Genomic DNA, 51,815 nt, shown 5'->3' with positions numbered 1-51,815 from the left:
GACGGTGTCCGCGGAGAGCTTCTTGCCGGTGGCCGCGACGTTGGACTTCTCGTCCTTCTTCTCGTCCTTGGCGCCGGAGCCGTAGCCGCAGGCGGTGAGCAGGAGGGGGAGGGCAGCGGTGAGGGCAACGGCGCGCAGGGCGGTGAGCGGTCTTGCGGCAGACACGGAGGTGTCCTTTCACGGGAAGGTGGCGAGGGAGCCGAAGGAGCGGGAAGTACGGGAAGAGCGGGGTGCGGGCATGCCGGGGCGCGAGGTGTGAGCGCGCCGGGAGGCGTGCGGGCAGGGTTCGGCGGGGCCGGCCGGAGGGGGTGCCCCTGTGGCGGACGGCGCAGGCGCACGCAGTGGGTGCGCGGCGAGACCGGCCCAGGGGCCGCGTCAGGCGGACTGACAGATGGCGCTGGACGTACGGGCCAGGTCGATGTGCCGGCGGGAGGTCAGAGGCGTCATCCGGCCTGCGCGGTACGGCATGTGCACGGCCACCTCCGAATTCCTAGTTTTCCTACCGGGCTGGTAGGCATAGTGGCAGAGGTGAGGGCCCCGTCCCAAGGGTGTGTTCACATGCTGGACGGAGATGGCTCGGAATGTGAGAAAGTGCAGGTGGGGGCAGGGGCTAGGTCGTGTCTTTCGGGTCAGGCCGGATCAGGGAGCGGGGCCTGGTGCGTGCGATCGCAAGGCGGAGGAGGGAGTCAACGCGGAGCGTTGGCGACCGACGACAACGCGGCGAGCGTGCGTGCCAGGCCCCGCGAGCCCGGCCTGATCCGAAAGACACGACCTAGGGCCGGCGCTGAAGGCGGGTGCTCAGGGGTTGGTCCAGGCTCCGGGGGTCTCGCTCAGCGCGGAGACGTCGGCCGGCAGGGCGGATGCGGCGACGTCGGCCAGCGACACGCCGTCGAGGATCTCCCGTACGTTGGCCCGCAGCGCGATCCAGAGGGGGAGCAGCGACTCGGCGGGGCCCGTGTAGGACAGGTCCGGGGGGCGGACGCCGCGTACCGAGACGAGCGGACCGTCCACGACGCGGATGACGTCCGCGATGCTGATGGATTCGGCCGGCTTGGCCAGCCGGTAGCCGCCGTTGCCGCCGCGCTGGCTCAGCACGAGGCCGCCCCGGCGCATGTCGTTCATGATGCCTTCGAGGAACTTGTGCGGGATGTCCTGGGCGTCGGCGATGGCTTCTGCCTTCAGTGGCCCGTCGTCCTGCGACGCGGCGAGCTGCAGTGCGGCTCGTACCGCATAGTCCGCCCTGGCTGAGATCCGCATGGGGGCATTATCCCGCACGGTCCCCGCCGGGCGTGCCCGCGGGGCCGCCGGGTGGGGGACGGGGCGCCCGGCGGCCGAAGGTGCAGGTCGCGGGTGGCGGTGTGGCGTGGGCGGGTCAGCCGAAGGCCGCCAGTGCGCGGTGCGGACCGTTGAGGTAGTGCTCGCCGATGGCGCGCAGCCGGTGTGCGGTGGGCCGGTGGGCCGTCAGAACGCGGGCGTTGCGCCAGAACCGGTCCAGCCCGGGCGCGTCGGCGAGTTCCAGCACCCGCGTGGTGATGTGCAGGGCGGCCCGCGAGGTCACGGTCTCGGCCGTGGCGACCAGGGCGGCGACGCCCGCCGCCTCGTCGGCGTCGAGCAGCGCACCCGCTTCAAGGGCCTGGGCCGTCACCTCGGTCGCCCGGTCGACGACGGCGGTGGCGGTCTGGACGGCGGAGGCGAGTTCCCCGTACGTGAGGAGCAGGTCCGGGTCGGCTCCGGGCAGCCGGCGGCCGAGGCCGCCCCTGCTGAGGTCGCGCACCTCGGCGAGGGCGCCCCCGGCGTTGCCGAGCGCGACGTGGCACAGGGCGAGCCGGAGCGCGGGCTCGGCGAGCGCCGTGAAGGGCGGGGCCGACTCCTCGTCGTGCGGCCGGCGGCCCAGCACCTGCCCGGGCCCGACGGCGACCCGGTCGAGGACGACCTCGCCGGCCCCGGCCACGCGCTGCCCGAGGCGGTCACGGGCGGGTTCCACCGCCAGCCCCGGTACGCCGGACGGGATCCGTACGACCAGGACGTCACCGGTCACGGCGCAGAGGGCGTCCACCACGACCTGGTCGGCGACGCCGGCCGCGGTGTCCACGGGCCGGCGCCCGTTCAGGACGTACCCGGTGCCGCGGGGCCGCAGGGTGAGGTCCGGTCCCTGGGGCTCGTCGTGGGGGCCGGGGGTGCGGACCGCGCCGGTCCAGAGCCACTGCTCGCGCGCCGACTCCTCCTCCAGGGCGGCCGCGTGCTGCCGGCTCGCGTAGAAGCGTCCGCTCCAGGTGTGCGCGTAGTGGCGGGCGAGTACGTCGCCGACCGAGCTGTCCGCGGTGGCGACCTCCCGTACGACGGTGCACGCGGTGCGCCAGTCCGTCCCCCGGCCGGGCCCGGGCGGGGTGAGCGCCGCCAGCAGGCCTGCCTCGCGGAGACGGGCGGTCTCGTCGGCGGGCTGTCCGCCGGCCCGGTCCCGGGAGATGACGTCGGCGGCCAGGTCGTCCGCCACGTCGCGGGCCGTACGGAGGACCGTGCGGCGCTGCTCGTCGGCGGTCCGGCCGGCCGTTGCCGGTGTCGTCGGTGTGAGCGTCACCGGCAGGTCCGGATGCCGCCGGCCGGTGCGGGGGCCGGGCGGGCGGCGCTGTCTTGGGGGGTGGCGGTGGTCATGTCGGGTGCTCCGGAGGTTCGTCGGGTGGCGGTCACATGGGACGGGACGGGACGGTCGGGCACGGGCGCGCCGTCGGGAGCGGCCCTGCGCCGGGTCGGCAGGCCGCGGCGGGGCCGGTGTCCCCGGCGCACCGCACCACGGCGGATCCGAATCCCTACTTTTCCCATCGGATTGATAGGAATGTTTCCCCGAACTCGCCCGTCGGGCAAGGGTGTGACCGGATGGTGGACAGTCAGATCTCGCGGAAGGAGACGGGTGCAGGGTCGAGCCGCCGTCCGTGGTTCCCTACAGAACCAGTAGGGAACCATTGACCGCCGCCCGTCGCGCCCTCACGATGTGGTCATGTCCCCGTCGCAGCCCATGCTCGTACGCCGCCGGCACGTCGACTTCCGTCGCGTCGCCAGCGCGGTCTGCCGGCCCGTCTAGGGCTTCTCCGGCAGGGGACTCCTCCGACGCGTGCCGCCGTCCGGGCCGCCGCGTCCCCGGGTGTCACGCCCTCTTCCTCCCCCCGCCCTCCGGGGCCGTCGGGTCGGCCCGGCGCGCGCCGAGCCGGGTTCCCGGGCGCTTCCGTGGGGGAGTTCCCGCCCTGCCCTCGGTGGCCGGACCACCGGCCTCCGCACCTCACTCCGAGCAGCCGAAGGGGCACGCCATGACCACCGCAGTTCCCGCGTCCACCACCACCTCCACCCCCCGTCACCCCGGCCCGCGCCTCCAGGTGGTCGGCGACCGCACGCCCGGCGTTCCCGCGGGCGGGACCGGCGGCGGTCGCGTCGGCTACCTCGTCTTCCTGCCGGCGGACGTCGATCCGGTGGCGGTGATGACGGCCCACGGCATCCGGCCGGAGGTCCACCCCCTCGGGCCGGCGACCCCTCCGGCTCCCGGACCGGTGCCTCCCCCCGACCCCGGCACCGCTGCCGGTCCCGCCCTCGGAACCGCCTTCGGAACCGCCCTCGGAACCGACCCCGAGGTCCACTCCGACGACGCCGTCCGGGTCGACCGGGCGCGCCGGCTGGTCGAGGTCGACGGGCACGAACTGGACCTCACCTACCTGGAGTTCGCCCTCCTGGCCCACTTCGTGGCCCACCCGCACACGGTCCACACGCGTGACGCGCTCATCTCGGGCATCTGGGGCTACGGGCACATCGGCGACGGCCGTACGGTCGACGTCCACGTGGCCCGGCTGCGCCGCAAGCTCGGCGCGGCCCACCGGAACCGCATCTCCACCGTGCGCCGCGTCGGCTACAAGTACGTGCCCGGCCGCCCGTAACCCTGCTCACAGCCCGTGCACGACGCGCATCGGCCGCATCCTCGCGCGGCCGATCAGGAAGGCGTGATCCGACGTGTCCGCATCCGCATCCGCATCCCAGCCCGCACCCGGAACCACCTCCGCACCCCGTCCCGCACCCGGAACCGCCTCCGCATCCGCAGCGGAGTCCGCCTCGGGCCCCTCCCGCCCCCCGGCGTCACCCGCGCCGCTGCACCTCGCCGTCGCGCTCGACGGCGCGGGCCGGCACCCTGCCGCCTGGCGCGAGCCGGGCGCCCGGCCCGGCGAGCTGTTCACCGCCCGGTACTGGGCCGAGGCCGTGGCGGAGGCCGAAGCAGGCCTGCTCGACTTCGTCACCTTCGAGGACTCGTTCGCCCTCCGGTCGTCCGCGGCGGACGGGTCCGACGGGCGCACGGACCGGGTCGGCGGGCGGCTGGACGCCGTACTCACCGCCGCCCGTGTCGCACCGCTGACCCGGCGCATCGGACTGGTGCCGACCGTGACCGCCACCCACACGGAGCCTTTCCACGTCTCCAAGGCCGTCGCCACCCTCGACTTCGTCAGCCGCGGGCGCGCGGGCCTGAGCGTCCGCGTGTCGCAAGACCCCTCCGAGGGGAGGCACTTCGGGCGCCGGGCGGTCCCGCTCCCCGACGCGCAGGCCTACGAGGAGGCCGCCGACCACGTCGAGGTGGTCCGGCGGCTGTGGGACAGCTGGGACGACGACGCCGAGATACGGGACGTGGCCACCGGCCGGTTCGTCGACCGCGACAAGCTGCACCACATCGACTTCGAGGGCCGGTACTTCAGCGTCAGGGGCCCGTCGACCACTCCCCGCCCGCCCCAGGGGCAGCCCCTCGTGAGCGCGGCGGCCGTCGCCGGGGCGCCCGGTACCTCCGGCGGCAGCGCGGCCCACGGCCTGATCGCCCGCTCCACGGACGTCGGGTACCTCGCCGCGCACGACACCGGCGCCCTCCGCGCCGCGGTCGCGGAGATCAGGCGGGCCCGGGACGCCGCCGGGCTCGGGACGCGGCCGCTGCACCTCTTCGCGGACCTCACCGTGTTCCTCGACGAGGACGCCCCGGCCGCCGACGCCCGCCGGGGCCGCCTCGACGTGCTGGCCGGCGCCCGCTGCCGCGGTGACGCCGCGGTCTTCACCGGGACGTCCGCGCACCTCGCGGACCTGCTCCAGGACTGGCGGACGGCCGGCCTGTCGGGCTTCCGGCTGTGGCCGGGCGTACTCGCCCACGACCTGCCCGCCATCACCCGGGGGCTGGTGCCCGAGCTCCAGCGCCGCGGGGTCTTCCGCCGCGCGTACGAGGCGGACACCCTGCGCGGACTGCTGGGCCTGCCGCGCCCGCGCGGCCGCTACGCCGCCCCGCCCGCCGCCTGAGCCCTGATCCCAGACCTCTGACCCCTGACCCCTGGCCCCGGACCCCTGGCCCCGGACCCGTAAGGACCGTCATGAGCAGCAAGCCGCTCAAGCAGATCCATCTCGCGGCCCATTTCCCCGGCGTCAACAACACCACCGTGTGGAGCGACCCGGCGGCCGGCAGCCAGATCGACTTCGACTCGTTCGTCCACTTCGCGCGGACCGCCGAACGCGCCAGGTTCGACTTCCTCTTCCTCGCCGAAGGGCTCCGGCTCCGCGAACAGGGCGGCCGGATCTACGACTTGGACGTGGTCGGAAGACCCGACACCTTCACGGTGCTCGCCGCCCTGGCGGCCGTCACCGACCGCCTCGGACTGACCGGGACGATCAACTCCACCTTCAACGAGCCCTACGAGGTGGCCCGCCAGTTCGCGTCACTGGACCACCTCTCGGCGGGCCGGGCCGCGTGGAACGTCGTCACCTCCTGGGACGCCTTCACCGGGGAGAACTTCCGGCGCGGCGGATTCCTGCCGCGCGAGGAGCGCTACTCCCGGGCGAGGGAGTTCCTGGCCACCGCGATCGAGCTGTTCGACTCGTGGGACGGCACCGAGGTCCTCGCCGACCCCGTCTCGGGCGCCTTCCTGCGGGACGCGCGGGCCGGGGCCTTCGCCCACCGGGGGCGGCACTTCGACGTCGAGGGCCACTTCAACGTGCCGCGCAGCCCCCAGGGCCGCCCGGTGGTCTTCCAGGCGGGCGACTCCGACGAGGGCCGCGAGTTCGCCGCAGCGGGCGCCGACGCGATCTTCAGCCGGTACGGGACGCTCGACGAGGGCCGGGAGTTCTACGCCGACGTGAAGCGCCGGCTGGCGAAGTACGGTCGTTCGCCCGCGGAGTTGAAGATCCTGCCCGCGGCCACCTTCGTGCTCGGCGACACCGACGCCGAGGCGCACGAGACCGCGCACGAGGTCCGCCGCCTCCAGGTCAGCGGGCAGACCGCGATCAAGTACCTGGAACACGTGTGGAACCGGGACCTGTCGGGCTACGACCCCGACGGCCCGCTGCCGGAGGTCGACCCCGTGCCCGGCGAGAACACCGTGGCCCTCGGCCGGGCGAGCGTGCGGGGGTTCCGCGATCCGCTCGACACCGCCCGGAAGTGGCGCGAGCTCGCCGGGGCCCGGAAGCTGTCGATCCGGGAGCTCGTCATCGCGACCACCTCCCGGCAGACCTTCGTCGGCTCCGCCGCCACCGTCGCCCGGGCGATCGACGACCTGGTGCAGGCGGACGCGGCCGACGGCTTCATCCTGGTCCCGCACATCACGCCGGGCGGGCTCGACGGGTTCGCCGACACCGTGGTCCCGCTCCTCCAGGAGCGCGGTGTCTTCCGTACCGAGTACGAGGGCGCCACCCTGCGCGACCACCTCGGGCTCGCGGCGCCGCACGCCGGGGCGGCGGCCCGGCGCACCGCGGACCGGCAGGCCGCGGCTCCCTGAGGCCCGGCCCGCCGCCTCGCCCGCGTTTCCCGATCCCGCCTTCCCCGACGGCGTCTCCCGGCCCCGCCTCCCGGCCCGCCCTCCCGACCCCGCCTTCCCCGACCCGTAAGGAGCCAGCCGTGTCCGGCATCCCCCTGGGGGTCCTCGACCTGGTCCCCGTCCCGTCCGGTTCCACCGCCGCCGACGCGCTGCGGCACAGCATCGACCTGGCCCGCCGGACCGAGTCCTTCGGCTACGTCCGCTACTGGTTCGCCGAGCACCACCTCAATCCGGGGGTCGCGGGCACGTCCCCCGCGGTCGTGATCGCCCTGACCGCCTCCGCGACCTCGACCATCCGGCTCGGCTCCGGCGCCGTGCAGCTCGGGCACCGCACCGCGCTGTCCACGGTGGAGGAGTTCGGCCTGGTCGACGCGCTGCACCCGGGGCGCCTGGACCTGGGCCTGGGCCGGTCCGCCGGCAGGCCGCCCCGGCACACCGACGGGCCGGCCCGGCCGCCCGGGACCGGGCCGGCCGGACCCGTGACCCCCGTCGTCGACGGGTACGCCCCGAACGGGCTGCGCATCCCGCCCCGGTTCTCCTTCGAGCACCTGCTGGGCCACCCGCGGGTCGCGCTCCAGCAGCGGCTGCTGAACCTCCCCGGCGCGCGGCCGCAGGACTACGCCGAGCAGGTCGACGACGTCCTCGCCCTGCTCCGGGGGGACTACCGCTCGCCGGAGGGCGTGGAGGCGCACGCCGTGCCGGGCGAGGGGGCCGACGTACAGGTGTGGATCCTCGGCAGCAGCGGCGGGGTCAGCGCGGAGACCGCGGGCCGCAACGGGCTGCGCTTCGCCGCCAACTACCACGTCAGCCCCGCGACGGTGCTGGAGGCCGCCGAGGGCTACCGGGCCGCGTTCAAGCCGTCGGCCGAGCTGGACCGCCCGTACCTGACGGTGTCCGCCGACGTCGTGGTCGCCGAGGACGACGCGACCGCCCGGGAACTGGCCACCGGGTACGCGCCCTGGGTGCGCAGCATCCGTACCGCCGAGGGGGCCGTCCCCTACCCCACGCCCGCCGAGGCGCGCGCCCTGCCCTGGTCGGAGGCGGACACGGAACTCGTCGCCGACCGGGTGGACACCCGGTTCGTCGGCTCGGCACGGACCGTCGCCGACCACCTGGAGCGGCTCCAGGAGGCCACCGGGGCCGACGAGCTGCTGATCACCACCATCACGCACGACCACGCCGACCGGGTCCGCTCCTACCGCCTCCTGGCCGAGGAGTGGCGGCGCCGCTGAAACCGGCGCCGCCCTCGTCCCGGTTGCGGCGGTGCAGGGCCGCGGGACGCTGGAAGGGCCGGCGCGAGGCCCGTCCGGACCCCGATGGGGCCCGACCGGCCCAAGCGGGGCGGCGGGCCGGTGGCACACCCTGACGGTGACCACCGCATCGCACCGCACACAGAGAGAAGGCCGCGCCATGAAGGCACTCGTCTTCCACGGGCCCGGACAGACCTCCTGGCAGGACGTACCGGACCCCTCGGTCAAGGACGCCGCCGACGTGATCGTCCGGGTCGACGCCGTCACCCTCTGCGGCACCGATCTGCACATCGTCAAGGGCGACGTCCCCGAGGTGGAGCCCGGCCGGATCCTGGGCCACGAGGCCGTCGGCACCGTCGTCGAGACCGGCGGCGACGTCCGCACCGTACGCCCCGGCGACCGGGTGCTGATCTCCTGCATCTCGGCCTGCGGACGCTGCCGCTTCTGCCGCGAGGGGCGGTACGGCCAGTGCCGCGGGGGCGGCGGCTGGGTGCTCGGGCACACCATCGACGGCACGCAGGCCGAGTACGTACGCGTCCCCTTCGCCGACCTCTCCGTCCACCCCCTGCCCAGCAGCCTCGCGAGCCACGACGCCGTGCTCCTCGCGGACATCTACCCGACCTCCTACGAGGTGGGCGTGCTCAACGGCGAGGTGCGCCCCGGCGACACCGTCGTCGTGGTCGGCGCCGGCCCGATCGGCCTGGCGGCCATCGCCGCCGCCCGCCTCTACAGCCCGTTCCGCATCATCGCCGTCGACCTCGCCGCCGCCCGCCTCGCGGCCGCCCGGGACCTCGGCGCCGACGCCGTCGTGGCCGCCCGCGAGCAGCCCGAACGGCTGGTCGAGGACCTGACCGACGGGCTGGGCGCGGACGTCGTCATCGAGGCCGTCGGCGTGCCCGAGGCCTTCGAGATGTGCACCCGGATGGTCCGGCCCGGGGGCCGGGTGGCCAACATCGGTGTCCACGGCAGACCCGCCACCCTGCACCTCGAAGACCTGTGGATCAAGGACGTGACCATCACCACCGGTCTCGTCGACACCCGGTCCACGCCCATGCTGATGCGGATGATGGCCGCCGGCCGCCTCCCCGGCGCCGAGCTGGTCACCCACCGCTTCGAGCTCCGGCAGATGGAGGAGGCGTACGACGTCTTCTCCCGCGCCGCCGACACCGGCGCCCTGAAGGTCGTGCTCGGCGGGCCGCAGCACGACACGGTCGCCGCCGCCGTACCGTCCCGGGAGCCGTGATCACCGTGAACGCCGTGAAGAGGAGCCGGAGCAGCGCACGGCAGACGTCGGGCGAGGCGCAGGGCGAGGTGCTCGGAGAGACACAGGGAACGGCGCGGGGCACGGCGTACGGAGTGCAGGGCGAGGCATCCGGCGGGGCGCGGGGCACGGCCTACGGTCCTCCGGGCGGGGCGCCCGGCGCGCCGCCCGGCCGCACGGACCTGGGCCGGCGGCTGGTGGCCCGGCGCGAGGCCCTCGGCCTCAGCCGGGAGGAGCTGGGCCGGCGCTGCGGCGCCGACGCCAACTACGTCGCCTACCTGGAGGACCATGCCGCGACACCGGCGATCGGCACGCTCCTCCGCATCGCCGACGCCCTCGGCGTCACCGTCGACGACCTGACCGGCGCGAGCGCGGACCGGGCGCCCGGCCGGTCCGGCGCCCGGCGCGACACCGCGCTCGTACCGATGCCCGAGGACGAGTGCCGGCAGCTGCTCGGCACCCACGGCGTCGGCCGCATCGCGGTCTCCACCGACGAAGGGCCGGCCGTCTTCCCCGTCAACTACGTGACCGCCGGCCCCGGCGTGGCCTTCCGGACGGCCGCGGAGAGCCCCGCGGCCCGGGCCGCGGGCACCCGGGCCGCGTTCGAGATCGACCACATCGACGACGTGACCGCCGGCGGCTGGAGCGTGCTGGTGGTGGGCGGACTGACCGCCGTCACCGACGGGGCCGAGCTGCGCCGCCTGAGCGCCGCGGCCCGCTCCCACCCCTGGGCGGGCGGCCCCCGCAGCCACTGGATGAGGATCACGCCGGACCGGGTCACCGGCCGCCGGGTGGTGCACGGGGGATGAGCGCGCTGCGCGCCGTCGTCTTCGACACGGACGGGGTCCTCCTCGACACGGCGGCCCGCCACGCCGCCGCCTGGAAGGAGACCTTCGACGGCTGCCTCGCCGAGTGGCAGCCGCCCGGCCGGGACCCGCCGCGCCCGTTCGACGCCGTGCGCGAGTACCGGGAACTGGTCGACGGCCGGTCCCGGCTCGACGGCGTACGGGCCTTCCTGGCCGCCCGCGCGATCCGCCTGCCCCCGGGGCGGCCCGAGGACCCGCCCGGCTGCGCGACCGTCCACGCGGTCGCCGCCCGCAAGGAGCGGGTGTTCTCCGCGGCGCTGCGGACCGGGGCCGCCCGCGCGTTCGACGACGTGCGCCCCGTCCTGCTGCGCCTGTCGCGGTCGGGGATCCCCTGCGCGGCGGTCTCGGCATCCCGGCACGCCCGGGCCCTGCTGGAGTCCGCCGGCCTCGCCGGCCTCCTCGGCACCGTCGTCGACGGCGAGCTGGCCGCCGTACTGGCCCTGCCCGGCAAACCCGACCCGGCCCTGTTCCACGAGGCCGCGGCCCGGCTCGGCGCGGACCCCGCGCACACCGCCGTGGTGGAGGACGCCCTCGCCGGCGTCGAGGCCGGGTGCCGGGGCGGGTTCGGCCTGGTCGTGGGCCTCGACCGCGAGGGCGGCCCGGCCGGGGACCGGGCCCTGCGCGCCCGGGGCGCCCACCTCGTGCTCCGGGACCTCTCCGGACTGCCCGCCGCACTCACGGGCGGCCGGCCGTGACCGCGCCCTGGTGCTGGGAGTACCCGCGGTACGACCCGGGGGCCGAGCGGCTCGTCGAGTCGCTGTGCACCCTCGGCAACGGCCGCTTCGCGACCCGCGGTGCGGCCCCCGAGTGCGTCGCCGACGACGTCCACTACCCGGCCACGTACCTCGCCGGCTGCTACGACCGGCTCACCTCCGTCGTCGGCGGCCGGGAGGTCTCCAACGAGGACACGGTCCGGCTGCCGGACTGGACCGCCCTGAGGTACCGCTGCCTGCCCGACGGCGGGCCGCCGGGGGACTGGCTCACGCCGGACCACCCCGCCCTGCGCCACTGCCGCGTCACGCTGGACCTGCACGCCGGGACGCTCACCCGCCGGATGCTGTTCCAGGACCCGGACGGGCGCCGGCTGGGCGTCACCCACACCCGCCTCGTCCACATGGGCGACCCGTACCTGGCCGCGCAGCGCACCGTGTTCCGCGTGTACGGGTGGAGCGGCCGGATCGAGGCCGAGTCCGTCCTCGACGGCGACGTGGCCAACAGCGGCGTCGACCGCTACCGCGCCCTCGCGGGGCGCCACCTCGCCGGCCACCGCGCTGGGGTGGACGCGGCCGGCACGGCCTGGCTGTCCTGCACCACGACCGGCTCCCGGATCCGGGTCGGCCTCGCCGTACGGGCCGTGCCGCGGCAGCCGGCCGAGGTCCGCCGGACGGTGACGGGGACCGCCGCCGGGCATTCCTTCGTGCTGCCGGTCAGCCGGGCCGCGCCGGCCGTGGTCGTGAAGACCGCGGCCCTCTTCAGCTCGCTCGACCGCCCCTTCGACGACCCCGTCCGCAGGAGCGCCGAGTACGCCGCACGCGCCCCGGACTTCCCCTCGCTCCTGGCGGCCCACCGGGCCGCGTGGCAACGGCTGTGGAGCGAAGGCGAGTTGGCGGTCCCGCACGACACGGGCCGGATCCTGCGCCTGCACGCCTTCCACGTCCTGCAGACGCTCTCGCCCCACACCGCCGACCTGGACGCCGGCGTCCCGGCCCGGGGCCTGCACGGCGAGGCGTACCGGGGGCACGTGTTCTGGGACGAGCTGTTCGTGATGCCGTACCTCTCCCTCCACTTCCCCGGGACGGCCCGCTCCCTCCTCATGTACCGGTACCGGCGGCTGCCCGCGGCCCGGGAGGCGGCCCGCCGGAGCGGGGCGGGCGGTGCGATGTTCCCCTGGCAGAGCGGCAGTTCGGGGGCCGAGGAGACGCAGCGGCTGCACCTCAACCCGCGCTCCGGCCGGTGGCTGCCGGACCACTCCCACCTCCAGCACCACGTCGGCTCGGCCGTCGCGTGGAACGTCTGGCGGTACGGCCGGACGAGCGGCGACACCGGCTTCGTGCACGGGCCGGGCGCCGAACTCCTGCTGCACGTCGCGCACTTCTGGGCCTCCACCGCGACCTGGGACGAATCGCTCCGCCGCTACCGGATCCGCGGGGTCGTCGGCCCCGACGAGTACCACGACGCCTACCCGGACGCCGATGTCCCGGGCATCGACGACAACGCGTACACGAACGTCACCGCCGCCTGGGTGCTCGCCCGCGCGCTCGACCTGTACGAGGAACTCCCGGCGGCCCGGCGCGCCGAGCTCCTCGCACAGCTCGGCTGCGGCCGGGAGGCGCTCCGGCACTGGGACCACGTCTCGCGCCGCCTGTACGTGCCGTTCCACCAGGACGTGATCAGCCAGTTCCACGGCTACGGCGAACTAGCCGAGCTCGACTGGGCGGAGTACCGCGCCCGGTACCACGACATCCGCCGGCTCGACCGCATCCTGGAGGCCGAGGGGGACTCGCCCAACCGCTACCAGGCGTCCAAGCAGGCCGACACCCTGATGCTCGGCTACCTCTTCGCCCCCGCCGAACTCGCCGCCCTCTTCAGCCGGTTGGGCTACGGCTTCGACGACGGACTGTGGCGCAGGACCGTGGCGTACCACCTGCGGCGCACCTGCCACGGATCGACGCTCAGCAGCCTGGTCCACGGCTGGGTGCTCGCCCGGCAGCAGGGCGCGGACGCCTGGCAGTACTGCCGGGAAGCCCTGCTCAGCGACATCACGGACGTGCAGGGCGGCACCACCGGCGAGGGCATCCACCTGGGGGCCATGGCCGGCACCCTCGACCTCGTCGAGCGGGGCGTCGTGGGACTCGAACCGACCGGCGGCGGCCTGCGCATCGACCCCGTCGCGCTCTCCGGAATCCCCGGCTCCGCCTTCTCCCTCTGCTACGCCGGCCACCGGGACATCCGCATCCGCTTCCGCCCCGGCCGCCTGGGCGTGAGCGTGCCGCCGTCGCCCCTGGGCCCGGTCCCCCTGGTCCTCCCGGACGGCCGCCGCGAACACGTCGCCCCGGGCGAGGAGCGCTGGTTCCGCCTGGGCCCCTGACCCCCGGCCCCGCACGCGCGCGAACTCCCCCCGACCGCAACCCGACCGACCCACGCCCGCCTCGCGTCCGGCCGGGGGTGCCGCGCTCTGGGCTCGGGTGCTGTCCGCCGGGATTCGTCCCGCCGTGATCCGTCCGTAGCCCGGCCCGGCCGGCCCTGCCCGTGAGGTGGAGATGTTCACCGACTTCGAAGACCCGCCGTTCCGCCCTCGCGGCGCCGAGCACCTCGTGTGCGGCGCCATACCCGCGGGCTTCGGCGCCCCGGTCTACGTCAGCGGTGCGGAGCGGCAGGGCATCGAGAGACTGCGCAGGCTCCTCCTCGAGTACCCCAGGCCTCCGGCGGGGCTGCGCACGGTCGCCTCGCTGCGGAAGGCCGGGCTCCGCCCCCGCAACCTGTTCCGGCCGGACGGCTACGTCCTCGGCCCGCCGAAGACGGTCCGCATCCCCGGACCGGCGGGCGGGCGGGGCGGTGACGGGTGGACCGAAACCGTGTACAGGCCGGCGCCGGTGTACGTCGCGGGTCAGGCGACGGCCTTCGCGGTGCCGCCGGACCCCGAGCAGCTGGAGGCCGACCGCCGGGCCGCGCAGGACTGGGCGCAGGAGGTCCTGGCGGATCCGGACACCGTCGTCCTCGCCGTCAACGCCGTCGGCTCACCGGCACCGGCCACGGAACCGCTCGCGCGCGCGACGCCGTACGAGCTGGCCCTCACGTCGGCGACCGGCCGGACGATGTGGCACCAGCTCGTCGACCCCGGCTGGGACTCCTCGTTCATCCGCCGCCTCGACCTCCACGGGGTGACGCCCGAGGAGGTCGGGGCGGCGCCCGCCTTCGGCGAAGTGGACGACGAACTCCTGCGGAGGCTTTCCGGGAAGCGCGTCGTCACCCACGGACGCAACATGCAGTACGCCGCCCTCTACACGGCCGGTGAATACACATGGGCCGGCGACGGCCTCCCGGAGGGCACCCTGTGGCGCGAGACCGCGGACACCCTCGCGGTGCTGGGGCGGAGCCGCTGGGAGTGCGCGCGGCTGCGGCACGCGGAGTTCGAGGGCGAGTGGGATGCCTCGACGGGCCACTACTCCCTGCCGCCCGCCCTCCCGGGCGGCGATGCCCGTCCGCAGCCGGAGCGGGGCGTACCTCCTGGAAGTGGACCATGTCGACGACCACGCCAAGGGCGGCGAGGACCTGCCCCGCGCGATGATCGCCCTCTGTCCGAACTGCCACACCATCAAGACCCGTGGAGCGGCCGACGAAGGGTTTCGCGAGAGGCTGCGCGCGAGTGCCCTGGCCCGGCATCACGACCTCCTCGACGAAGCCGGGTCCGGGTGAGGTCTGCGAGGACTTCGCGGGCCGCGCGGGTGCCCGAGGCGAGGGCGCCCTGGACCGAGCCCGTGGCGCGGTGGTCGCCGCAGACGTAGCGGGCCGGGGCGAAGCGGGTGGTGCGGGTCAGGGGCCAGGGCGGCGGCATGGCCGGGAGCGCGTCCGTGACCGGGTAGGTGGCCACCAGCTGCCAGCGGGCGGGGTCGGAGCCGTACAGCTCGCCCAGCCTGCGGCGGACCGTGCGTTCGCGTTCCGGGGTGTCCGTGCCCAGGACGGAGGCCGAGACCAGTGCCGTGCCCGGGGGAGCGTAGCCGGGGACCACCGCGCTGAGGACGCACGTGTTCAGGACCGTCATCGTGCTGTCGAGCAGCAGGACCGGCTCCGTCAGGGGTGCGTCGTCGGCGGCGTAGTAGAAGGTGGTGGCGGTGCGTTGGGCCGGTACCGCCAGTCCCGGCAGCAGGGCGGCCGCGGTGCGGGCGTCGGTCGCCACGACCACGGTACGGGCGGCCAGGTCGCGGCCGTCGGCCAGGAGGACGCCCGTGTCGGTGACCGCCGCCACCGGCGTGCCCGGCCACAGCGTCCCTTCCGGCAGCGCCGCGGCCAGCTGCGCGGCGGCCGCGCCGATGCCCTCGGCCGGCAGGCACAGGGTGCCGCGGGCCATGCTCCGCCACACCAGGTGGAAGTAGCGGGCGGAGGTCTCCAGCCGGTCCTCCAGGAAGACGCCGGAGAGGAACGGCCGCAGGACGTGGTCCACGAGGGCCGGGGTCAGTCCGGCCCGGCGCAGTGCCTCCCGGGTGCTGCGGTCGCCGCGGCCCTTGAGGGCGCGGGCGGGCAGGAACGCGTCCCGCAGGGTGAGGGCCGACAGTGCCGCCAGGTCGCGGGCCGAGAGGGCACGGCCCGGCAGCAGGGTGCGGGCGCCCTCCCGGCGGCGGCTCGGGTCCACCAGGCGTACCGGCCCGGACGGCGTGTGGGCCACCACGCCGGGGGTGAAGGGGTGCAGGCGCAGCGCGCGCAGGTCGAAGCGCCGTTTGACCTGCGGGTAGGCGGTGTTGAAGACCTGGAAGCCGCGGTCCAGCAGGAAGCCGTCCCGCCGGTCGGTGCGGACGCGCCCGCCGGGGCCGTCTGACCCTTCCAGGAGGACGACGCGGAGGCCGGCCTCCACGAGGTCCGCGGCACAGGCCAGACCGGCCATCCCTGCGCCCACCACGATCGCGTCGTGCTCAACGGCCAACGGACACACCGCCCTTCGCGGAGACCAGCGCTCGCCCGGACGGCACAGAAGGGTGATGGGGGGCGGGCGGTGCCATCGTGGCACGGGGCCGGACGGGCCTGCCGCGCCGCCGTGGGGCGGGGCGCGGCGCGGGCCACGAGTTCACCCGCCCGGCCGTGCCCGTACCGGCGGCCGCCGCCCGGCCGTGCCTGTGCCCGTACCCGCGGCCGCCGCCCGGCCGTGCCCGCGTTCGCGGCCGTGCCCGCGGTCGTACCGCCGCGCGGCGCGCCGTCAGCGCCGGACGAGGGCGAGCTGCCGGTTCATCTCCGTGAGGAAGCGCACCACGACGTGCAGCTCGTCGGAGGTGAAGGCGGCGCGGGTGGCGTCGGTGAGCGTGGCCAGCGGCCGGAAGTAGTCCCGTGCCACCTCCCGGCCGGCCTCCGCGTAGTGGAGGTGGACGATGCGCCGGTCGTGTGCCGACCGGACGCGGCGGATGTGGCCCGCCTTCTCCAGGCGGTCGAGGCAGGCGGTCGTCGCCCCCGAGGTGAGGTTCATCTGCTTTCCGAGCCGGCCCGGCGTCAGCGCGCCCTCGCCGTGCGCCTCCGCCTCCAGGACGGCGATCAGGGCCTGGACGTCGGTGAGGTGGAGGCCCTGGGACTGGGCGAACTCCTGCGCGACCCGGTTGAACTCGGCGTTCATCCGGCGCAGCAACACCGCGAAGGACTGCAACCCGATCGGGTCCTCGGCCGGAAGGGAGGTCGAGGGAGAAGCCGGATGGGAACCCGAGGGGGAAGCCGAGGGGGAAGCCGGGGGGGTGTCCGCGTCACGCATGCGCTCAGCATAAGATCTCTCGATGATTGAGATTCTCGATGATTGAACGAAGTGGGGAAGTGACGTGAGAAACGCAGCCCGCTGGGCCCGCTGGGCCGTGCCCCTGGCGCTCGTGCTCGTCTGGCTCGGCATCGGCGGCACCCTGGGGTCCTACGCGGGCAGGCTCGGCGAGGTCGCCACCAACGACCAGGCCGCCTTCCTGCCGCGCAGCGCCGAGTCGACCCGGGTCCTCCAGGCCCGCAAGGCCTTCGAGACGTCGGCGTCCGTCCCCGCGATCGTCGTGTGGACCGCCGACGACGGCGGCCGCGTGTCCGCAGACCGGCAGCGCGCGGCCACGCAGGCGGCCGCGGGGCTCGCCGGACGCCCCGGCGTCGCGGGCCCGCCGTCCCCCGCCCTCGTCTCGGCCGACGGGGAGGCGGTCCAGGCCGTCGTACCCCTGGAACCCGACCTGGGCGAGCGGACCCCGGAGGTGCTGGCCGAGGTACGGCGGGCCGCCGAGCGGGTACCGGGCACCTCGGTGGCGATCGCCGGCCCGGCGGCCACCCAGGCCGACCTCTCCGACGCCTTCGCCGGGATCGACGGCCTGCTGCTGGGGGTCGCGCTGGGCGCCGTCCTGCTGATCCTGCTGCTCGTCTACCGCAGCGTCCTGCTGCCCTTCGTGATCATCATCAGCGCGGTGTTCGCCCTCGGGCTCGCCTGCGCCGTGGTCTACGCGCTCGCCGCCCGCGACGTGGTGCGCGTCGACGGCCAGGTGCAGGGGATCCTCTCCATCCTGGTGATCGGGGCGGCGACCGACTACGCCCTGCTGCTCGCCGCCCGCTTCCGCGAGGAGCTCGCGGTACGGGGGGACCGCGTCGCCGCCGTACGCGCCGCCGTGCGCCGCTCGGCCGGAGCCGTCACCGCGAGCGCCGCGACCGTGGCGCTCGGCCTGCTGGCCCTGCTGGCCAGCGACCTGACGAACAACCGCGCCCTGGGCCCCGTCGGCGCCATCGGCATCCTCTGCGCCGTGCTGACCACCCTGACCTTCCTGCCCGCGGTCCTGGCGCTGCTCGGCCGCGCCGCCTACTGGCCCGCCACCCCGAAACCGGCCGACGCCACCGCCGAGGGGCACCGCGTCTGGCAGCGCGTCGCCGCACTCGTCGACCGCGCACCCCGGCGGGTGTGGGCCGGCACCGCACTCCTGCTGTGCGTGCTGGCCGCCTTCGCCCCGGCCCTGTCGTCGAAGGGCGTGCCGCTGGACGAGATCTTCGTCAACGACGCGCCCTCCGTCGGCGCGCAGCAGACCCTCGCCCGGCACTTCCCCGCGGGCTCCGGCAACCCGGCCGTCATCATCACCGACGCCGGCCGGGCGGCCGCGGTACGGGCGGCGGCCGAGGGCACCGAGGGCGTGGCGGCCGTACGCCCCGTCACCGCGGGCGGCGGCCGCCCGGGCGGAGGCGGCCCGGGCGAACCCCTGGTCGTGGACGGCCGGGTACGCCTGGACGCCACCCTCGAGGCCGCGGCCGACAGCGACGCCGCGAAGGACACCGTCCGGCGGCTGCGCGAGGGCGTCCACGCCGTACCCGGCGCCGACGCCCTGGTCGGCGGCTACACGGCCCAGCAGTACGACACCCAGCAGACCTCGGCGCGCGACCGGAACCTGATCGTGCCCGTCGTCCTGACCGTCATCCTGCTCATCCTGGCCGGGCTGCTGCGCTCGCTGCTCGTGCCGGTCCTGCTGGTGGCGACCGTCGCCCTCAACTTCCTCGCCACGCTCGGGGTCTCCGCGCTGCTCTTCCAGCACGTGCTGGGCTTCAGCGGCACCGACGCCTCCGTCCCGCTGTACGGGTTCGTCTTCCTGGTCGCCCTCGGCGTGGACTACAACATCTTCCTGATGTCGCGGGTGCGCGAGGAGAGCCTCGTGCACGGCACGCGCCGGGGCGTGCTGCGCGGGCTGACGACCACGGGCGGGGTGATCACCTCAGCCGGCGTGGTCCTCGCGGCGACCTTCGCCGCCCTGATGGTGATCCCGCTGGCCTTCCTGGTCCAGATCGCGTTCATCGTCGCCTTCGGCGTGCTCCTGGACACCCTGGTCGTACGGTCCCTGCTGGTCCCCGCCCTCGTGCTCGACATCGGCCCCCGCGCCTGGTGGCCCAGCGCCCTCGCCTCGCGCTTCGAGGAGGGACCGGTGCCGTCACGGAACCTTGGCTAGGGTGACCGCGGAGGCCGGTCACGGCGCCCTCGACCGGGGCGGGGAGCGGGCCGGCGACGACGGGGGGCTCACGTGTCACGGACCGGCCGAGGTGTTCCGACGACGGGCCGGCCGGCGCCTCCGGTGCTGCCCGCCGCGCAGCGGGGGTGGCTCGGGTTCGCCGGCGTCCTGGCCGCGTCGGCGGTCGTGCTGCTCGGGATCCTGCACGCGGACGACAGCCGGCCCGGCGCGGCGGACGTACGGGTCGGGGCCCTGGTGGACGGGGCGCGGCCGTCGTGGTGGCAGCGGGCCGCCCTGGCCGCCGACTTCCTGGGAGAGCCGGTCGGGGCGGCGGTGCTGGTCCTGGCCGTGGTGACGGGCTGCCTGCTGCTGCGGCGCCCGCGCGCGGCGGTGCTCGTCGTGGCCGGCGCCGGCCTGACCGTGGTGACGACGACGCTGCTCAAGCACGTGGTGGGCCGGACGATCAACGGCGGGTACCTGTCCTACCCGAGCGGGCACACCGCCTTCCTCACCGCCCTGGCCGTCTCGCTGACGCTGCTCGCCATCGGCGGCGCCGGCCGGACGGCCGGCGCGCTGCTCGTGTCCACCGCGGCGCTCGCCGCCGGTGCCGTCATGGGCTGGGCCCAGGTAGCCCTGGGCGCGCACTACCCGACGGACGTCCTCGGCGGCTGGTGCACCGCGCTGGCGGTGACGCCGGCGACGGCGTGGCTGGTCGACCGGACGGCGGACGCCGCCGGGGCCCGTCCGGCGGACCGGGGTCCGCGGACCCGGCTCGATCCGCCGGACATGCCCCGGCGGTGACGGCGCGAAGCCGGACGGGCCCCGGCGGTGACGGCCGGGGCCGGACGGGCCCCGGCGGTGACGGCCCGGGCCGGACGGGCCCCGGCGGCGAGCGGCGCCGGCGCCCCGTCAGGCCAGGCGGCGGAAGACCGGTTTGACCGGCCGCCCGGCCAGCCAGGGCGTGGGATCCCCGGCGTCCAGCGCCTTCCGGTACACCGCGCACGCCTGGGCCACCACGTCGACGGTGTGCTCGATGTCGGCCTCGTCGAGCGCGCTGCTCACCACGAACGACGGGGCCAGCACCCCGCCCGCGAGGAGCCGGCGCAGGAACAGGGTGCGGAACGCCTGGGACGGCTGCCGGTCCTGGTCGAGGGTGGCGAAGATCAGGTTGCTGGCCCGGCCCCGTACGAGGACGTGGTCGCCGACACCCATGCCGGCGGCGGCCTCCCGCACCCCGGCGGCCAGCCGCTCGCCCAGGGCGTGCAGCCGTGCGGTGACGCCCTCCTCCGTGTAGACGGTCTGCACCGCCATCGCCGCGGCCAGCGAGTGCGTTTCCGCGCCGTGCGTGGTGGACAGCAGGAACACCCGGTCGCCGGAGTGCCGCAGCCCGCCCCGCTCCATCAGCTCGCGGCGCCCCGCCAGCGCGGAGACGGCGAAGCCGTTGCCCAGCGCCTTGCCGAACGTGGACAGGTCGGGGACCACGCCGTACAGGCCCTGGGCGCCCGCCTCGGACCAGCGGAAGCCGGTGATCATCTCGTCGAAGACCAGGACGCAGCCGTGCCGGTCGGCCAGCTCGCGCAGGCCGGCCAGGTAGCCGGGCGGGGGCTCGGTGTGGCCCGCGGGTTCGAGGATCAGGCAGGCCACCTCGTCCCGGTACCGGGTGAGCAGTTCCTCCGTGGCGGCCAGGTCCCCGTACGGGAAGGCCACGGTCAGTTCGGTGGTCGCCGCCGGGATGCCGGCGGACATCGGCGTGGTGCCGATGAACCAGTCGTCCACGGAGAAGAACGGGTGGTCGCCGCAGACGGCCACCCGCGGGCGCCCGGTCACGGCCCGGGCGAGGCGCACCGCCGCGGTGGTGACGTCGGAGCCGTTCTTCGCGAACTTCACCATCTCCGCGGTCGGCACGGTGGCCAGGAACCGCTCCGCGGCCTCGACCTCCAGGACCGACGGCCGGACGAAGTTCGCGCCGCGGCCGAGTTCGCGCCGCACCGCCTCCAGGACCCGCGGGTGGGCGTGGCCCAGGCTCACCGACCGCAGGCCGGAGCCGTACTCGACGTACCGGTTGCCGTCGACGTCCCACACGTGGGCGCCCCGGCCGTGGCTGATGACCGGGGCCAGGTGCTCGGGGTACTGGTCGTCGCCCTTGGCGTAGGTGTGCGCGCCCCCGGGCACCAGGGCGTGCAGCCGCTCGTTCGCCCGCACCGACCGGGGCAGGGTGAACTCCGCTGAGTCCATGGTGAGTTCGGTGTCCACGGTGACGTCAGCCCTCCCTCTGCTTCAGGACCTCGGCGAGGCTCGGCGCCTCCCGGTCCCGCTGGGACATCGAGGCGGCCGGCAGCGGCCACGGAATGGCCAGCTCCGGGTCGTCGAAGGCGATGGTCACGTCCTCGGCCGGGTCGTGCGGACGGTCGATCCGGTACGAGGTGTCGGCGGTCTCGGTCAGCGCCTGGAAGCCGTGCGCGCACCCGGCCGGGACGTACACGGTCGCCTGCGTCTCGCCGGACAGCTCGAAGGAGGCCCGGCCGAGGTAGGTCGGCGAGTCCGGCCGCAGGTCCACGACGACGTCGAAGATCCTCCCGTACGAGCACCGCACCAGCTTCGCCTCGCCGGCGCCGGAGCGCAGGTGCAGCCCGCGCAGCACGCCGCGGACCGAGCGGGACACGCTGTCCTGGACGAAGGCGCCCGGGTCGAGTCCCACCGAGCGGACCACCTCGGCGTCGAACGTGCGGCAGAAGAAGCCGCGTTCGTCGGCGTACGGCGTCGGCTCGAACAGGAACGCGCCGGCCACCTCCGGCACTTCGGTCACCTTCATCACTTCTCCTCCAGGGCGTGGGCCCGGTCGGTCGCGGGGAACAGCACCTTCGTCAAGGCGTCGAACTGGAGCCGGAGTTGCCGTGCCACGTCCTCGTTCCGCCCGGCCAGGACCCGGCGCAGCCCGGCCGACCGCTCCTCCAGCTCCCGGAACTGCCCGAGCAGCCGCCCGGCGTCGACCTCGCGTGCCGGGTGGCAGTACGCGCCCAGGCCCATCCGCTCCATCAGCGTGTCGCTCTTGGCCGCGTAGCTCACCGCGAGCACCGGGGTGCCGGTCTTCAGCGCGCAGACCAGGTTGTGGTACCGGGCCGCCACCACGCTGTCCGCGGCGGCCGTCTCCTTCATCAGGTCGGCCAGCGAGGCCGTCCCGGCGGCCGTGACCAGCGGGGAGTCCACCGCGTCCAGGATCGCCGCGACCACCGACGCGTCGCACTCGTCCCCCGTGAGCAGCCGGACCGGCCGGCCCTCCTCGACCAGCGCGCGGACGAAACCGACCGTTCCGTCGAGGTAGCGCCGGTGGATCTCCCCGGCCCGCGCGCGGTCGTCGTTGCCGCCGTGGAAGTCCATCACGCCCACGCAGACCGTGCCGGGGACGCCGGAGGGCGCCTCGGACCGGGGCGCCGGCAGGGCGAACGCGAGGTCGGGGTAGACCTCGTCGCCCGTCGTGTCCACGCCCATCGCCCGCATCGCGTCGCGGGACGGCTCGTCCCGGTACGAGCGGTACGCGGCCAGCCGGGCCGACCAGCGCACCAGGGCCCGCGTGGGCCTGCTGCCGATCTCCGCGGCGCCGACGCTGACCAGCGCGACCCGGGTGCCCAGCAGCCGGCCGCTCGCGCAGAGCAGGAACAGCGCGTACGGGAAGCCCCACGGCCGCAGCGGCAGCGTCGCCTCCAGGACGCCCATGCCCGGCACGATCACCACGTCGTGCCGCCGCACCCAGGCCGCGGTGCGGTACGCGTCGACGACCTTGCCGAGGCCCTTCGCCACGACGGCGCCCGCCCGCGACGCGGTCCGGTACTCCCCGCGGTTCCAGTGCAGCCGCGTCGCCGGGATCCCGAACCGGGCCGCGACCGCCTCGGGCCCGCCGCACAGCGCGTCCACGACCGCGTCCGGGTGCTCGGCGCGCAGGTACCCGAGTACGGCCTCCAGCGAGCCGTCGTTGCCGAGGTTGCCGGACCCGAGCAGCCCGAACACCCCCACCCGCACCGGAGTTCCGCCGGCGGACGGCACGGCCGCGGACGTCGGGCCCCCGGACGTCGGGCCGGTGGACGTCACCCCCGCCTCCCTTCGCGCCCGGCGACCAGGTCGTCGACGGACACGGTGAGCAGGGCCGGGTCCACCGGGGCGCGGTCCTCGACCCGCTCACCGGCCCCCGGCCGGGCCCGGCTGGCCATCCACGCGGCCAGGTGGCGGTAGCAGGCGCGCCGGTCGGCGGCGGACAGCGGCGCCCGCCGGATCGCCGCCACGAAGCCCCAGACGTACTCGGCCAGCAGCCGCGGCGTCGGGTGCAGCGGGCCCGCCCGGCGCGGGTCCAGGTTGACGCAGCGCGAGCGCTTCGACGGGTTGGCCCGCTCGGCGCGCGTGGGATGGTCGCGGCGGAAGTACAGCAGCTCCGGCACCTGGTGGAAGGGCCCGTGCAGGCCGATCTCGGTGACGAAGGTGCGGTCCGCGTGGTGGTAGCTGTCGTGCGGCTTCACCCGGCGCAGCACGTCGGCCCGCATCACCCCGTAGAAGTCGTCGCCCCCGGGCTCGAACAGCATGCTGCGGAAGCGCTCCGGCGCGGACGGGGAGGCGGTGGCCAGCGTGTACGGGTACGGCACCTTCACTTGGCCGCGCTCGTCGATGACCGCCTGGTCGGCGTGGGCGAGGATCACCTCGGGCCGCTCGTCCAGCGCCTCCACGCAGCGCTCCAGCAGGGTGCGCGCGTACAGGTCGTCGTGCGAGGCCCACTTGAACAGCTCGCCGCGGCACTGGGTGAAGACGTGGTTGTGGTTCGGCGCGGCGCCGATGTTCCGCGGCAGCCGCAGGTAGCGGACGCGGGAGTCCTTCCCGGCGTACCGGCGGCAGATGTCCTGCGTCCCGTCGGTCGAGGCGTTGTCGGAGATGACCAGCTCGAAGTCCTCGTAGGTCTGGCCGAGCAGGGCGTCGAGCGACTCGGCGAGGTACTCCTCGCCGTTGTACACGGGCAGGCCGATGCTCAGCCTGGGTTGCGCGGTCATGTGGTCCTCACTTCGGGAACGGGGTGGTGATGGTGCTCGCGCAGGGCGGCCCGCAGCTGCAGCCACCACACGGCCGAGGCGCCGAGGGTCGCGGCGGCGACGCCCCAGGCCGAGCCGGCCGTGCCGGCCGCCGCCGCCCCGCCGAGGCCGCCGGCGACGTAGCAGGCGGAGGCGAAGAGCTGGCAGCGCAGGCTGCGCCGGGCCGCGCCGAGCGCGCGCAGCCCGGCCGCCGCGCCGGTACCGAGTCCGGCACCCGCGACGCCGAGGGTGACCGGCACGACGAGCTGGGAGGCGGAGTGCCAGACGCCGCCGAGCACGAACGCGCCGGCCCGGTCCGGTACGAGCAGCAGCGCCCCGCCCCAGAGCAGTGCGCCGACGGCCTGCCCGCCGCCCAGCAGGAGGCAGAACGCACCGAGGCGGTGCGAGGCCTGCCGCAGCACCCGCGCCGCCTCGGGGACGGTGACCAGCGAGAGGCCCATCAGCACGGCGAGGAACGGGCCGAGCAGGAGCTCGGCGCCCCGGACCGCGCCCACCGCGCCGACGCTGGCGATCGCGCCGAGCCCGTACGCCCGCAGCTGGCTCGCCCCGCCGAGGCTGACGTTCTCGACGAGGTAGCGGTAGCCGAGGTCGCGCTGCTCGCGCAGCCAGGCGCGCGCCCCGGAAGGCCGGGGCCGGATCCCGGACTGGACGCAGCCGTAACCCGCCGCCACCGCGGCGGAGGCGCCCCAGGCCAGCACGAAGGCGGCCACGCTGCCGACGCCGGCCGCCAGGATCATGGCCGGGACGAGCGCGACGCCCCACACCACGTCGTTGACGAACGCCTTCCGCCCGGCACCGGCGGCGAAGAACGAGAACCGCCAGGCGTCCTGGAGCAGCAGCCCGGGCAGCGTGACGGCGAGGCAGACGAACGCCGTGCCCACCTCGCCGCCGAGACCGAGCCCGGCCACCAGGCAGCCCGCCCCGATGACCGTGCCCACGCCGAGGGCGGTGCCCGTGGACCGGGCCACCGCCCCGCGCCAGGACGCCTCGGGCACGCCGCTGAAGCGCACCACGAGCGGATCGGTGGCCAGCCCCCGGGACACGTTGAGCACCACGCCGTACGTCACCCAGGCGAGGCTGAACACGCCGAACGCGGACAGCCCCAGCGAGCGGGCCACGTACAGGCCCACCACGAAGTTGCTCATGCTGGAGGCCGCCTGGTCGGCCAGGCCCCAGGACAGCCGGCCGGCCAGCGCCCGTCCCGCGGACCCGGCCCGCGTCCGGGTGCCCGTCTTCTTCCCCTCGGTGGTCATCGGCGTCATTCCTTGAGCAGTCCGGCGCCGTGCAGCGCGGCGGCCGCCGCTGCCACGGTGTCGAAGGGCAGCCCGGACCGCTCGGCGACGTCCAGCAGGCTGTGTTCGCCGTCGGACAGGCTGAGCACCCAGAGCATCGCCATCTGGGCCTGCTTGGCGTCGCTGCGCCCGCCGAGCGAGTCGTACAGCCCCCGCTTGCCCAGCTGGGGTTCGCCGTACGGGCTGAGGTTGACGTAGCGCCGGTTGCGGTCCAGCACGGCGAACGCCTCGCGGCAGAGCGCGAGGGTGTCCGCCATCGCCTCCGGGGTGACGAAGTCCGGGTTGTCGGCCGAGGTGTGGTACTCGGGGTAGCCGGCGTACGGGGTGCGGCTGAGGGAGCCCACCCCGAGGTCGAACCCGGGCGAGCAGAACTGCCGCTCGTCGTACCCGTACGGGGTGAACTCCCGGATCTCGTGCGGGCGTCCGGACGCGGCCAGCACGTGCCGCAGCACCCGGTCGATCTCCGCGTCGCCGCGCCTGCTCTGCTTGTACGTCAGCTGCCCCCGGTCGCCGGCGCAGGCCAGCACCAGCCCGTGCCGGACCCGGTCGATCCGCTCCGCGTTCCGCGCCAGCCAGGTGATCGCCCCGATGGTGCCGGGCGCGAACAGGAACCGGTAGGTGTGGTACGGGTTCTCCGCCGCCAGCGCCCGCGCCAGCTGCACCGCCACCGCGATCCCCGCCAGGTTGTCGTTGGCCAGCGACGGGTGGCAGACGTGGCAGGACACGATCACCTCGTCGGGGACCTGCCCGGGCACCACGTGCTCGGCGTACGTGAGGTGCCCGTCCTCCAGCGTGGAGTCGATGTGCACCTCGTAGGCGCCCTCGGGCAGCGCGTCCAGCGTCTCCTGGGCCAGGCAGAACCCCCACTCCGGCGTGTAGTAGCTGGTGCGGTACGGCACCCAGGACGGCCGGTCCGGCAGCGTGTGCAGGTGCGCCCGCAGCTCGGACAGCGGCATGGTCGCCGACACCGGCACGCTGTAGCCGAGCACGTGCAGGCTGGACGCGGCGAAGTCGACCACCCGGTTGCCCGCGGCGTCGGCGACGTACGCGTCCCGGATGTTCCACTCCTGCGGCACCGTCCAGTCGAGCACCTGCGTCCCGGTCGGAACCTCGTGCACCTCCAGCGGGAGGTACTCGCCGACGGCCTCCAGGGTGGCGCGCACCCCGTCGCCGGTGATGCTCCGGCACAGCGGGTACAGCCGCCGCACCAGCGCGTGCATCTCCTCGCCGGCCTCGGTCACCGGCTCCACCGCAGGGTGCCGTCCACGGCGCCGGCGCCGGAGGCCGCGCGCAGCACGGCGAGGCGGGTGAAGCGCTGCTCGAACGCCTCCCGGGTCAGCCCGTGCTGCCGGTAGGCGTCGGCGAGTTCGCGCGCGCCCCGCTCCACCGACCAGGCACAGTCGAAGCCGGGCAGCGCGTCGCGGAACCGGGAGAAGTCCACCCGGTACGAGCGCGGATCGGCCCCGTTCTCCCCGGTGATCACCACCTTCGCGCCGTCCACCGCCTCCGCGACCTGCTCCGCGATCTCGGCGACCGTGACGTTGTTGGCCTCGCTGCCGATGTTGAACGCCCGGTCGTGCACCGCCTCGCGCGGCGCGGTGAGCGCGGCCGTGAAGGCCTCGGCGATGTCGGCGGCGTGCACCAGCGGACGCCACGGGGTGCCGTCGGAGAGCACCAGCACCTCGCCGGAGAGCAGGGCGTGGCCCACCAGGTTGTTCAGCACGATGTCGGCGCGCAGCCGGGGCGAGAAGCCGAACGCGGTGGCGTTGCGCATGTACACCGGGCTGAAGTCGCCGTCGGCCAGTTCGTGCAGGTCGTCCTCGACCCGCACCTTGGACTCGGCGTACGGCGTCACCGGGCGCAGCGGGGCGTCCTCGCCGACCAGGGCGTCCCCGCCGGCGGCGCCGTAGACCGAGCAGGTGGAGGCGTACAGGAAGCGCCGCACGCCGGCCTCGCGGGCCAGCCGGGCCAGCCGTACGGAGGCGTGGTGGTTGATGTCGTAGGTGAGCTCGGGCGCCAGCGACCCCAGCGGGTCGTTGGAGAGCGCGGCCAGGTGGATCACGGCGTCCACCCCGGCCACGTGCTCGGCCGTGACGTCCCGCAGGTCCACGCGGTGCCCGGCCGGGTCCGCCGGCCGGGGGCCGAGCAGGCAGTCGGCGAACAGGCCGGAGTCGAGTCCGACCACCTCGTGCCCGGCGGCCGCGAGGACCGGGGCCATCACGGTGCCCAGGTAGCCCTGGTGTCCGGTCAGCAGTACGCGCAAGGTTCATTCCCCCAGGTCGAGAGTGAGTTTGGTGACGTCGAACGCCTCGGCGTAGCGGGCGTGGCATTCGATGCCCCGGATCCGGGCCAGGCCGAGGAAGGCCTCGCGGTCGTACCAGGGCCGGTGCCGCTGCGAGGGGTAGTGCTCCTGGAGCAGCCGGACCTTCCGTTCGGCGGTCTCCGGCAGCAGGGGCTGGTACGCGGACGGACGGCCCAGGTCGCCGTCCCACTTGACGATCTCGTAGCCGAGGACGAGGTGGTCGCGGAACGCGGTGGGCAGCAGCCGCGCCAGCCCCCGGTGGTCCTGGTGCGCGTCGTCGGTGCGCGGGGCGAGGACCAGGTCGGGCTCGGTCCGCGCGCGCAGTTCCTCGACCGCCGACTTGGCCTCCTCCCAGTAGGCGGGGAGCCGGCCGTCCGGCAGTTTGAGCACGGTCAGCCGCAGGTCGGCGCCCGGGCAGAAGGCGGTGAGTGCGGCCCGCTCCTCCGCCTCCCGCTCGGTGCCGCCGCCGGACAGCACCAGCGCGTCGACCCGGATGCCCGGCCGCGCCAGGCACGTCGTCAGCAGCGTGCCGCCGGCCCCGATGGCGATGTCGTCGCAGTGCGCCCCCACCGCGACGAGCCGGTCCAGACGCCGGGTCCCGAGCCGGATCATGCCGTCCCCACGGCGGAGGCGCCCCGGCTCGCGGGCACCCGGGCCCCCTCGGCGCCGTCCCGCTCCCACACGGCCCACGGGCGGTCGCCCTGGGCGTAGGAGGTGTCGAGGGCGGCCCGTTCCTTCACCGTGTCGGTCGGCTTCCAGAAGCCGCGGTGCCGGTGCGCCACCAGCCGCCCCTGCTTGGCCAGCCCGGCGCAGCCGTCGGCGACCAGGTCCCCGCCCTCGGGTATGTGGTCGAAGACCTCCTGGCGGAGCACGAAGTAGCCGCCGTTCTCCCACAGCGGCATGTCGCTCACCGCCGTGATGCCCCCGACCAGGCCGTCCTCGGCCAGGTCCACGCAGTGGAAGGACTGCTGCGGCGGCACGACCATCATCGACGCCCCGGCGTCGCGCCGGGAGAACCGGTCGATCATCTCCGGCAGCGGGGCGTCGGTGAGCACGTCGGCGTAGTTGGCGAGGAACATCTCGTCGCCGTCCAGGTGGTGCCGCACCCGGCGCAGCCGCTCCCCGATGGGCGACTCGATGCCGGTCTGCGCGAAGGTGATCGTCCAGTCGGCTATGTCGGTGGACAGTAACTCGGTGCGCCCGCCGCGCAGGACGAAGTCGTTGGACGTCGTCTCCTCGTAGTTGAGGAAGAAGTCCTTGATGTGGTGGGCCCCGTAGCCGAGGCACAGGATGAACTCCTTGTGCCCGAAGTGCGCGTAGTAGCGCATGACGTGCCAGATCAGCGGCCGGGGACCGACCATCGCCATCGGCTTGGGCACGTCGTCGGCGGTTCCGTTGCGCATCCGCATCCCGTAACCGCCGCAGAACAGCACGACCTTCACGACTTCACCTCGACGATGCTCAGTTCCGGGATGGGGAAGACCAGGCGGCCGCCCCACTCGTGCACGTACGCCAGCTGCTCGGCCAGCTCGGTCCGCAGGTTCCACGGCAGGACGAGCACGTAGTCGGGCCTGTCGGCGGCGATCTGCTCGGGCGGCAGGATCGGGATGCGGGTGCCCGGGGTGAACCGGCCGTGCTTGTACGGGTTGCGGTCGACGGTGTAGCGGAGCAGGTCGGGCCGGATGCCGCAGTGGTTCAGCAGGGTGTTGCCCTTGCCCGGCGCGCCGTAGCCGACGACCGTCTCGCCGCGGTCGGCCGCCTCGATCAGGAACCGCAGCAGGTCCCGGCGCACCTTGGCGATCCGGGCGGAGAACTCGGTGTACCCGGACAGGTCCTGCAGCCCGGCGGCCTTCTCCCGGGCCAGTACGTCGGCCACGCGGCGGCTCGGCTCGGCGGCCGTCTCGGCGGGCCGGGCCCAGAGCCGGATGGAGCCGCCGTGCGTCGGCAGCAGCTCGACGTCCACCAGCGTGAGCCCGCCACCGGCCAGCGCCCGGGCCGCGGACGCGACCGTGTAGTACTGGAAGTGCTCGTGGTAGATCGTGTCGTACTGGTTCTCCTCGATCAGGGTGAGCAGGTGCTGCACCTCGATGGAGACCCAGCCGTCGTCGGCGACCAGGGCGCGCAGGCCCTGGGTGAACCCGACCACGTCGGGGATGTGCGCGTACACGTTGTTGGCCACGACCAGGTCCGCCGGGCCGTGCTCGGCGCGGACGCCCGCGCCGGTGGCCGGGTCCAGGAACTCCGTGAGCGTGGGCACGCCCGCCTCGCGGGCCGCGGCGCCGACGTTCACCGACGGTTCGATGCCCAGGCAGCGGATCCCCCGCTCCGCCACGTGCCGCAGCAGGTACCCGTCGTTGCTCGCGACCTCGACCACGAACGCGTCGGGGCCGAGCCCCAGCCGGGCCACCGCGTCGCCGACGAAGGTGCGCGCGTGCTCCACCCACGAGGTCGAGTACGAGGAGAAGTACGCGTACTCCTCGAACGTCTCCTCCGGCGTGATCAGCGGCGGGATCTGCGCGAGCCAGCAGTCGGTGCAGACCCGCAGGTGCAGCGGGTACGCAGGCTCCGGCAGGTCCAGTTGGTCCGCGGCGAGGAAGCTCTCGCACGGCGGCGTCGCCCCCAGGTCGGCGACGCTCGCGAGCTTCGCCGAGCCGCAGAGTCGGCACTGTGTCATTTCTCCTGCCCCCATCCCTGCCCGCGTGCGGAGTCCCGCAGCGGGCCAGCGTTTCCGTTCCTTGCCGGCGGCGGTTCCTCCCCGCCGCCCGACCGCCCCGCGATCGCGGCGCGGTACCCCTCCATCAGGCGCTCGAGCCCGACCTCCGGGCTGAACCCCAGCTCGTAGCGGCGCCGGGCCGCCCGCCCCATCTCCCGGTTGCGGTCCGGCTCCGCCGTGATCCGGCGGATGCAGGACACCAGCGAGGCGGTGTCACCCGGCCGGTGCAGCAGCCCGGTCACCCCGTCCTCGACCACCTCGGTGAAGCCGCCGTGGCCCGCGGCGACGGCCGGTACCCCGGCCGCCATCGCCTCCGCGGCCACCAGGCCGAACGTCTCCCTGGCCATCGAGGGCGCCACAACGGCGACCGACCGCACGACGGCCTCCCGGCACTGGGCGGGGGAGTACAGACCGGCGTACCGCACGTCGTCCCGGCCCGCCGCCCACGCGGCCACCTCCGCCTCCAGCGGGCCCGCCCCGGCGAGCACGAGCGGCACGCCCACCCCGCCGCCGGCCGTGATCTCGTCCCACGCGCCCATGAGCAGCCGGATCCCCTTGGCCTCCGCCATCCGGCCGAGGTACAGCAGGTGTTCCCCGGGGCCGGTGCGGCGCACGCCCGGGTCGGGCACGAAGTTGTGCTTCACCGACAGCCGCCCGGACGGCATGCCGGACCGCACCAGGACGTCCCGCTGCGCCGCGGAGATGCAGAAGAACCGCTCCACGCCCGACCACCACCGCCGCCGGTTGACCGCCAGGCCGACCGCGAGCGGCACCGTCGCGAGCCGGGAGCCCCGGTAGCAGCCGTGGCGGACGGCGGGCAGCGAGGCCACCGTCCCGACGCACGCGTCGCACGGCAGGCCGTTGCGGTGCAGCGTGCCGGGCGCGCACACCTGGGTGTAGTTGTGCAGCGTGGCGACCAGGGGCACGCCGGCGTCGGCGCAGGCGGCCACGACCGAGGCCGACAGCAGCGGGAAGACGTTGTGCACGTGCACCACGTCCGGCCGCTCGGCGCGGAGCCGGGCGGCCAGCTCCGTACGCACCGCCGGGTTCCACGGCACCAGGAGCGGCACCGCGGCCTTGGCCAGGAGGGACCGGCCGGCGATGTCGTCGCTGCGCCGCTCGAAGACCCCGACCCGGTGGCCGGCCGCGCGCAGCAGCTCCACCTCCTCGTCGACGACCCTGTTCTCCCCGCTCGGCTGCGTGGTGTTGTAGCGGTTGTGCACCACGACGACGTGCATGCTCAGACCACCTCCGGTTTCTGGGCCCGGCGCGGTACGGGCGGTCGGGGGAGCGCGGGCTCCGGGAGCGGAGCGGCCCCGGCGGGCACCGCGAGCAGCGAGGCCGCCAGGGCCAGGTGCAGCAGGTACGGCGAGGCGTCGCCGAGGCCGGCCTCGGTGTACGAGGAGATGGCGACGTAACTGATCAGGAAGATCGCGCCGGCCCTGGGCAGCGAGGGCGGCCGCAGCAGCGCGACCGCCCCGAGCACGAGGAAGACCCCGGCCACGATGCCGACGCCGACCAGGCCCTGCTCGTTGTAGACGGCCAGCCAGCTGTTGTCGATCGGCAGCCCGCCGAACGACTTGTCGCCCAGGCCGGCGCCGAACAGCTCCTGCGTCGTCGTCCGCGGCGCCGCCAGCAGCGCGTCCCACACCTTGGCCCGGCCGGTCAGGTTGGAGAAGTTCTCCTGGCTCTGGCCGCGCAGGAACCAGGTGCGCAGCGCGGAGCTGAACGCCACCGCGGCCACCGTGGCGCACACCACCGCCCAGGCGAAGAACCGGCGGGCGGCCCCACTGGTGAGGATGAGCGACCCGATCGCCAGCACCAGCCCGATGATCATGCCGAGCGTGGCCGTCCGGGTGTGCGTCATCGCGAGCAGCACGAGCGACGGCACGATGACCAGCGCCGCGCTGCGACCGGTGGTCCGCCGGCTCAGCAGGAGCAGCACCGTGAGCCCGATGATCACCGCGGCGTACTGCCCGATCTGCGGCGGGGTCAGCGGCCACAGCGCGCCGACCAGGCGTCCGCCGTAGTACTCGGGCATCGCCGTGCCCGGCGACACGGCCAGCCCCGCGGCCACCAGCACGAGCACCGCGAAGTACATGCGGATGTGGTACCTGACGAACGTCAGCCCCCCGTCCCACCAGCGGCTCACCAGCCACAGCGTGCCGACGAAGAGCGCGAGCCGGGTACAGCGGAACAGCGCCCCGTACCCCACGGCCAGGTTCACGCTGGAGATCACGCTGGGCACGAGCAGCAGGGTGAGCAGGAACACGAAGGCGCTGGGCCGGACGCGCAGCCGGAAGTTGAGCACGAGCGCCAGCGCGAACGCGACGACCAGGGCGCCCATGGTGGCGAGCTGGATCAGGGAGCGGGGCAGCGCGATCACGGTCTTCGCGCCCGCGGACCCCAGCGTGTTCAGGGCCAGCAGTGCCCAGACGATCCCGACGCCCTTCGGAGGCAGGTCCCGGTCCATCTCAACCACCGGCCCGGGGCTGGAAGGTGCTGCCGGGGTCCTGCTGGTACGGGGTGCCCTGCCACTGCGCGGGGTCCAGCACCCGGCCCGGGTCACGGGCGACGAAGTTCCAGGTGCCCAGGTACACGTTGTCGTGCCAGCGGTTCTGCTGCCGGCCGGTGATCGCCACGGCCACCCGGTCGCCCTTGTACGGGGACCAGTCCGGGTACGTGCCGTAGTTGGCGAGCACCGCCATCAGACCGCACCGCCCCGTGCACGCGACGACGGAGGGACGGAGCACGAACCGGTTGTGGTGGATGTCCACCCGCTGGGTCTTCCACCGGCAGTCGTCCAGCAGCGGCGCGGTGGCGATCGCCGGCCGCGCACAGCGCGCGGTGTCCTTCACCAGCAGCGTGCAGTAGCCGGCGGAGGTGTTGGCCGGGCTGTTGCAGAACCGGTCGGCGCTCTCCCACAGGGTGATCCCGTTCCAGTTGTCCTCCAGCACGTTGTGGTGGATCTCCAGCTTGTCCGTGCGGGCCGGGATCCGGGGCTCGCCGCCGGACTCGGACACGTACAGGGCCGCGTACGGGAAGTCGTCGCCGGTGCCGGCGTACTTGCGGCCGTCGGCCCAGTTGTTCCGCCGCATCGTGTTGTGCCGGATGACCGCGTTGTAGCTGGTCTCGTACATCAGGGCGGGACCGTCGTTGGCGTCGAGGACGTTGTTCTCGATGCGGAAGTCGTTGTTGTTGTTGTCCGCCCACAGACCGGCGCCGCGGTTGTCGTGCACCCAGTTCCCGCGCACGTCCGCGCCGTTGACGGCCCAGAACTTGATGCCTCCAGTGCACCCGCAGCCCGGCCGCTGCCGCTCCCAGTCGTCCGTGTTGTTGCCGACGACCTCGTTGCCCTCGACGACCAGACCGCGGATGGAGTCACCGGTCTTGTACGCGTTCATCCCGTACTGGCCGTTCTCCCGCAGGCAGTTCGCCCGGACCTGCTGCCGGGCACCGGCCATCAGCCCGGCGCCGGAGTTGTGCTGGATCGTCGTGTGCTCGATCACCCAGTCGTCGGCCATGTCGTGGTTGACCACGCCCTCGTTGTTCGGGGCGACGAACCCCTGGACGGTCAGGTGCCGGATGGAGACACCGGTGCCCGTGCCGCCGAACGCGTAGTTGTTGGTCTTCCGGCCGTCGAGCACCGCGCCCGGTGCGCCCAGGTAGCTGTTCCCCTCCTTGGGGAGGACCTGCGCGTAGCGGTGCGGTTCGAGGGTGTGCGTCCCCGGCGCGAGCCAGAACGTGGTGTGCGGGGGACTGTTCCTGGTCTTCGCGGCCAGGTCACCGACCACCGCCGGGTCGACCGTCACCGCCCCCGCCGGGGCCGTCCCCGGCCCGGCCGGAGCGGCGTCGCACACCCGGGCCAGGGGCGCGACGGGCGCCCCCGTCGCGGCCGGCCGGCCGGCCCGCGCCGTCAGGGCCGCGTCCGAGGTGCCCGTACAGCCGGCCGCCGCCACCAGGACCAGCAGCAGCGGGGCCACCGCCCACGCCCGGCGCCGCCTCCCGAACCCCACGCATCCGGCGCGGTCCACACGACACCCCCTAGCCACGGAACCTGAGTACGGTGGTGAACCCGCCCGACGGCGCGGCGCCGCCGGCGGAACCGGTGCCGAGCAGCGTGGTGGCGGGCTCCTTGCGGCCGAAGCCGGCGGAGTACCAGCCCAGCGGAGGGCTGCTCTCCCCGCGGTGCGCCCGCCAGGACAGCTGCTCCGGCAGGTCGAGCACGGCGGAGCGGTCCTCGCCGTCCCGGGTCCAGGTGAGCAGCGCCCGGCTGCCCGTCAGCTCCGCGGTGACCTTCGGGCCGAGGTGGAACGCCAGGCGCACCGCCCGGCGCGGGCCGCGGACCTCGTCCACCACGCGCAGCTCCCGCAGCGCGGCCGACAGCTCCACCCGGCGCCGGTGCACCGAGGGCCGGTAGCCGTCGTGCTCGGCGGACCAGCGCGACACGCCCCCGCCGGAGGCGTCCGCGACCAGGACGCGGCTGCGGGCGTGCCGGGTCCACAGGAACGGGCCGCCCGAGACGGACTGGTCGCCGCCGTCCAGCTCCAGCGTGTTGTGGCCGAGCGTCGACCGGAAGTACCGCCGCCACTCGGGCTGCCCGTGGTAGCAGTACGTCCCCGGGTCGGCGAGCACGTCGACCCCGTCGTGCCGCACCTCCAGGGACAGGGCGTCCGCGTGGGCGTGCGCGGCGATGGACAGGAACCCGTGCGGGCCCCCGTCGCAGCGGCACCAGATCTCCTCCGGGCCGCGCAGCACGGTCAGCCCCGCGTCGGCGAAGTGGGCCGGCCGGCGCTCCGGGCGGGCCACCGCCGGGGCACCGGGCCGCAGCAGCGCGGCCAGCAGCGGGGTCCGCACATCGGTGCCGGGCACCGCGGGCCACCAGCCGAGCCGGCCGAACACCGCCTCCCCGGTGGACAGCAGGGAGCCCCAGCGGTCCGTGCCCGCGCCGTCCAGGACCAGGCCGTGCCCGTCGTCCGAGTCCCCCTGGCGCGGCGGCCGCAGCCGGTTGTCCACGACGGCGGCCAGCGCGTCGGTCATCCGCAGCAGCACCAGCCGGACCGACGCGGGGACCGGCACCCCGGCGGCGTCCCCCTCGGCCACCGCGGCCAGCCCGAGCTCCAGCACCAGCCCGTGGTACTCGCCGGCCAGCTCGCGGTTGAGGCCGGAGGGGAAGGTGTTCCCGCGCAGGTGCCCTTCCAGCGACCGCAGGGCGGCGGAGCGCCAGCGCGCCGAATCGGGGAACCAGCCGAACGCGCAGGCCGCGGCGAACTGCCCGGCGGCCTCCGCGATCACGTGGTTGTTCGCCGAGGAGCCCCGGCTCGGGAAGGCGGCCAGCCAGCGCTGGTGGTGCCAGATCTGGCCCACCGCGACCGGGTTGCCCTCGAACAGGGCGGCCGCCTCGGACCACCCGTCGAGCAGCCGGCGGATCCACACCCAGGACACCAGCCGGATGCCCAGCTCGATGCCGCTGACCCAGTGCACGCCGTGCAGCGGCGGGTTCGCCGCCCACCACGACCGCAGGTGCCCCGCCACGCGCTCCGCGTACCGCCCGTCGCCGGTGACCGCGTACGCGGCGGCGAGCACGGTGAGGTACTGGTGCCGGGACGGCTCCCAGATCTGCTTGATGTCCCCGGCCGTCTCCTCGTCGCGGTACGGGACGTCGAAGGCGTGACCGGAAGGGGCCCGGCGCCCGGTCTTCGGGTCGTACCACCAGTCCGGGTCGGCCAGGTCGTCCCGCTCCACCCCGAAGAACCCGGCGTGCCCGGCCATCAGCCGGTCCGCCTCCGCGACCAGCCGCTTCACGGCGTCCGGCGGCAGGTCGTCGAGCACCCCGGCGGGCAGCGCCGAGGTGAACCGGGCACCGGTCACCGCGGGGGCGGCCGGCGCCGCCGACCGCCACTGCCGCCTGCGCACCGTGTCGACCGCCCGGCCGCCGATCTCCCGCGGCCCCATCCGGGACAGCCGCCGCAGGTACCAGCCCGCGCTCATGCTCATCGGGCGGCCGCCAGCGAGACCGGCACACCTGCGGCCAGACCGGCCTCCACGGCGAGGGTGGCCGCCGTGGTCGCGGCCAGGGACTCCAGCGGCACCGGCATCGGGCCGCCGGTCCGCACGGCCTTCACGAACGCGGCCAGCTCGGCGGACTGGCCCTTGTCCCGGGCCTTGGGCAGCCGCGAGCTGACCCACCGCTTCTTCCCGTACACCGAGGCGCGGACGAAGTCGTCCAGCCGGAGCACCTTGCCGTCCGCGACCAGGTCCAGCGTCTCCTTGGGGAAGCCGGGGGAGCCGGTCGTCACGTAGCCGATGGTGGCGGTGGACCCGTCCGGGTAGCGCAGCACCACCTGCAGGTCCTCGTTGCCGCCGGAGGCGACCGCGTACACCGAGACCGGGTCGGCGCCGATCAGCCAGCTCGCCGTGTCGATGAAGTGCCCGCCCTCGCCGGCGAACCGCGAGCCCTCGGTGCCCTGCTGGAGGTACCAGCTGCCGTGCCCGAGCCGGCCCGCGTTCACCAGGTAGCGCAGGCTCGCCGGACCCGTCCGGGCCCCGAACCGGGCGGCGGCCTCGCGCAGCAGCGGCGAGAACCGGCGGTTGAAGCCCACCTGGATCCGGTCGTTGCCGGACTCCTCCACCGTCGCGAGCACCCCGGCCAGCTCCTCCTCGGTGAGGGCCAGGGGCTTCTCCACGAACACCGCCTTGCCCGCCAGGAGCGCCTTGCGGGTCAGTTCGGCGTGCGAACTGTGCCGGGTCACCACGAACACCGCGTCGACGTCCGGGTCGCCGAGCACGGCGTCGAGGTCGGTGGTCGCCCCGCCGAAGCCGAACTTCCGCTGCGCGTTGGCCGCGGACAGGGCCGTCGTGGTGACCACCGCCGACAGCTCGACGCCCTCGCGCCCGGCCAGGTGCGGCAGCAGCATCGAGGTCGCGTAGTTCCCCGCGCCGACGAACGCCAGCCGCACCGGCGCGTGCGCGGACCGGGCCAGGAGCGTCCGGCCGGGGGTGGCCGCCGTGGCCTCGCGGCGCACCGCGGGCACCGCCACCGACGGGGCCTCCGCCTCCCCCTCGGCCGCGTGCTCCGGGTACCGGAACAGCACGGCCACGGCCTTCAGCTCGCCGTCCTTCAGCCGCTGGTACGTCTTGACGGCGTCGTCGAAGTCGGAGACGTGCGAGATCAGCGGCTCCACGTCGACGCGGCCGCGGGCCATCAGGTCGAGGAAGCACGCCAGGTTGCGGCGCTCGGTCCAGCGGACGTAGCCGATCGGGTAGTCCCGGCCCTCCAGCTCGTACTCCGGGTCGTAGCGTCCGGGGCCGTAGCTGCGCGAGAAGCGGACGTCGAGCTCCTTCTCGTAGTAGGCGTTCCAGGGCAGGTCCAGGCGGCACTTGCCGATGTCGACGACCCGGCCGCGGTCCCGGCACAGGCGGGCGGCCAGCTCGACGGGCCCGTTGCTGCCGCCGCCGGCCGCCAGGTACGCCTGGTCCACGCCGTGACCGCCGGTGAGCGCGGCGACGGCCGCCTCCACCGCCGCGGACTCGGGGTCGCCGCAGGCCTCCGCGCCCAGCTCCGCGGCGAGTGCGCAGCGCGCCGGATCGGGGTCCACCCCGACCACGCGGACCCCGGAGGCGGTCAGCAGCTGCACCACCAGCTGCCCGATCAGGCCGAGGCCGATGACCAGCGCCACCTCGCCGAGCGCCGGCTCGCCCTGGCGGACGCCCTGCATCGCGATCGACCCGACGGTCCCGAAGGCCGCGTGCCGCGGCGCGAGGCCGTCCGGCACCGGCGTGTACAGGTTCCTCGGCACCCAGTTCAGCTCGGCGTGCAGCGCGTGCTCGTTCCCGGCGCAGGCCACCAGGTCGCCGACCTTCACGTCGTCGATCCCGGCGCCGACCTGCTCGACCACCCCGCACAGCGAGTAGCCCAGCGGCGTGTACGAGTCCAGCTTCCCCATCACCTTGCGGTAGGTGGCGGGCACCCCGTTGACGGCCACGCTCTGCATGACCTTGGCCACCTGATCCGGCCGCGAACGGGCCTTGCCCAGCATCGACATGCCGGCCTCGGACACCTTCATCAGCTCGGTACCGGTGGATATCAGCGAGTAGACGGTGCGGACCAGCACACCGCCCGGCTTGCACCCCGGCACCGGCACGTCGAGCACCGCCAGCTCGCCGCTCTTGTAGTTCTGCACAACCTGCTTCACCCGAACTCCTTGAAGATTCCTAAGCCGTCAACCGAGTGCTCTGCCCGGAACCGGAGGTCGCGTCGCGGTACCAGTACTCGAGGGTCAGCACGTGCCACAGATGCTTGGAGAAGTCCCGCTGCCCGGCGGCGTCCTCGGCGGCCATGCGCTCCAGGGCGTCGCGGCGCAGCAGCCCCGACCCGACGAGCGCCCCGTCGTGGATCACCTCGCGCACCAGCGGTGCCAGGTCCCGGCTCATCCAGGCCCGCAGCGGGGCGCTGAACAGGCCCTTGGGCCGGTAGACGATCTCCCGGGGGAGGACCGAGGTGGCCGCCTCCTTCAGGACCGCCTTGCCCTGCCTGCCGACGATCTTGCGGTCGCCCGGCACGGCGAACGCCGCCCTGACCACCTCCACGTCCACGTACGGCACCCGCACCTCGGTCGAGGCGGCCATGCTGGAGCGGTCCGTGTACGCGAGGTTCAGCCCCGGCAGGAACATCCGGGCGTCCGCCAGGCACATGCGGTTCACGAAGTCGTCCAGGTCGTTGTCCCGGTAGACGTCCGCGTGCTCGGTCAGCACGTCCCCGACCGTCCCCGCCAGGTCCGGATCGACCAGGCCGAGCAGCTCCTCCCGGTCGTACATGGTGTAGCTGCGCCGGAACGCCGTCTCCTCCGGCAGACCGGCGAAGGAGAGGAACCGCTTCGCGAACCGCACCGACCGGTACCCCCGGCGGGCCGTGGCCACCGGCAGCCGGTCCACGGCACCGGACACACCGCGCCGCAGCGGCCCCGGGATCCGCTGGTAGCGCAGCGCCACCAGGTTGGCCAGGTGCTTGCGGTAGCCGGCGAACAGCTCGTCGGCGCCCATCCCGGAGAGCATCACCTTCACCCCGGCCTCCCGGGCCGCCGAGCAGATCAGGAAGGTGTTGATCGCGGCGGGGTCGCCGATCGGCTCGTCCAGGTGGTACGTCATCCGCGGCAGCAGGTCGAGCACGTCCGGGGCGATCTCGATCTCGTGCAGGTCCACGCCGAACCGCTCGGCCACCCGCCGGGCATAGCGGAGGTCGTCCGGCATCGCCTCGAACTTCGCGTCCTCGGCGCGGAACCCGATCGTGTAGGCCGAGATCCCCGGCTGCTCGCGGGCCGCCAGCGCCGTCAGGTAGCTGGAGTCGAGACCGCCGGAGAGGAAGGTCGCCACCGGCACGTCGGAGAGCAGGTGGCGCCGGGTCGACTCCTCGACGACGGCCGCGATGTCCGGCAGTTCACCGGCCCGGGCCCGCTCCCGGCCCTCGGCCGCGACGTCCTTCAGGTTCCAGAACCGGCCGCGCTCCGTCCGGCCGTCCGGCCGGCAGCGCAGCCAGCTGCCCGGCGGCAGCTTCTCCGCCTCGCGGAACGCGCACCGCGAGTCCGGCACCCAGTAGTACAGCAGCGAGGCCACCAGCGCCCCGTGGTCCACCTCAAGCGACCCGCCCGTGGCGGCGGCGAGCGCCTTCAGCTCGGAGGCGAACACCAGCCCCTCGCCCCGCCGGAGCAGGAACAGCGGCTTGATGCCGAGCTGGTCGCGGACGAGCACCAGCTCACCGGTCCGCTCGTCGAAGACCCCGAAAGCGAACATGCCGCGCAGCCGGGGCAGGCAGTCCGTGCCCCAGCGCCGCCAGGCCTCCAGCAGCACCTCGGTGTCGGACGTGCCCCGGAACCGCACCCCGGCGGCCGCCAGTTCGGCCCGCAGCTCGGGCGCGTTGTACAGCTCCCCGTTGTACGTCAGGACCAGTCCGTCCTTCGCCATCGGCTGGGCGCCGGTGTCGGACAGGTCGATGATGGACAGCCGCCGGTGCCCGAGGTGCACCTCGCCGTCCCCGGCGGCGTGGCTGTACCTGCCCGCCCCGTCCGGCCCGCGGTGGGCGAGGGTGTCGGTCAGCCGGTCGGTCACGGCCTTCCCGTCCGGCCACCGGTACGTGCCTGCGATGCCACACATGTCCTACCTCGCCTCCTGGTCGGTGTCCGGGACCCGGGCGGCCCACTTCGGCAGCCGGTCCGCCGGCCGGGCGGTCCCGTTGGGCCGGGCCGGCCGGTCGTTCCGGGCGCGCGGCGGGGCGTACTGCCCGTCCCACAGCGTCCCGTCGGTGCGGTCGAGCGGATCGGCGTCGACCAGTACGACACCGATCACCGGGACGCGCTGCTCGGCGAGCTGCCGCGCCACGGTGTGCAGCCAGGCCGCGCTGCCGTGCCCGGCCCGTACCACGAGCACCGCGCGGGCACCGAGGTGCCGCAGGTCGGTCCACGCGGTGCCGGGTGCCACCGAGCCGACACCGACCCGGTTCCCCTCGTACGGTCCCTCCGCGGCCGGCCCGGCGACGGCCACGGCGGGGTCGCCCGCCTTCGCGCGGCGCCCGGCGCGCCGCGGGCCCGGCAGGCCGTCGACGACGGCCGCCGGCCGCCCCTCGGAGCCCAGGGCCCGGGCGAGGTCCAGGGCGATCTCGCCCGCCTTGCGCGCACAGCCCAGTTCGAGCACCGACACCGGTTCTTCGGAGTCCCGCACGGTGCGGGCCAGCGTGGTCGTGAGCCGTTCGCGGGCCGTCCGGGTGCCGCGGCGCCGCCACGGCTTCCCCGAACGGCGGGGCAGCTCCGCGATCACCGAGGCACCGAGGTGCGCCGCGATGTCCCGGCGCAGCACCGGGCGGTCCGCCACCACCGTGCCGACCGCGGACACCGAGAGGCCGAGGACCAGGCCGAGGACCAGCCCGATCGCGGCGTGCGTGGCCGTGTCCTTGGCGGGGGAGCGCCGCACCGCACGCGGGGCGTCGACGATCTGGGTGCCGGCGACGAGCCGGGGCGTGCCGAGCCGCGCCTCCGCGGCACGCCGGTCGAACTCGGCAGCCCGCGAGGTGAGTTCGGCCCGGCGGGAGAAGAGCGACTCCATGGTCGCCGACGCCTTCGCCCCGCTGTCCGGCGACCCTTCGCCGATCTCCTTGTTGACCTGGGCGAGTTCGGCCCGCAGCCGGTCGCGCTGCGCGAGCAGGGTCTTGGCCTCGGCGGCCGAGGACTCCTGGATCCGCCGTACGTGGTCGGCGACGAACGCGTCGGCCAGGGCGCGGGCGCGGGCCACCGCGTCCGCGTCGCTCCCGCCCGTCACGTCGATCTGCAGCAGGTTGTTGGTCAGGCCGGTGCCGGTGTAGTCCTCCATGAAGTCCGCCGGCTTCTCCGTGGACTTGAGGGTCTCCAGGGCCTTGCCGGCGATCCGGGTGGTGTGGAGCAGCGCGGCGTCGGTGCGGATCAGCGTGCCGGGGTCGTTCGGCTGGTCCTCCTGGTGCGCGACCAGCACCTTGGTCACGGCGCTGGGCGGCGTGGGCATCAGCACCGCCAGCGCCGTGCCGATGACCAGCCCCAGCAGCGCCGCGGAGCACCACAGGCGCCGTCGCCGCCACACGGCCACCACCAGGGAATGCAGGTCAAGCAGCGGAGCGGCGGCCGGCGACTCCGTGGTCGTACTCGTCGTCACCCTGAACTTCCCGTCGCGTCGTGGCCGGCGGCGAGCACCGGCTTGGCTCCATGCCGAGAGCGGCCCCCGGCGCGGGCCGGACGGGCCCGTACCGGATCGGCGAGGACGGTGCCGACGAGCTCGTGCCCGGCGTCCGCGCAGGCCTCGGCGATGCCGGAGAGCTCCTCCGCCGTCCAGTTGCCCGAGCTGAGCACGACCAGGGCACCGGCCTCGTCCTCGCGGTCGGGCACCGTCGGCCGGAGCACCGCCACCCGGACCACCCGCAGCGCGGGGTCCTCGCCCGGAGCGCCGGCGCCGGCGTCCTCCCCGGCCCCGGTGAGGACGAGCTGCCCGGCGGCCCGGCGCGCCAGCTCGTCGCCGTCCGGGACGACGACCAGCAGCCGCCGCCGGCCGGGTGCCCGGTCCCGGAGCCGGGCGTGCACCCGCCGGTAGCGGAGCTCCTGGCCGGTCTCGTCACCGGAGGCCCGCGGGGCGGGCGCGTTCCACCGGCCCTCCGTGCCCAGCAGCCGGCGGATCCGGGCCCGCGGGCCCGGGGTCTCCGGCCGGTACGCGGCCCCCTCGACCGGCACGTCGACCGTGCCCAGCAGAACCGAGCGCAGCGCGGCGGCCATTTCCGGCCCGGTGCGCAGCCGCCGGCTGGTCCGGGCGGCGGTCAGGTGGCAGATGACCGCCACCAGGACGAACAGCACGGCCCCGCCGGCGACGAGGTGGACGGTCGTCGGGGGCGCCTCGGCGGTCGGCCGCGGCGCCGGTCCCATCACGACCATGCCGGCCTTGTCCGTCGCCGGGTCGGCCTGCTCCAGCTTGTCGGCGGCCTCCTGCAGCGCGGTGCGCAGCTTGGTGAGCTCGGTCCGGGCCTGCACGCTCTCGACGGTCCGCCCCGGGTCGGTGGCGTTGGACAGCTCGGTGATGCGCCGGGCGGCCTGGGCCACCATCTCCCGGAGTTCCTCGGGCCGGCCCGCCGCGTCGGGGCCGGCGTTGTCGCCCATGACCCGCGCGGCGAACGTGACGAACTGCCGGGCCACCTGGTCGGCGAGCCGCTGGGCCCGCTCCGGCGTCTCGGCCGTACCCGAGATCTTGATGATGTTCCCTTCCGAGGCCTGCGCGGCGACCTGCTCCCGCAGTTCGTCGCCGTCGACCCCCTTCCAGCCGAGCGCGGCCGCCGCGCGGTCGACCACGACCGAACTGGTCGCGATCTGCGCCTGGGTCAGCAGCTCGCGCTCCTGCCACGCCCCCGGCAGGAGGATCGACGCCGAGGTCGTGTAGCGCGGCGGGAAGAGCAGGGAGGTGCCGTAGCCGACGAGCGCACCCACCAGGGCGAGGAGGGTGAGCAGCCGCCGGCGCCGGCGGAAGATCCGGCCGATCGTGACCAGCCGTATGGTGTCGTCGCTCAACGGCCCGGACTCCTCCTTGCCCGGTCCGGGTCGCCCGCCCGCAGCGGGGCGTGGTCACGGCAGGCCGCGGCGTACGCGGCGAGCAGGGACGCCTGGGAGTTCGGCCAGGAGAGCGGTCCGCCGATCCGCTCCTGACCGATCTTGCCCATCCGGGCACGCCCGTCCGGATCGTCCAGCAGCCGTGCGACGAGCCGGGCGAACTCGGCCTCGTCGTTGGCGGGGGCGTAGACGGCGGCCTCGCCGGCCGAGACCCGCGCCTCCTTGAGGTCGAACGAGACGATGGGCCGGCCCATCACCATGTACTCCAGCACCTTGTTCATGGTCGACACGTCGTTCAGCGGATTGTGCGGGTCGGGCGAGAGGCACACGTCCGCGGTGGACAGGTACCGGGCGAGGTCGGCGTCCGGGATGCGGCCGGTGAACTGCACCTGCTCCGAGAGCCCGAGCTCCCGGGACAGCTCCACCATCGCGTCGAAGGTGTCGCCGCCGCCCACGAACACCGCGTGCCAGTCGGTCCGCCCCTGCTCGTCGCGGAGTTTCGCGAGGGCCCGCAGCGCGTAGTCGACCCCGTCCTGGGGGCCCATCACACCGAGGTAGCACAGCAGATGGGGCTTGCCGCGCTTCAGCTCCGGCTCGGGCGGCACCGGCTGGAACCGCCCGGTGTCGGGCGCGCTGCGCACCACGAACACGTCCTCCGGCCGCTGCCGGCCACGGCTCAGCGCCACGTCCCGGTAGCTCTCGTTCGTGGCCAGCACGACGTCCGCCGTCCGGTAGGTGAGCCGCTCCAGCGCGCAGACGGCGCGGTACAGGAAGTCCTTGCCGCGGTTGAACCGGGAGAGGTACAGCTCGGGTACGAGGTCGTGCTGGTCGAAGACGAACCGCGCCCCGCGCCGCTTGAGCCAGAGGGCCGGCAGGAACAGCAGGTCCGGCGGGTTGCAGGCGTGGACCACGTGGACCGGCCCGACCTTGCGGGCCAGCCGGAACGTGTGCCACAGCGCCGTGCCGTACTCCTGCGCGAAGCCGGCCGGACCGCCGGTGGCGGCACGCAGCGGGTAGCGGTGGATCCGCACCCCGTCGATCTCCGCCTCCGGTTCCGTGTCCCGCTTCTCGCCCTGGGGGCAGATGACGTGCACCTCCCAGCCCGCGTCGCGCAGCGTGGTGCACTCCTGCCACACCCGCCGGTCGAACGGCACCGACAGGTTCTCCACCAGGATCAGCGCGCGCCGGGCGGGGCGGGCGCCGCCGGTCGGGTCACCAGGCAAGGCCCACGTACCCCCGCTCGGCCCGGCGCGCCTCGGCGTCGGGGACACGGATGAGGTCGACGATCACCGGGCCCTCGCCGTGCGGCAGCGCCGACAGGACGGCGGGGTCGCCGGTGCCGACGAGGCAGACCTCGGCGTGCTCCAGGATCTCGTCGACGGAGTCGGAGAGCAGCCTGGCGAGGTGCGGGAGGCGCGTCTCGACGTATTCGCGGTTCGCGCCGAGCAGCCGGGAGAGGTTCACGTTCGGGTCGTAGATGCGCAGGTCGTAGCCCTTGCCGAAGAGTCTCTCGGCGAGCTCGACGAGCGGGCTCTCGCGGAGGTCGTCGGTGCCCGGCTTGAAGGACAGCCCGAACAGGCCGATCCGGCGCTTGCCGGTGCGCTCGACCAGCTCGACGGCGCGCTGCAGGTGGTCGGAGTTGGACGGCAGCACGTGGGAGAGGATCGGCACCGACACGTCGGCCTGCCGCGCGGCGTGGACCAGGCTGCGCAGGTCCTTGGGGAGGCAGGAGCCGCCGAAGGCGAAGCCGGGCCGCAGGTAGGCGGAGCTGATGTTCAGCTTGCGGTCGGCCAGGAACACGTCCATGACCTGGTGCGAGTCCACGCCGAGCGCCTGGCACACGGCGCCCAGCTCGTTCGCGAAGCCGATCTTGAGGCCGTGGAAGGCGTTGTCCGCGTACTTGATGGCCTCGGCGGTGGGGACGGGCACCCGGAACACCTCGCCGGGGAGTCCCTCGTACAGCGCGGCCACGACGTCGCCGCTGGCCGGGTCGAGCTCCCCGATGACGGTCTTGGGCGGGTCGAAGAAGTCCCGCACGCTGGAGCCCTCCCGCAGGAACTCCGGGTTGACCGCGACGCCGACGTCCACGCCGGCCGTGCCGCCGATGTACTTTTCCAGGATCGGCACCAGCAGGTTCAGGCAGGTGCCGGGGAGCATGGTGCTGCGGAACACGACCGTGTGGCGGTCGCCCCGCCCGCCGCGCTCGGCCAGCGCGGCGCCGATCTGCTCGGTGACCCGCTCCAGGTAGGTGGTGCACAGGCTGCCGTTGGGCTCCGACGGCGTGCCCACGCAGACCAGCGACACGTCGCTGCCCATGACCGCTTCGCGGACGTCGCCGGTGGCCCGTAACGCCCCGGTCCGCACCACTTCGGCGATGAGGTCGCCGATCCGTTCCTCGACCACCGGGGCCCGGCCGGAGTTGACCAGGTCGACCTTCACCTGGCTGACGTCCACTCCGATGACCTCGTGTCCGAGGCTGGCCAGGCACGCGGCCGACACGCAGCCCACGTAGCCGAGCCCCAAGACGCTTATCCGCATGTCCCGTTCCTCCCCCCGGCCAGGCCCCAGTGGCCTGCCGTCCGCCAGCTGACCGGACTGCACGCTCCGTGCATCAGTAGGCCCCCTGCCCCTGAAGCACCGCACGCAAGGTCTTCCACAAGATCACCGTGTCGAGGGCGAGCGACCAGTCCTCGACGTACCTGAGGTCCAGCCGCACCGCCTCCTCCCACGGCAGGTCACTGCGGCCGCTGACCTGCCACAGGCCGGTGAGGCCGGGCTTGACCAGCAGCCGGCGCCGGATGTCCGGGCCGTAGGCGGCGGACTCCTCCGGCAGCGGGGGCCGCGGACCGACGAGCGACATCGATCCGGTGAGTACGTTGAACAGCTGCGGGAGCTCGTCCAGCGAGTACCGGCGCAGCCGCGCTCCCACCCGGGTCACCCGCGGGTCCCGGCGGAGTTTGAACAGCAGGCCCGCGCCCTCGTTGAGGCCTTCCAGTTCGGCACGGGCCCGGTCGGCGCCGGCGACCATGGTGCGGAACTTGACCATCATGAAGGGGCGGCCGTCCTTGCCGATCCTGCGCTGGCGGTAGAACACGCCGCCCCGGCTGTCCAGCGCCACGAGCAGTCCCACGAAGGCCATGACCGGTGCGAACAGCAGCAGCAGGAAGGCCGCGCCGAGCCGGTCGACGACCTCCTTGACCGCCCGGGGCCCTCCGGTGAACGTCGGCATGCTGACCCGCAGCAGCGGGATCCCGAGCACCGCGTCGACGTGCAGCCGGGGGCCGGCCACCTCCATCAGCACGGGCGCCACGACCATTTCGGCGTCGCTGCCCTCGAGGTTCCAGGCGAGCCGTTGCAGGTGTTCGGGCGACCAGTGGGGGTCCGGGGTGACGGCGACGACCCGGTAGCCGTCGCGCCGCACGTGGCCGGCGACGTCCGTCAGCCGGCCGACGACCGGCACGCCGTCGAGGCGGTCACCGTCGGTTCCGAGGCCGTCCGGGGTGCAGACGGCGTCGACCCGCCAGCCGAGGTGCGGGTACTTGCGCACCCTGGTGATCAGGTCGTGCACGGTGGCCGGGCTGCCGGCGGCGAGCACGGGTCTCAGGCACCTGCCTTCCTGACGCTGCCTGTGCAGCCGGAGGCGCAGTACGTACCGCGTGGTCATGGTGACGAGTGCGATCGCCGGGATCGCGACGAACACCCAGAGCTTGATGTGGCGTGAGGTGAGGGCGATCCCGCCGAGTGCCAGCACCACGGCCGTCGTGAACAGTGAGCGGCCCAGCCGGCGGAACTCCTCGGCGCCCTGGCCGAGTACGGCCGGCGCCCACGAGCGGCCCACCGCCAGCGCTCCCAGCAGCAGGAGCTCGGTCGCGACCGCGAGGGTGCCCCACTGTTCGTGCCAGTGGGTGGCCTCCCGGTCCCCCAGGGAGGCGCCGATGACGGCCACCACGAGGGCGGTGGCCAGGGTGTCGCCGAGCACGACGGTCCGGCGGTACTGCTGTTCCCAGTCGCTCGCGGGCCGGTGGTAGGTCCCGTTCCCCAGCCGCCCGCGTGCAGCCGGAAACGGGCTGGTTAATTCCCTCTGCTGCACAGGACCCCCCCAGGTCGCCAGTGCTCCGGCGAGTTCGCCTCACACTGTTTCTCGCACGGGAGGTCCCCACCTCCCGCGAATGGCATACCGGCTATTGCAGCTATTGCGGCACTACGTGAAACCCATCCGAGCGGCAGCGGACCCGCATGTTCTACCAGAGTCCCGTCCTGCCAGGGAACCCGGTGAATTCCGGATGCTCCCGTGCGCCCCCCTCGGGCCCCGGGATGATCGTCCAGAGATGGTTCGGCTCGTGTCCAGGCGTCTGAAGCAGTGGTCAATCTAGACCATCGCGGCCCGTCTGGAGAGTGAATGTGTGCAACTTGCGGTCAAGTTGCGAAGAGTGATCCACAAGTCGGTGCCTGGTGCGGGTGCCGTGACGGGGGTGACAGGCCATGTGGCCTGTGACAACGGGGAGTTGGGAAGCCCGTCGGACCGGTCCGCGGAGGCGGCCGGAAGGGGCCGGAGGCGGTGCCGCCGGGGGCTCCTGGAGCCCCGTCGGCCCCCGTTGAGCGGTGGCCACCGGCGGTTGCTCCGGCTCGCGCGCCCCCCGTGCGCCCTCCGGGTCGCCGGGCGCCCCGCAGGCGCCGGGACGCCCGGCCGGAGGGTGCTCCCCGGCCGGGCCGTGGGTCGTCATTCGACTTTCCGTGGCCGTCTATTTCCCCCGGCCGGAATTCATTGCAGGAGAATGAGCCGGGTCCCTTTTTTGCCCGCACTCGGCGGCTCCGGGCATCCGGGGCGCGAGGGGTCCCCGCCTGTACGCCGAGTAAAGCCGCGGTAATTCACCCTGCGGGAAATGCGCACCGTTTACCGGGTGTTCACCGGCCCGGCCCCGCACGAAGCGCCGCCGACCGAATTCCACGGCGGGCGGCCGAATGGTCGCCCGGACGCCCGCGCGGCACCGCCCCCGCTCCCCGCCGTCCTCGCCCCGGACCGGCCGCACCCTGGAGGCGCTCATTGGAAATGAAAACGGTTTCCGATAACGTCTCCCGCGTCGGTCCGGACGGCCGCCCCCGGGCGGTCCGTGCCGGCCGCACGCCCGTGTGCCGTGATGGCGGTCTGAAAGGAACTCCGTTGGGACATCTGCTGGTTGTGGAGAGCTGGGTGGGGTCGATGAGCGGGCTGCTGCCCCGCGCGGTGCGGGCGGGCGGGCACGAGTTCACCTTCGTCACCCGGGACCTGCACCACTACCTGCGCGCCGCCCCCGAGGAGGGCGCACACCCCCTGCTCGCGGCACGCAACGTGCTCACCGCGGACACCAACGACGCCGACGCGCTGCTGCCGCGCCTGGAGCGCCTGCACGCGGTGCTCGCCTTCGACGGGGTGGTCTCCTCCTGCGACTACTACCTGCCGGCCGTGGCGCGCGCCGCCGTACGGCTGGGCCTGCCCGGTCCCGCGCCCCGGGCCGTCGAGGCGGCCTGCCGCAAGGACCTGACCCGCCGCGTGCTGGCGGACGCCGGGGTGCCGGGACCGCGCTTCGCCGTCTGCACGGACACCGCGGACCCGGCCCGGGCGGGCGAGGCGGAGGCGGCGGCGCGGGAGATCGGCTACCCGCTGGTCGTCAAGCCCGTCGACCTGTGCGCCGGGATGCTGGTCCGGAAGGTCCGCGACGCGGGGGAGCTGGCGGCGGCCCGCCGGGCGGCGGCCGCGTTCCCCGTCAACGCCCGCGGCATGCGGCGCAGCCCCGCCCTGCTCCTCGAAGAGCTGCTCACCGGACCCGAAGTCAGCGTCGAGACCGTCTCGTCCGACGGGTCGACCCGGGTCGTGGGCGTCACGGACAAGAGCATCGGAGGGGCGCCCGGCTTCATCGAGACCGGCCACATGTTCCCCGCCGCCCTCGACCTGCCGCAGGCGGCGGAGGCGGCCGCGACCGCCGTCCGCGCCGTCGAGGCCCTCGGCCTGGACCGGGTGGTCTGCCACACCGAGCTCAAACTGACCCCCGACGGGCCCAGGGTGGTCGAGGTCAACCCCCGGCCGGCGGGCAACCGGATCACCGAACTGGTCCGCCACGTCACGGGCGTCGACCTCACGGCCGCCTGCGTGGACCTCGCCCTCGGCCGCACCCCCGACCTGGCCCCGCGGCCGACCGGGGTGCGCAGCGCCGCCATCGCCTTCCTGCTCCCCGCGGCCTCCGGCGTCCTCGCCGGCATCGAGGGCGCCGACGGCGTCCGCGACCGGCCCGAGGTGCTGGAACTCGCCCTCGCCGGACCGGGGCGCACCGTAGGCCCCGCCACCAGCAACAACGACTACCTCGGACACGTCATGACCGCCGACACCGGGGGCGACGGCGCGCGGCGCAGCGCCGAGCGCCTGCTCGCCCGCCTGCGTCCCACGCTCGTGGGTGCCGCGTGAGTGCGCCGGCCTCTCGCGCCCGGGCCCGGCACGCGCCGGCCCCGGCCGCGCCGCCCGTCCGTACGCTCGGCCGGCTCGTCGACCGCGTCCGCGCCGGCGCCTACGGCCCCGACCCGGCCCGGGAGCGCATCGCGCTCGCCTTCACCACCTCGCAGGCGGTACGCCACCCCGGCCGCACCCGGGGCTACCGCAACGAAGTGCTCAGCCTGCGGCTGGCCGCGGCCACCGGCTCCTGTGCCGTGGAGCCCGGCACACTGCCGCCGGGGGCGGTCGACGACTGCGTCGGCGCCACCGTGGCCGAGCTCCTGGGCCATCCCCTGCAGCCGGTGCGGGTCGCCGCGCTCGACGCCTACCTGATGCACGTACGGCCGCACACCCCCGAGCACGGGGCGCGGCCCTGCCCGGTGCCCGGCGGCAGCCCGCTCCGGCGCTCCCGCGCCCGCGCGCGGGCGGTGGCCGGCCTGCTGCCCGCCGGCGGGCTCCGGTCGGTGCTGGTCGTGGGCGTCGTCAACTCCCTCCTGGAGGAGCTGCGTTCGCGCGGCACCGGTTACGTGCCCTGCGACCTCAAGGGCGGGGTCACCGAGTGGGGCGAGCGGGTACGCACGGACGCCCTCGCGGAGCTGGAGCGCTGCGACGCGGTCCTCGCCTCCGGCATGACCCTGGGCAACGGCACCTTCCAGCCGCTGCTCGACCACGCCGCCGCCACCGGCAAGCCCCTCGTCATGTTCGCGCAGACCGGCAGCGCCGTCCTGCCGCGCTTCCTCGAGGCCGGCGTGAGCGCCGTGTCCGCCGAGCCGTACCCCTTCTTCTGGCTCGACGGCGGCTCCGGAGTCGTCCACCACTACGGAGGCGCCCGGTGACCGCCACCGCACCGCCGCGGCACCGGACGCCGCCCCGCGCCGCCGGCCCGGACCTGCTGTCCCTGGTCGGCGGCACCCCGCTGGCCCGGATCCGCACCGGACTGCCCCACCCCCACCCGGGCTTCTGGGCGAAGCTCGAAGGACTCGGCGCCGGCGGCATGAAGGCCAGGTCCGCCGTGTCCATGCTGCTCGGCGCACGGCGCCGCGGCGAACTGCGTCCCGGAGCCCCCGTGGTCGAGTCGACCTCCGGCACCATGGGCATCGGGCTCGCCTTCGCGGGCCAGGCCCTCGGCCACCCGGTCGTGCTGGTCGGCGACGCCGAACTCGAGCCGTCCATGCGCCGGTTGCTGCGTACGTACGGTGCACGGCTGGAGCTCGTCGACCGGCCCGCCCCCGAGGGCGGCTGGCAGGCCGCCCGGATCGCCCGGCTGCGCGAGGTCCTGCGCCGGATGCCGGACGCCTACTGGCCCGACCAGTACAACAACCCCGACAACGCGGCCGGCTACCGCTCGATGGCCGCCGAACTGTGCGGTCAGCTGGAGCACCTGGACGTGCTGGTGTGCAGCGTCGGCACCGGCGGCCACAGCGCCGGTCTGGCCGGGCCCCTCGGACGCCGCTGGCCGCGCCTGAAGGTGATCGGCGTCGACGCGGTCGGCTCGGCCGTCTTCGGCCGGCCCGACCGGCCCCGCCTGATGCGGGGGCTGGGCAGCAGCATCCACCCGCGCAACGTGCCGTACGGCGCCTTCGACGAGGTGCACTGGGTGGGCCCGGCGGAGGCCGTCGACGCCTGCCGCAGGCTCGCCCGGAGCGCCTTCGTCAGCGGCGGCTGGAGCACCGGAGCGGTCGCCCTGGTCGCCGCCTGGGCGGCGCGCGCCGAGCCCGGGGCGGTCGTGGCGACCGTCTTCCCGGACGGTCCGGACCGCTACCTGGGCACGGTCTACGACGACGACTTCTGCCGCGCCCACGGCCTGGACCGGGCCGGACCCGCCGACCGCCCGACGGAGATCCCGCACCCCGGGGCGGCCGGGGCGAGCGGCTGGCTCCGCTGCCGCACCGTCGTCGACCCGGCCCGGTCCGCCCGGGCCCGCGTACCGGCCCCGGCCGGTCCACCGGCCCCGGCCGGTCCACCGGCCCCGGCCGGTCCACCGGCCCCGGCCGGTCCACCGGCCCCGGCCGGTCCACCGGCCCCGGCCGGTCCACCGG

Annotated in this window: 42 protein-coding genes; 15 read left to right on the top strand and 27 right to left on the bottom strand. The window is 74.8% G+C overall.

The window, feature by feature from the left end; genetic code table 11:
* Window positions 1-375: 375 nt before the first annotated feature.
* From ACIQUQ_RS34665 to ACIQUQ_RS34655, 3 genes are all read right to left on the bottom strand, one after another.
* Window positions 376-447 (bottom strand): putative leader peptide, encoded by a 72-nt coding sequence (locus ACIQUQ_RS34665; protein ID WP_403984078.1) that lies wholly within the window; start codon window positions 445-447, stop codon window positions 376-378.
* Window positions 448-798: 351 nt separating this feature from the next.
* On the bottom strand, window positions 799-1,257 hold the full coding sequence (locus ACIQUQ_RS34660; RefSeq protein WP_403984062.1) for an RrF2 family transcriptional regulator: 459 nt from the start codon (window positions 1,255-1,257) through the stop codon (window positions 799-801).
* A gap of 115 nt (window positions 1,258-1,372) precedes the next feature.
* Window positions 1,373-2,578 carry an acyl-CoA dehydrogenase gene (locus ACIQUQ_RS34655; protein WP_403984060.1) on the bottom strand — a complete coding sequence of 402 codons (1,206 nt, stop codon included), beginning with the start codon at window positions 2,576-2,578 and terminating at the stop codon, window positions 1,373-1,375.
* Window positions 2,579-2,995: 417 nt separating this feature from the next.
* Here ACIQUQ_RS34655 and ACIQUQ_RS34650 point away from each other — a divergent pair, with 417 nt between their 5' ends.
* From ACIQUQ_RS34650 to ACIQUQ_RS34610, 9 genes are all read left to right on the top strand, one after another.
* The gene (locus ACIQUQ_RS34650) at window positions 2,996-3,079 is read left to right on the top strand and encodes a putative leader peptide (RefSeq protein WP_403984076.1); all 84 of its coding nucleotides are present in this window, start codon (window positions 2,996-2,998) and stop codon (window positions 3,077-3,079) included.
* Window positions 3,080-3,239: 160 nt separating this feature from the next.
* Window positions 3,240-3,920: a winged helix-turn-helix domain-containing protein gene (locus ACIQUQ_RS34645; RefSeq protein WP_403984074.1), complete on the top strand. Its 681-nt coding sequence runs from the start codon at window positions 3,240-3,242 to the stop codon at window positions 3,918-3,920.
* A 208-nt stretch (window positions 3,921-4,128) separates the two neighbouring features.
* Window positions 4,129-5,307, top strand: coding sequence for an LLM class flavin-dependent oxidoreductase (locus ACIQUQ_RS34640; protein ID WP_403984072.1), 1,179 nt, complete (start codon window positions 4,129-4,131; stop codon window positions 5,305-5,307).
* Window positions 5,308-5,378: 71 nt separating this feature from the next.
* Window positions 5,379-6,776, top strand: a complete 1,398-nt coding sequence (locus tag ACIQUQ_RS34635; RefSeq protein WP_403984058.1) for an NtaA/DmoA family FMN-dependent monooxygenase — start codon at window positions 5,379-5,381, stop codon at window positions 6,774-6,776.
* 119 nt (window positions 6,777-6,895) lie between these two features.
* A complete protein-coding gene (locus tag ACIQUQ_RS34630) occupies window positions 6,896-8,047 on the top strand; it encodes an LLM class flavin-dependent oxidoreductase (protein ID WP_403984056.1) in 1,152 nt (383 codons plus the stop codon).
* 178 nt (window positions 8,048-8,225) lie between these two features.
* Window positions 8,226-9,308 (top strand): alcohol dehydrogenase catalytic domain-containing protein, encoded by a 1,083-nt coding sequence (locus ACIQUQ_RS34625; RefSeq protein ID WP_403984054.1) that lies wholly within the window; start codon window positions 8,226-8,228, stop codon window positions 9,306-9,308.
* Window positions 9,305-10,135 (top strand): helix-turn-helix domain-containing protein, encoded by an 831-nt coding sequence (locus ACIQUQ_RS34620; protein ID WP_403984052.1) that lies wholly within the window; start codon window positions 9,305-9,307, stop codon window positions 10,133-10,135. Before ACIQUQ_RS34625 ends, ACIQUQ_RS34620 begins: the two co-directional genes overlap by 4 nt.
* Complete coding sequence (locus ACIQUQ_RS34615) at window positions 10,132-10,887, top strand: HAD family hydrolase (protein ID WP_403984050.1); 756 nt, start codon at window positions 10,132-10,134, stop codon at window positions 10,885-10,887. The genes ACIQUQ_RS34620 and ACIQUQ_RS34615 overlap by 4 nt, the downstream gene beginning before the upstream one ends.
* Window positions 10,884-13,280, top strand: coding sequence for a glycoside hydrolase family 65 protein (locus ACIQUQ_RS34610; protein WP_403984048.1), 2,397 nt, complete (start codon window positions 10,884-10,886; stop codon window positions 13,278-13,280). Before ACIQUQ_RS34615 ends, ACIQUQ_RS34610 begins: the two co-directional genes overlap by 4 nt.
* A 519-nt stretch (window positions 13,281-13,799) precedes the next feature.
* Here the strand turns inward: ACIQUQ_RS34610 and ACIQUQ_RS34605 are convergent.
* The gene (locus tag ACIQUQ_RS34605) at window positions 13,800-14,051 is read right to left on the bottom strand and encodes a hypothetical protein (protein WP_403984046.1); all 252 of its coding nucleotides are present in this window, start codon (window positions 14,049-14,051) and stop codon (window positions 13,800-13,802) included.
* Window positions 14,052-14,338: 287 nt separating this feature from the next.
* Between ACIQUQ_RS34605 and ACIQUQ_RS34600 the strand changes: the two genes are divergently transcribed.
* Window positions 14,339-14,608 (top strand): HNH endonuclease, encoded by a 270-nt coding sequence (locus ACIQUQ_RS34600; RefSeq protein ID WP_403984044.1) that lies wholly within the window; start codon window positions 14,339-14,341, stop codon window positions 14,606-14,608.
* On the opposite strand, the gene ACIQUQ_RS34595 is transcribed toward ACIQUQ_RS34600, so the two are convergent.
* Together ACIQUQ_RS34595 and ACIQUQ_RS34590 are read right to left on the bottom strand one after the other, a co-directional pair.
* Window positions 14,508-15,830 (bottom strand): NAD(P)/FAD-dependent oxidoreductase, encoded by a 1,323-nt coding sequence (locus ACIQUQ_RS34595; RefSeq protein WP_403984042.1) that lies wholly within the window; start codon window positions 15,828-15,830, stop codon window positions 14,508-14,510. The two genes, ACIQUQ_RS34600 and ACIQUQ_RS34595, sit on opposite strands and share 101 nt — an antisense overlap.
* Window positions 15,831-16,100: 270 nt before the next feature.
* Window positions 16,101-16,640 carry a MarR family winged helix-turn-helix transcriptional regulator gene (locus ACIQUQ_RS34590; RefSeq protein ID WP_403984040.1) on the bottom strand — a complete coding sequence of 180 codons (540 nt, stop codon included), beginning with the start codon at window positions 16,638-16,640 and terminating at the stop codon, window positions 16,101-16,103.
* A 64-nt stretch (window positions 16,641-16,704) separates the two neighbouring features.
* Here ACIQUQ_RS34590 and ACIQUQ_RS34585 point away from each other — a divergent pair, with 64 nt between their 5' ends.
* The gene (locus ACIQUQ_RS34585; protein WP_403984038.1) at window positions 16,705-18,831 is read left to right on the top strand and encodes an MMPL family transporter; all 2,127 of its coding nucleotides are present in this window, start codon (window positions 16,705-16,707) and stop codon (window positions 18,829-18,831) included.
* A gap of 123 nt (window positions 18,832-18,954) precedes the next feature.
* Window positions 18,955-19,632, top strand: a complete 678-nt coding sequence (locus tag ACIQUQ_RS34580; protein ID WP_403984036.1) for a phosphatase PAP2 family protein — start codon at window positions 18,955-18,957, stop codon at window positions 19,630-19,632.
* Between the two features lie 108 nt (window positions 19,633-19,740).
* On the opposite strand, the gene ACIQUQ_RS34575 is transcribed toward ACIQUQ_RS34580, so the two are convergent.
* The 21 genes from ACIQUQ_RS34575 to ACIQUQ_RS34475 all read right to left on the bottom strand — a co-directional run bounded on the left by ACIQUQ_RS34575 (window position 19,741) and on the right by ACIQUQ_RS34475 (window position 47,403).
* Window positions 19,741-21,066: a glutamate-1-semialdehyde 2,1-aminomutase gene (locus ACIQUQ_RS34575; protein ID WP_403984070.1), complete on the bottom strand. Its 1,326-nt coding sequence runs from the start codon at window positions 21,064-21,066 to the stop codon at window positions 19,741-19,743.
* Between the two features lie 25 nt (window positions 21,067-21,091).
* A complete protein-coding gene (gene rfbC / locus ACIQUQ_RS34570; protein WP_403984034.1) occupies window positions 21,092-21,643 on the bottom strand; it encodes a dTDP-4-dehydrorhamnose 3,5-epimerase in 552 nt (183 codons plus the stop codon).
* Window positions 21,643-22,872 carry a polysaccharide pyruvyl transferase family protein gene (locus ACIQUQ_RS34565; RefSeq protein ID WP_403984068.1) on the bottom strand — a complete coding sequence of 410 codons (1,230 nt, stop codon included), beginning with the start codon at window positions 22,870-22,872 and terminating at the stop codon, window positions 21,643-21,645. Before ACIQUQ_RS34565 ends, rfbC begins: the two co-directional genes overlap by 1 nt.
* Before the next feature lie 41 nt (window positions 22,873-22,913).
* Complete coding sequence (locus tag ACIQUQ_RS34560) at window positions 22,914-23,861, bottom strand: glycosyltransferase family 2 protein (RefSeq protein ID WP_403984032.1); 948 nt, start codon at window positions 23,859-23,861, stop codon at window positions 22,914-22,916.
* Window positions 23,858-25,162: a hypothetical protein gene (locus tag ACIQUQ_RS34555; protein WP_403984030.1), complete on the bottom strand. Its 1,305-nt coding sequence runs from the start codon at window positions 25,160-25,162 to the stop codon at window positions 23,858-23,860. Before ACIQUQ_RS34555 ends, ACIQUQ_RS34560 begins: the two co-directional genes overlap by 4 nt.
* Window positions 25,159-26,442: a DUF4910 domain-containing protein gene (locus tag ACIQUQ_RS34550; protein ID WP_403984028.1), complete on the bottom strand. Its 1,284-nt coding sequence runs from the start codon at window positions 26,440-26,442 to the stop codon at window positions 25,159-25,161. Before ACIQUQ_RS34550 ends, ACIQUQ_RS34555 begins: the two co-directional genes overlap by 4 nt.
* Window positions 26,430-27,455, bottom strand: coding sequence for an NAD-dependent epimerase/dehydratase family protein (locus tag ACIQUQ_RS34545; protein WP_403984026.1), 1,026 nt, complete (start codon window positions 27,453-27,455; stop codon window positions 26,430-26,432). Before ACIQUQ_RS34545 ends, ACIQUQ_RS34550 begins: the two co-directional genes overlap by 13 nt.
* Before the next feature lie 3 nt (window positions 27,456-27,458).
* A complete protein-coding gene (locus ACIQUQ_RS34540) occupies window positions 27,459-28,106 on the bottom strand; it encodes a PIG-L deacetylase family protein (RefSeq protein WP_399956304.1) in 648 nt (215 codons plus the stop codon).
* On the bottom strand, window positions 28,103-28,936 hold the full coding sequence (locus ACIQUQ_RS34535) for a glucose-1-phosphate cytidylyltransferase (protein WP_403984024.1): 834 nt from the start codon (window positions 28,934-28,936) through the stop codon (window positions 28,103-28,105). Before ACIQUQ_RS34535 ends, ACIQUQ_RS34540 begins: the two co-directional genes overlap by 4 nt.
* Window positions 28,933-30,168, bottom strand: coding sequence for a class I SAM-dependent methyltransferase (locus ACIQUQ_RS34530; protein ID WP_403984022.1), 1,236 nt, complete (start codon window positions 30,166-30,168; stop codon window positions 28,933-28,935). The genes ACIQUQ_RS34535 and ACIQUQ_RS34530 overlap by 4 nt, the downstream gene beginning before the upstream one ends.
* Window positions 30,165-31,445 (bottom strand): glycosyltransferase, encoded by a 1,281-nt coding sequence (locus ACIQUQ_RS34525; RefSeq protein WP_403984020.1) that lies wholly within the window; start codon window positions 31,443-31,445, stop codon window positions 30,165-30,167. Before ACIQUQ_RS34525 ends, ACIQUQ_RS34530 begins: the two co-directional genes overlap by 4 nt.
* A gap of 2 nt (window positions 31,446-31,447) precedes the next feature.
* Window positions 31,448-32,680 (bottom strand): O-antigen ligase domain-containing protein, encoded by a 1,233-nt coding sequence (locus ACIQUQ_RS34520; protein WP_403984066.1) that lies wholly within the window; start codon window positions 32,678-32,680, stop codon window positions 31,448-31,450.
* A 1-nt stretch (window position 32,681) separates the two neighbouring features.
* Window positions 32,682-34,223 carry a right-handed parallel beta-helix repeat-containing protein gene (locus ACIQUQ_RS34515; RefSeq protein WP_403984064.1) on the bottom strand — a complete coding sequence of 514 codons (1,542 nt, stop codon included), beginning with the start codon at window positions 34,221-34,223 and terminating at the stop codon, window positions 32,682-32,684.
* 28 nt (window positions 34,224-34,251) lie between these two features.
* Window positions 34,252-36,204 carry an alginate lyase family protein gene (locus ACIQUQ_RS34510; protein ID WP_403984018.1) on the bottom strand — a complete coding sequence of 651 codons (1,953 nt, stop codon included), beginning with the start codon at window positions 36,202-36,204 and terminating at the stop codon, window positions 34,252-34,254.
* Window positions 36,201-38,402, bottom strand: coding sequence for a bi-domain-containing oxidoreductase (locus tag ACIQUQ_RS34505; protein ID WP_403984016.1), 2,202 nt, complete (start codon window positions 38,400-38,402; stop codon window positions 36,201-36,203). The genes ACIQUQ_RS34510 and ACIQUQ_RS34505 overlap by 4 nt, the downstream gene beginning before the upstream one ends.
* 19 nt (window positions 38,403-38,421) lie before the next feature.
* Complete coding sequence (gene asnB / locus ACIQUQ_RS34500) at window positions 38,422-40,356, bottom strand: asparagine synthase (glutamine-hydrolyzing) (protein WP_403984014.1); 1,935 nt, start codon at window positions 40,354-40,356, stop codon at window positions 38,422-38,424.
* Between the two features lie 3 nt (window positions 40,357-40,359).
* Window positions 40,360-41,880 (bottom strand): Wzz/FepE/Etk N-terminal domain-containing protein, encoded by a 1,521-nt coding sequence (locus ACIQUQ_RS34495; RefSeq protein WP_403984012.1) that lies wholly within the window; start codon window positions 41,878-41,880, stop codon window positions 40,360-40,362.
* Window positions 41,877-43,274, bottom strand: a complete 1,398-nt coding sequence (locus ACIQUQ_RS34490) for a Wzz/FepE/Etk N-terminal domain-containing protein (protein WP_403984010.1) — start codon at window positions 43,272-43,274, stop codon at window positions 41,877-41,879. The genes ACIQUQ_RS34495 and ACIQUQ_RS34490 overlap by 4 nt, the downstream gene beginning before the upstream one ends.
* Window positions 43,271-44,536: a glycosyltransferase family 4 protein gene (locus tag ACIQUQ_RS34485; protein ID WP_403984008.1), complete on the bottom strand. Its 1,266-nt coding sequence runs from the start codon at window positions 44,534-44,536 to the stop codon at window positions 43,271-43,273. Before ACIQUQ_RS34485 ends, ACIQUQ_RS34490 begins: the two co-directional genes overlap by 4 nt.
* The gene (locus tag ACIQUQ_RS34480; RefSeq protein WP_403984006.1) at window positions 44,526-45,851 is read right to left on the bottom strand and encodes a nucleotide sugar dehydrogenase; all 1,326 of its coding nucleotides are present in this window, start codon (window positions 45,849-45,851) and stop codon (window positions 44,526-44,528) included. Before ACIQUQ_RS34480 ends, ACIQUQ_RS34485 begins: the two co-directional genes overlap by 11 nt.
* A 73-nt stretch (window positions 45,852-45,924) precedes the next feature.
* On the bottom strand, window positions 45,925-47,403 hold the full coding sequence (locus ACIQUQ_RS34475) for a sugar transferase (RefSeq protein WP_403984004.1): 1,479 nt from the start codon (window positions 47,401-47,403) through the stop codon (window positions 45,925-45,927).
* 1,071 nt (window positions 47,404-48,474) lie between these two features.
* Between ACIQUQ_RS34475 and ACIQUQ_RS34470 the strand changes: the two genes are divergently transcribed.
* The 3 genes from ACIQUQ_RS34470 to ACIQUQ_RS34460 all read left to right on the top strand — a co-directional run.
* Window positions 48,475-49,752: an ATP-grasp domain-containing protein gene (locus ACIQUQ_RS34470; protein ID WP_403984002.1), complete on the top strand. Its 1,278-nt coding sequence runs from the start codon at window positions 48,475-48,477 to the stop codon at window positions 49,750-49,752.
* The gene (locus ACIQUQ_RS34465) at window positions 49,749-50,612 is read left to right on the top strand and encodes a Rossmann-like domain-containing protein (RefSeq protein ID WP_403984000.1); all 864 of its coding nucleotides are present in this window, start codon (window positions 49,749-49,751) and stop codon (window positions 50,610-50,612) included. Before ACIQUQ_RS34470 ends, ACIQUQ_RS34465 begins: the two co-directional genes overlap by 4 nt.
* The coding region (locus ACIQUQ_RS34460) for a PLP-dependent cysteine synthase family protein (protein ID WP_403983998.1) at window positions 50,609-51,815 on the top strand (1,207 nt) is incomplete at its 3' end. The genes ACIQUQ_RS34465 and ACIQUQ_RS34460, both read left to right, overlap by 4 nt.

Origin of the sequence: Streptomyces sp. NPDC101118 (assembly GCF_044759445.1) — a bacterium.
GTDB lineage: Bacteria > Actinomycetota > Actinomycetes > Streptomycetales > Streptomycetaceae > Streptomyces.
The sequence above is the reverse complement of the archived record's forward strand: the minus strand, read 5'-3'. Positions and strand labels throughout refer to the sequence as shown.

Excerpts from the sequence above, each read along its gene's own strand:
- ACIQUQ_RS34615 (WP_403984050.1), top strand. The coding sequence starts at position 10,132 with ATGAGCGCGCTGCGCGCCGTCGTCTTCGACACGGACGGGGTCCTCCTC.
- ACIQUQ_RS34605 (WP_403984046.1), bottom strand. The coding sequence starts at position 14,051 with ATGAACGAGGAGTCCCAGCCGGGGTCGACGAGCTGGTGCCACATCGTC.
- ACIQUQ_RS34575 (WP_403984070.1), bottom strand. The coding sequence starts at position 21,066 with ATGGACTCAGCGGAGTTCACCCTGCCCCGGTCGGTGCGGGCGAACGAG.
- rfbC (WP_403984034.1), bottom strand. The coding sequence starts at position 21,643 with ATGAAGGTGACCGAAGTGCCGGAGGTGGCCGGCGCGTTCCTGTTCGAG.
- ACIQUQ_RS34555 (WP_403984030.1), bottom strand. The coding sequence starts at position 25,162 with ATGACGCCGATGACCACCGAGGGGAAGAAGACGGGCACCCGGACGCGG.
- ACIQUQ_RS34540 (WP_399956304.1), bottom strand. The coding sequence starts at position 28,106 with ATGATCCGGCTCGGGACCCGGCGTCTGGACCGGCTCGTCGCGGTGGGG.
- ACIQUQ_RS34590 (WP_403984040.1), bottom strand. The coding sequence starts at position 16,640 with ATGCGTGACGCGGACACCCCCCCGGCTTCCCCCTCGGCTTCCCCCTCG.
- asnB (WP_403984014.1), bottom strand. The coding sequence starts at position 40,356 with ATGTGTGGCATCGCAGGCACGTACCGGTGGCCGGACGGGAAGGCCGTG.
- ACIQUQ_RS34510 (WP_403984018.1), bottom strand. The coding sequence starts at position 36,204 with ATGAGCATGAGCGCGGGCTGGTACCTGCGGCGGCTGTCCCGGATGGGG.
- ACIQUQ_RS34650 (WP_403984076.1), top strand. The coding sequence starts at position 2,996 with ATGTCCCCGTCGCAGCCCATGCTCGTACGCCGCCGGCACGTCGACTTC.
- ACIQUQ_RS34600 (WP_403984044.1), top strand. The coding sequence starts at position 14,339 with ATGCCTCGACGGGCCACTACTCCCTGCCGCCCGCCCTCCCGGGCGGCG.
- ACIQUQ_RS34635 (WP_403984058.1), top strand. The coding sequence starts at position 5,379 with ATGAGCAGCAAGCCGCTCAAGCAGATCCATCTCGCGGCCCATTTCCCC.
- ACIQUQ_RS34660 (WP_403984062.1), bottom strand. The coding sequence starts at position 1,257 with ATGCGGATCTCAGCCAGGGCGGACTATGCGGTACGAGCCGCACTGCAG.
- ACIQUQ_RS34480 (WP_403984006.1), bottom strand. The coding sequence starts at position 45,851 with ATGCGGATAAGCGTCTTGGGGCTCGGCTACGTGGGCTGCGTGTCGGCC.
- ACIQUQ_RS34530 (WP_403984022.1), bottom strand. The coding sequence starts at position 30,168 with ATGACACAGTGCCGACTCTGCGGCTCGGCGAAGCTCGCGAGCGTCGCC.
- ACIQUQ_RS34625 (WP_403984054.1), top strand. The coding sequence starts at position 8,226 with ATGAAGGCACTCGTCTTCCACGGGCCCGGACAGACCTCCTGGCAGGAC.
- ACIQUQ_RS34525 (WP_403984020.1), bottom strand. The coding sequence starts at position 31,445 with ATGCACGTCGTCGTGGTGCACAACCGCTACAACACCACGCAGCCGAGC.
- ACIQUQ_RS34520 (WP_403984066.1), bottom strand. The coding sequence starts at position 32,680 with ATGGACCGGGACCTGCCTCCGAAGGGCGTCGGGATCGTCTGGGCACTG.
- ACIQUQ_RS34560 (WP_403984032.1), bottom strand. The coding sequence starts at position 23,861 with ATGACCGCGCAACCCAGGCTGAGCATCGGCCTGCCCGTGTACAACGGC.